The organism is Shewanella sp. TC10 (assembly GCF_009663145.1).
Classification (GTDB): domain Bacteria; phylum Pseudomonadota; class Gammaproteobacteria; order Enterobacterales; family Shewanellaceae; genus Shewanella.
Genome location: NZ_VKHR01000014.1, coordinates 1 through 57,671, shown reverse-complemented (window position 1 = coordinate 57,671; position 57,671 = coordinate 1). Strand labels below are relative to the sequence as shown.

Here is a 57,671-nt window from a genome sequence, read left to right as displayed (position 1 = left end):
TTCTTATTAACTGCAGGTTTCTTAGGCATGATGTATTACTTTGTACCTAAGCAAGCTGGTCGCCCTGTTTATTCTTACCGTCTTTCAATTGTTCACTTTTGGGCGTTGATTGCACTGTATATTTGGGCTGGTCCACATCACCTTCATTATACCGCGTTACCTGACTGGACTCAGACTCTAGGTATGGTGATGTCGTTAATCTTATTTGCTCCATCTTGGGGTGGCATGATTAACGGTATTATGACCTTATCAGGTGCTTGGCATAAGCTACGTACCGATCCAGTACTTCGCTTCTTAGTTGTTTCATTATCTTTCTATGGTATGTCTACCTTCGAAGGACCAATGATGGCAATTAAGACAGTTAATGCCTTATCGCATTATACTGACTGGACAGTAGGTCACGTTCACTCAGGCGCTTTAGGCTGGGTTGCAATGGTTTCTATTGGTTCTCTTTACCACCTTATCCCTGTTTTATTCGGTCATGGTCGTATGTACAGCTCTAACCTTGTCAATGTCCATTTCTGGTTAGCGACAATTGGTACTGTTTTATACATCGTAGCAATGTGGATTTCAGGTGTTATGCAAGGTCTAATGTGGCGTGCAGTTAACTCTGATGGAACATTAACTTATAGCTTTGTAGAGAGTTTAGAAGCATCTTACCCATTCTACTTTGTACGCTTTATTGGTGGTGTATTCTTCTTAACAGGTATGTTCATTATGGCATACAACGTTATTCGTACTGTTAATGCACCTAAAGATTCTTTACCAGCTTTAGCTGAAGAAAAAGCATAAGGAGCAGAACGATGAAATTTAATCATGAGTTAATCGAGAAAAACATCGGTCTGCTAGGTATCTTTACAGTTATCGCCATCAGTTTTGGCGGTTTAGTTCAGATCACTCCGTTACTTTTTTCTAAGGATACGACTGAACCAGTTGAAGGATTAATTCCGTATACTGCTTTACAGACCGAAGGTCGTGACATTTATGTTCGTGAAGGTTGTTATAACTGTCACAGCCAAATGATCCGTCCTTTACGTGCTGAAACTGAACGTTACGGTCATTACTCTGTTGCTGGTGAGTCAGTTTGGGATCACCCTTTCCAGTGGGGTTCTAAACGTACAGGTCCAGATTTAGCCCGCGTTGGCGGTCGTTACAGTGACAAATGGCATGAAGTGCATTTAATTAACCCACGTGATGTTGTTCCTCAGTCTAATATGCCAGCCTACCCTTGGTTAGCTGAAAATAAATTAGATGGAAAACTCACTGGTAAGAAGATGCAAATCTTAAGTAATTTCCATCCGGATCATAATTTGTATACCGAAGAAGAAATTGCTGGCGCTCAAGAGGCTGTTGAAGGCAAGACTGAATTAGAAGCGTTAATCGCATATCTACAGTCACTTGGCCACGCGCTGAAATAAGGAGGCAATTATGGATTACGGAACGTTACAAGGCATTCTTACCATTATTGTTATGGTCGTATTTGCCGGTATTTTTTATTGGGCTTACAGCTCAAAAAGCAAACCGAAATTTGATGAAGCCGCTAACCTGATTTTTTCAGAAGAAGAAATTGCAAAGCAAACTAACCATTCAGGAGATAATAAGTAATGAGTATCTTTTGGAATGTGTGGATTATTTTTCCGACGCTATTAGTTATTGCTGGTTGTTTCTTCCTTTTACGTGCTTGTTCAAAGAACAAGACCGGAATTGAAGAAGGCGAATCAATGGGTCATACCTTTGATGGTATTGAAGAACTTAATAACCCGCTACCAAAGTGGTGGGCTTATATGTTCTATATCAGTATCGTTTTTGGTTTGATTTACCTAGCACTTTATCCAGGTCTCGGTAGCTATAAAGGTCTATTTGGTTGGACAAGTTCAAACCAAAGCGTAGGTTATGAAGAAGGCATTAAAGCTGATTCAAAAGCTGCAGTAGAGCTTGCTAAAGCTGAGAATCGCCTATCACAGTATGACCGTGAGGTCGCTGCTGCTGATGAAAAGTACGGACCAATTTTCGCTGCTTATTTAGCCACTCCTTTAGAGGATTTAGTTAAAGATGAAGAAGCACTTAAAGTTGGTGGACGTTTGTTCTTGCAGAACTGTGCTCAGTGTCATGGCTCTGATGCTCGCGGTAGTATTGGCTTTCCTAACTTAACTGATAATAATTGGTTATACGGTGGAGAGCTTGCAACTATCAAGACATCAATTATGAACGGTCGAAATGGTATGATGCCTCCTAAAGGTGGATTACCAATTGAAGACAGTGAAATACAAGGTCTTGCTGAATACGTATTTAAATTATCAGGACGTGATCATGACGCTACATTAGCAGCGCAAGGTCAAGGTTCATATATGAAAGGTTGTTTTGCTTGTCATGGTATGGACGGAACCGGTAATAAATTTATGGGCGCACCTAATTTAACTGATAATGCTTGGTTATATGGCGGTAGTCGTTTGCAAGTGATGCAGTCAATTGCAAATGGACGTACTGGTGTCATGCCAGCATGGGATAACATTCTTGGCGAAGAGAAAGTCCACGTTATATCTGCTTACGTTTATAGCTTATCAAACAAATAGTTACAACGCAGTAACATCAAAGGCTTCGTGAAAACGAAGCCTTTTTTTTAAGTGATTCTTAAGCCTTTTCGGGTTAAAATGTCACTATAATAATTCTTACTTTTTAGGACCGTTTTATGTCTGCTCCCCTTCCCTGGTATAAGCATTTTTGGCCTTGGTTTATTGTTGTTTTACTCTCTGTTGTGGTGATCAAAAGTATGATCGCAATGAGCATTGCAATAGATAACGCGGACTCGCTGGTATCGGATGATTATTATAAAGAAGGTAAAGCCATTAATATGGATTTACGTAAAATTAAACAAGCTAAGAATTTAGGGATGCAATTTTTAGTTGAAGTTGATGATCACGAATTAAAAATTAGTCAGCATGGTGGTCCAGAGTATCGCGCAGCGTTAAAAGTCGATTTTATCCACCCTACATTAGAAGAAAAAGATTTCAGTATTAATGCCACAGCCGATGGAAATGGTGATTTTCGAATCGGTTTATCTGATGCAATTTCAGGCCCCTGGAATGTGCGATTAGAAGGCTTTGATGCGAGTTGGAGAATTCAACAACGTATTGAAATTACAGATGATGTAGATTACTGGTTAAATTAATAATTCATGCAAACGTGCTTTCATTGTAATGAACCTGTACTCACTGGTCGTGAATTTACAACCGTAATTGATAATCAGGAGCAACTAATGTGTTGCCCTGGTTGTCAGGCTGTTTCACAAGCTATTATCGATTCAGGTTTAAGTAGTTACTATCAATTTCGTAGTGAACCGGGTAGTAAACAGACTGCATTAGTTCCTTCAGAGTTGGCTCAATATTCCGCTTATGATTTACCGGAAATTCAACAAGATTTAGTTTATTCAAAAGAAGATGAAAAAACACTGTCAGTCTCTATAGAAGGGATCACCTGTGCTGCATGTGCTTGGTTAATTGAACACAAGATTAAACAGTTACCTGGCATTGTAAAAATCTCAGTTAACTCAACTACGCAACGCGCTCTTGTCAGTTGGAATGATTCAACGGTAAAGCTCAGTGAAATTTTATCAGCAATTAGCCGTATCGGTTATCAAGCAGCGCCTTATCAAGTTGATGAACAGGAAAAGTTAAGCAAACAAGAAAGTCGTAATTTTTTATTAAGATTAGGCTTGGCAGGCTTTGCTACTATGCAAGTAATGATGTTCGCCCTTGCCCTTTATTCTGACTATTTTATTTTGCAAGATACTGAAATGCGTGATTATTTCCGCTGGGTCAGTATGACACTCGCCGCTCCTGTCGTCTTTTATTCAGCTCAACCGTTTTATTTTAGTGCCGTAAGAAGTTTACTAGGCGGTAAAGTAAACATGGATTTATCGGTATCCTTAGCAATTGCCGGCGCTTATATTGCTAGCTGCATTGCAACCATTACCGGAACTGGTGAAGTTTATTTTGAATCTGTCACCATGTTTACCTTCTTTCTTTTATTGGGCCGATTCTTCGAACAAAAAGCCAAACAAACAGCTTCTGTAAGTTCAAGTAACTTGCACAAGTTAGTGCCGTTAACAGCGAATTTAAAAACCATTGAACCTCATTGTGAAAATGATTCAGAAACAATTGAAGTCATTACAGAAATTCCAGCTAAACGACTCAATATTGGCGACACAATACTAATAAAACCTGGTGAAGTTGTCGCTGCAGACGGCATTATTTTACAAGGTAAGTCCGGCTTAAATGAGTCGATGTTAACTGGCGAACAAATGCCGTTAATTAAATCTGCACAAGACATGGTTTATGCCGGAACAATCAATGTTGACCAACCTTTAACGGTTGAAGTCACCGCATTAGGACAAGACCAATTAGTCGCAGAAATTATACGATTACAAGAAGTTGCATCAAACACTAAGCCTAAAATTGCTTTGATGGTTGATAAGTCAGCCAGTTACTTTTCTACAGCCATCATTTTAATAGCCGCAATCACTTACTTTGCGTGGCAATTCATATCGCCTGAAGATGCTTTTTGGGTAATGCTATCAGTACTTGTAGCAACATGCCCTTGCGCTCTTGCGCTCGCCACTCCAACAGCGATTACTTGCTCTACAGCTATTTTTACTAAACTTGGGATTATTGTTCAAAAGGCTGGCGTTTTTGAGAAACTTCCACTTTTACAACATGTTGTATTCGACAAAACAGGTACCCTCACCTGCGGTACTGTTTCTATTCAAAAAACTATTCTGACAGATGCAGATACTACCGAAGAATCACAACAGGGTAGTCAACAAACCGTACTTAATTATGCAGCAGCCCTTGAGTTAGGTTCAATACATCCGATCGCTCAAGCGTTTTCGCCATTTCACAGTAAGTATGTTGTCGCGACAGATATCACCCATCATGTAGGGTTAGGCATATCTGGTAAAATTGATAATAAAGAAATTAAAATTGGCAACGCTCAATTTAACGGTATTGATGCTTCTCATTGTCAGGGGCAATTATTGTGGTTATCCATTGACAATATAGTAGCGGCTTGTTTTGTTTTACAGGATTCAATAAGGGTTGATAGCGAGCAAGCAGTATCTGATTTACAACAATCAGGTTTGCAAGTCAGTATCGCAAGCGGTGATTGCGCAAAACATGTCAATGAAATAGCTGAACAATTAAATATCAAGCATTCATACTCTGGTTTGAGCCCCGCAGATAAACTAGATCTTATTAATAATCTACAAACAAAACAAGATGTTGCTATGTTTGGTGATGGTATTAATGATGCACCGGTTTTAGCCGGAGCCAACCTATCAGTGGCTATGGGTAGTGGCAGCGCAATTGCTAAAAATAGTGCAGATTTAATCTTACTTGGTGATCACCTTTCTAAATTCAATCAGGCTATTAAACTTGCTAAACTTACCAACAGAATAATAAAACAAAATTTAATATGGGCGTTTGCTTATAACATTATTATCTTGCCATTAGCGGTTACTGGTCATGTAGTGCCATATATAGCAGCAATTGGGATGTCTATAAGCTCAATCATTGTAGTTTCAAATAGTCTTCGCCTGTTAAGGGTAAAAATATGAGTATCATTTACGTATTAATTCCAATTGCCATGTTATTTGTGGCTGTGGCTGTCGCTGTATTTTTTTGGGCTGTTAAATCAGAACAATTTGATGATTTAGATAGACAAAGTGTGTCTATATTATTTGACGAAGAAGGCCCTGCACCAACGCCAACAAATGATGCTTCAATCGACTCAGATCGAGCCATTTCAGCTGAAGTTACTTCATTAAAGTCTGGCACAGATAAAGAACATGATGAAATAACTGAAAAACCTTTAAACAAGAGCACTCCACTTGATTGAATATAATTTTTGGGGAGCATTTCTTGTTGGTTTAATGGGCGCGGCGCATTGTTTTGGCATGTGTGGTGGACTCATTGGTGCTTTTGCAACAAATCTGCCGCCAACGTCATCTAACCGATTAGCAAACCAATTAAGCTTTTTACTTAGTTACAATCTCGGAAGAATTTTAAGTTATACCATTGCTGGAGCACTAGCTGGAGCAAGTAGTGCTGCTTTAGGTTATATGTTTGATGTTGATAGTTATCTTATCGGCTTGAGAATTCTTGCCGGTATTATGATGATTGTAACAGGCTTATATATCGCGCAAATTTGGTTTGGTGTTGTGCATATTGAAAAACTGGGTAAAGGTTTATGGAAATTTTTAAAGCCTTTAGCTAATAAATTACTGCCAATTAAAACTCAGTTTCAAGCGACAATTGCGGGGATGATTTGGGGTTGGTTACCGTGTGGATTAGTTTATAGCACATTGACTTGGTCGGTTGCAGCTGGCGACGCGTTAAATGGTGCTCTGGTGATGTTTGCTTTCGGCTTAGGTACCTTACCCGCATTGCTAAGTGCTGGATTAACCGCAAAAAAATTGGCTGGATGGGTACAAAAAAAGAAAGTAAGGCTATTTAGTGGGATCTTGATAGTAATATTTGGATTACAAACTATTTATATTGCCATCATGCAGCTAAACTAGCTCAAGCTTTGTTATTAGTTTAACATGGTATTGTAGTAATTAATTGAGAGTATATATGCCTACAGATCAAACGAAACAGCTTCGCGCTTCTACTGGTGGTTGTGCAATTCATTGTCATGATTGCAGTATGGAATCGCTTTGCATTCCTTTCACGTTAGATAATAACGAACTAGATAAACTAGATGAAATTATCGAACGGAAAAAACCGGTTCAAAAAGGTGATCAAATCTTTAAATCTGGTGATCCTCTCAAATCTTTATTTGCTATCCGTTCAGGTACTATCAAAAGTTTTACCATTACTGAGCAAGGTGACGAACAAATCACTGGATTTCATCTAGCTGGCGATGTTATTGGTTTTGATGGTATTCACTCTCAAATACATCAAAGCTTTGCACAAGCCCTCGAAACTGCAATGGTTTGTGAAATTCCTTTTGATACACTAGATACCCTTTCTGGCACCATGCCTAAATTAAGACAGCAAATCATGCGTCTAATGAGTAATGAAATCATGGGCGACCAAGAAATGATTTTATTACTATCAAAGAAAAATGCAGAAGAACGTTTAGCAGCATTTATAAATAATTTAGCCAATAGATTTGGTAGTCGTGGATTCTCGCCACACGAGTTTAGATTAACAATGACTCGCGGTGATATTGGTAACTACTTAGGTTTAACGGTTGAAACCATTAGTCGTTTACTAGGACGTTTTCAAAAAGCTGGCCTTATCGAAGTTAAAGGCAAGTACATCACTATTGTAGACCATGTCGCACTCAGTCAACTTGCAGGTAACTCAAGAATTGCAACTTAACTTGTTTAATATAATTTTGATTATATGATCTAACTCAATGACATCACTGCGGATAAAAGTGATAGTAATATAAAAACAGCTTGGAGGTTTTATGAAGGATTATAATAAAATTTTGGTTGTCATTAACCCAATGACCGACCCTCAACCAGCTCTTGCAAGAGCCGTTGAACTTGCTTCCAAGTCCAATGCATCTATTACTGCGTTTCTCACTATTTTCGATTTTTCATATGAAATGACATCTATTCTTTCAAGTCATGAAAGAGAAGCAATGCGCCAAGGCGTTATTGATCAGCGAGAAAGTTGGTTAGAAGAAGCAATCGTGCCCTACACTCAAAATGGTTTACAAATCGAAACCAAAGTTGTTTGGCATAACAGACCTTTTGAAAGTGTCATCAAATATGCAATTGAACAAGATTTCGATTTATTAGTTAAAAGTACCCATGAACACGACAAGTTAAAATCGATTATCTTCACCCCTACTGACTGGCATTTACTACGTAAGGCTCCTATTCCAGTATTAATGGTGAAAGATCATGATTGGCCTGTAGCAGGTAAAATTTTATGTGCTGTTAATGTCGCTTCTGAAGATGATGAACATTCGACGCTCAATACTAAAATTATTGAAAACGCATTAAACCTTGCTGCCAAATTTTCTGCAAAAATACATTTGGTTAATGGTTACCCTGGTACACCAGTCAATTTAGCAATAGAACTTCCAGAGTTTGATGCGGCAAGCTATAACGACACAGTACGTATGCAACATGAACAACGTATTCAATATTTAGCCAATAGTTTTAATATCCCTCTTGAGAATTGCCATGTTGAAGAAGGCTTACCTGAAGATGTAATCCCTGAATTAGCATTGCAGCTTGATGCCGAACTCGTCATTTTAGGCACAGTAGGTCGTACTGGTTTCTCTGCAGCACTCATAGGTAATACCGCTGAACATGTCATCGATAGTATTAATTGTGATTTACTAGCCGTTAAACCTGAGGGTTATAAATCACCTCTTGAAGACTAAAGTCTTTACCAACGGGCTGAATGCTGGAATAATACGCGCCCTGAAACGATGGTTACTGGGCGCTTTTTAATGTCTGAAATGCAACAACAAGAAAAACACTTGGCCGATCGCCAAGCAAAGTTAGAAAAGAAGTTACGTCATGAAGTGGGTCGTGCGATAGGTGATTATCAAATGATTGAAAATGGCGATGTTATCATGTGTTGCCTTTCTGGCGGCAAAGATAGCTATGCAATGCTCGACATCTTGTTGAATCTGCAGAAACGCGCTCCAATCAAGTTCGATATTGTTGCTGTAAATTTAGATCAGAAACAACCTGGTTTTCCTGAAGATATTCTTCCTGCTTATCTTGATAAACTGTCTGTGCCTTATCATATTTTAGAAAAAGACACTTACTCAATTGTAAAAGACAAAATCCCAGAAGGTAAAACCACCTGCTCTTTATGTTCAAGGCTTCGCCGTGGAACACTTTATGGTTTTGCACAACGCATTGGAGCGACAAAAATAGCGTTAGGTCATCATCGTGATGACATCATTGAAACGCTATTTTTAAATATGTTCTTTGGTGGAAAAATGAAAGCTATGCCACCTAAATTGCTATCTGATGATGGTGCCAATATGGTGATTAGGCCATTAGCTTATTGTAAAGAAAAAGACATTGCTGAATATGCAGAGTTAAAAGAATTTCCAATCATTCCTTGCAACTTATGTGGCTCACAAGAAAATCTAAAACGTGGTGCAGTAAAAGATATGCTAAATCAGTGGGACGTTGAGTTTCCTGGCCGCATCGAAACAATTTTTACAGCAATGCAAAATACTTCGCCATCTCAAGGTGTTGATAGAAACGTATTTGATTTTTTATCGCTACAACGTGATGCAGATGCTCCATTATCTGGCGATGTGGCTGAGTCTGATTTACCAGCGTTTGATTTTTTAGATACCAGTAACAATGGTCATATTAATCTTGATGAAGCATCTAAAATTGACATTGTTACTACTTATAAACCATAAATGATTATAAGTGAGTAAGAAAAAGCCCTCAATTGAGGGCTTTTTTTTATGCAATAAATATCTTCAAAAATCTACATAATAAATTTATATAACAAGTTTACATAACATATGGACTGACGATACTCGGTTTAGTATCAAAAATCACTGACTGTAGATTATCAAGTTGCTCTGACGTTAATTGTAACTGCTCTTGTATCAGCTGCTTGTTACCATCTATGGTGACTGCAACTGGCAATTCAGCATGACTAAAACTGAATGTTAATCCCGAGATTGGCTTCCTAAAATATTTCATAGGGAACCCTTGCTGTCCGTCTAGTAATGCATCCATATCAGTTTTAACATCGATTAATTCTTGTTTTGCATATTTGGCTTGTGTGGTTTTTGCGCGTACTTGCATTGCGACACCACAAAGTGAAGAGTCCCCTGTTACCTCTATATTCAGCAAGCCTCTATCTGATTTTAGCTGCGCATCATAAGGAAGGTACAAACGCTGGTCTTGGTCATAAGTCAGCGGGTATTCATTTTTTTCAGTAGTAATATTTCCAGACACAATTTCACAGTTTTTATTTTTCGGCACACTAAAAGCAACTTCAACTAACTGATAATTATGTTTGTTGACCTGTTTTAACCTTTCATAAAAACCTGCATATGGAATTGATACTGAATCAGCTATGACAGAAGGACTTATTAGCATTGCTGCTAAGATAATAGATGCTGTTTGTAATTTCATTTTATAAACCTGCTAAATACGCTTTGTTTTGGCGTAACATCTCTAGTAGTTCGTCAATATAAGCATCTTTTCGTTCAGAATAATGGATTAAGCCAAACACTAACTCTTCAGCAGTTGGCTCCTTTTCTTGTGAACGAATGTCAGCTCTAATAGAACGTAATAATCGATATGCTGAATTGGTATTTAAATTCAACATGTAAGCTGCAATAGAATCTTCCGGCGTATCAAAAGAAGCGACTTCGTGGTTCAATCCTGGTTTTCTTGATAGTGGCACTAAGCCACAACCTTTTGAAAAGCACCATTGACCGAAATAATTATTCCCTTCTTTGGCAAAGCGCGAACTTCCCCAACCGGTTTCATTAGCTGCCTGAATTAACACCATCTTTGCAGGAACGGTATCGACTCTTATTAATAAAGGAGCTAATGTTGTTTCATCATATTTTTTGACTGAATAATTGTATTTATCAGTAAGCTGCTTCAATTTAAAAATTTCGGCTTCTGTTAAGTCTTGTTGATTATTGAGGTTAGCTAAAATAACTTTAAGAAAATTTCGTTCTTTCAATATGAGAGCATTTTGATGGTTAACAGCAGGTGCCATGTAATCAAAAAAGACTTGTTTTTTTGTTGGGATATCATTGATAGCAGTGAAGTTAGGAACTGTTTTTTCTTCTATCTCATTTTGCTCAATTTCAGGTGTCGAGACTAAAATCTTTTCCAAAGTTGGAACAAGCCAAACTCTGATTAAAATAATACTGATTATCACAAAGCCTAAGCCAAGGGTAAACTTACCTACTCTACCAGTTCTCAAAAACAATCCTACCTTAATAATTTTTAAATGATTATACCCAGATTCATCACTAAAAGCAGTGCTGTATTTATGGTATTATTTTTCTAGTATTCAATTTTAGCATCTAGCTATAGTTAAAATATATTTTTACGATGCAAGAACACGATGCAAGATTAGAAAGTCATCAAGAGTATGAAAGGAATCAAAAAATGATGAATCAAGAATTACATCAATATAGCCATGTTGTTGCATTAGGTGGCGGTCACGGTTTAGGCCGAGTTTTAGCAGCATTATCTTTTTTAGGTCCTAAATTAACTGGCATTGTAACCACTACAGACAATGGGGGCTCAACAGGAAGAATACGCCAAGACGAAACAACCATTGCTTGGGGCGATTTAAGAAACTGTTTATCACAATTAGCACACCGGCCATCAATCGGTACTATGCTATTCGATCATCGCTTCAATGGCGATAATGAATTAAATGGCCATAATCTTGGCAACATCATTATGTACGCTCTGGAGCAGCTTTGCGTTAGACCAATGGAAGCCATTAAGTTAATTCGCACGATATTAAAAATTGATACGCGCATTATCCCAATGTCAGAGGAACCTGCCCATCTAACAGCGCTAAACCTTGAAGGCAAAACCATCTTCGGTGAAACCAATGTCGATGGGATGAAAGAAGTGCCAAGCTCTTTAGCCGTTGAACCTCAAGTATCAGCAACATGCGAAGCCATCCAAGCTATTAATCAATCAGAGTTGATAATCATAGGCCCTGGGAGTTTTCTTACTAGCGTATTACCACCATTATTATTACCTGAAATTTCTAAAGCAATTTTGCAATCAAGTGCTCAAATCATTTTTATAGATAATTTAACCAATGAGTTATGCGCCGCCAATTCACTGAATTTAGAAGATAAAATAAAATGGATTAATCAATTAGTTGGCCGAGACGCTATTAACAATGTTATTAGCCATGGTGACAGTATTGATATAGGCGAGTTTGTCAGTTATTTTCCACTGGTAAGTGATCATCATGCTGGATTGCACAATAAAATAGCTTTAGCAGATGCATTATCAAAAGTGCTGAAAATTACTAAAAAATGACTTTAATAAAAAAGAGCGAAAAGTAAACATTACCTTTCGCTCTTATGTTGATGTTCAACAGTAACTTATTGTGTAGTTACAGAACTTGCGCAATCGCTTTACAGATCACTGGGATATTTTGTTTAGTCATGCCGGCAACACTAATACGTCCTGAGCCCACAATATAAACAGCAAATTCTTCTTTTAAACGATTCACTTGTTCTTTGTTTAATCCTGAGAAGCTAAACATACCGTTTTGGCGCGAGATAAAACTAAAATCTTGCTCTACACCTTCTGACTTTAAAGTGTCGACGAATAAGGTACGCATTTCAGCAATACGTTGACGCATTTCTGTTAGCTCATCTTCCCACTCTTGACGTAAGCTATCATCAGATAAAATTGTACTCACAATTAACCCGCCATGTGCAGGAGGGTTTGAGTATGTTGCTCGAATGGTTTTCTTAATTTGGCTAAAACTTTTCTGAGCAGCTGATTCATCAGCAGCAACAATAGTTACTGCACCAATACGTTCATTGTATAAACCAAAGTTTTTAGAAAACGAATTGGCAATTAATAGCTCTGGTACTTTAGCTGCAACAATACGCAATCCCTGAGCATCTTCTTCAATACCTGCACCGAAACCTTGATATGCAAAATCAAATAAAGGCACTAGTTCTTTGTCTGCACAAAGTTGACCAATCACTTCCCATTGTGAAGCATCTAAATCGATACCTGTCGGGTTATGACAACAACCATGTAATAACACAAGATCACCCGCTGTAGCTCCCTGTAAGTCGGTAAGCATAGCGTCAAAATCCATGGCATGGGTTTCAGCTTTGTAATAACCATACTCTTTTATTTCTAAACCAGCGGTTTGGAAGATATTTTGATGGTTAGCCCAAGTTGGATTACTGACCCACAATGTTTTTGAATCTGTATTTCTAACTAAGAATTCAGCAGCAACTCTTAATGACCCTGTTCCACCCGGAGCTTGGGCTGTATAAGCGCGTTTGTGTGCAATAATGTCACTACCTTGGCCAAAGAGTAATGTTTGAACGACAGCGTTGTATTGTTCTACACCTTCTATTCCAAGATAATTTTTTGTTTTCTCAGCTTCTAATAAAATGGCTTCAGCTTTTTTTACCGACTTTAAAACTGGTGTTTGACCTGCTTCATCTTTGTAAATACCCACACCTAAATTGACTTTCTCTGTTCGAGTGTCTTTTTTAAATGCATCTGTTAAACCTAAGATAGGATCGGCTGGAGCTTGAGGGACCTGAGAAAATATCATTACATCTTTCCTTCGTATGAAGTGAACCACTATTTTTAAGTATTTATACCATTGAATAGCACAATGAAATAGTGACTTTTTGTATTGATGAAAGAATTAGTTCACAGTTTAAACATTTGGTAAATTTTCAATCGATAAAATAGATATTCTTTAAACATGTAGCCTATCTGAACGCTACACAATAGGTTTTACCTGATTTAGGCAACATTTCATCTAATGGCTATCAAAAATATTCAGTTGATTGGATTTGCCTTTGATTGTGCCTGACAATGCTACCTAATATATATCTTGTAATAAGAATGATGATACCCGAAGCCAGACTTGAACTGGCAAGCCCGATTTCAAAACGACGAGGGATTTTATCTTAATTCAATGACTCAAATGTCAGGCATAAAAAAGCCCTGTTAACATTAAGAGTGTTGAGGCTTTTGCACCATACTTACGTATGTAAGTTTCTTATAAAAGAATAATGGTACCCGAGGCCAGACTTGAACTAGCACGCCCTATTTTATAACGACAAGGGATTTTAACTTACATCAATTACTCAAATTTCAGATACAAAAAAGCCTCAACTTTCGTTGAGGCTTTTTCGCACCATACTCTTTAATACTAAATCGTATGTAAATAATGGTACCCGAGGCCAGACTTGAACTGGCACGCCTATTAAGCGAGGGATTTTAAATCCCTTGTGTCTACCGATTCCACCACTCGGGCAAAAGTGTTGTTTTAACCACTAACTTAATTGTTAGCAACTAAACAAAATTTGTGGAGGCGCGACCCGGAGTCGAACCGAGGTCGACGGATTTGCAATCCGCAGCATAGCCATTCTGCCATCGCGCCGTTGTTTGATTGGAGCGACATATCGGGTTCGAACCGATGACCTATACCTTGGCAAGGTATCGCTCTACCAACTGAGCTAATGTCGCATATCAAACAATGCACTTGATAAAATCAATTAATCAATTTGTCTCTGAGTGCGGAATGGAATTCTACCGTTTTACGCAAATGTGTCAATGCAGAATTAAACTATTTTAAGCCATTTATAACTGTTTGATGTTTAAATCTACTTATTGAGTAATTATTGTCTATTAATGAATTACGGGCAATAAAAAGCACTTCATATAGAAGTGCTTTTTTAAAACTAGTTCTTATTAAACTATTTCTTATTTATTATGCTTCAGGTAAAGATAACGTGTTTAGACCTAACATTTTTTGCATAACACCCACAACTTGGCAGCTATAACCAAATTCGTTGTCATACCATACATATAAAATTGCACGTTTTCCGTCAGCAATGGTTGCTTGAGAGTCAACAACGCCAGCGTAACGAGACCCTACTAAATCGCTTGATACGATTTCTGTTGAGTCGGTGTAATCAACTTGGTTTTTAAGATCAGAAGTTAATGCAATATCTTTAAGATATTCATTTAATTCTTCACGATTTGTTTCACCATTTAGATTTACACTGATGATAGCCATTGAAACGTTAGGTGTAGGCACGCGAATCGCATTACCAGTTAACTTACCTTCCATTACAGGTAGTGCTTTAGCAACAGCTTTAGCAGCGCCTGTTTCTGTAATAACCATATTTAATGGAGCACTACGGCCACGACGATCTGCACTGTGGTAATTATCAATTAAGTTTTGATCGTTAGTGTATGAGTGAATAGTCTCAACGTGACCATTTTCAATTCCATACTTATCATTAACTGCTTTTAGAACAGGTGTAATAGCATTGGTTGTACAGCTAGCCGCTGAAACAATCATATCTTCAGGTAAGATATCGTTTTCATTTACACCGTAAACCACGTTTTTAATCGCGCCCTTCGCAGGAGCGGTTAATAGTACTTTACTTGCGCCTTTACTCTTAAGGTGAAGACCTAAGCCATCCTCATCTTTCCATATACCAGTATTATCCACTACAAGCGCATTATTGATGCCGTACTGTGTGTAATCTACTTGATCAGGTGAATTTGCGTAAATAATTTGAATGTAAGTACCATTAGCAATAATCGCGTTATTTTCTTCATCGACTTCTACAGAGCCATTGAATGGTCCATGAACGGAATCGCGACGTAATAAACTAGCACGCTTTTCTAAATCACCTTTTTTACCGCCACGAAGTACGATAGCTCGTAAACAAAGCTTATTACTTTTACCTGTCTTTTCTATCATTAGACGAGCTAATAAACGACCGATTCGACCAAAGCCATAAAGAACGACATCTTTTGACTCAACGTCATCACCAAAGTTTAAACCTTTCTCAAGCTCTTTAGTCATGTATGCTTGAATTTGTGATGCATCGGTATTATCACGCCAGTAATTAATGGCTAACTTGCCAATATCCACTTTACAGTGCTTTACTGATAACTTGCTTAATGCTTCGACGAATGGAAAGCTTTCACGTAGGCGTAATTTTTCGCCAATGTGACGACGAACTAGTCGATGAGCTTTAATAATTTCAATTGTAGATGCGTTTAAAAGTGGTTTACCATAAACTAAGACTTCAACGCCTTGATTACGGTACAGTTTACCTAGTAAAGGCTGCATAGCCTCAGCCATTTCGAAACGTTCTTGCCAACTTTGTAGGTGTTTATCAGCGCTCATTAAAAAGATCCTTTATCTCATATTTCAGCATTCGTGTGCAGAAAGAATTGAGTAACAAAAAGAAAAGACCAATAATCATTATTTGGTAGGGTTAACCCCTTTTGGTCGGCGACATTGTAATGAAATTTACGCTATTTCGCCAGTAAGAAATTTTTAGTAAACATGTAATTTTATTAGAAAAAATCCTATTTTGGAGCCAGTTTTGAACAAAAGTTTAGTAATAATTACATCATTTTCAGTATTTGCTGCTTTATTCGGCTTATTTGGTTGTGATGTTGGCCGAAATAGTGCCAGCATTTGTAAAAAAAATCCTGAACTTTGTGCCGATTTACACAAGGATAGTTGGTGTTTAGTTGAAAAAGGCGACTTAATCCGTAGTCGTTACCAATTAAAAATCACAGAAGCTCCGTCTGGAAAACAATTATATGACCAATTAATTAAACTTGAGTCTTATAGTAACTGCATAGAATTAGCAGCCGGTGTTAAACATATAATAAACACACATCGAACAGAGGACAGAGAACGTGCTTATGCAGTTAGCACTCAAAACTTAGCCCAATTACAAGAATACACCAAAGACAATCCTGATATTTACCTTGCCTATTACCGTTGGACTAAATTTAATGACTTCCCATCTCGCGATATGGTTATTAAAGCTGAACAAGCCGGCGAGCTGACAGAAACCTTTATGATCGCTCAAGTAGCCTCTCATTACATTAAAACTGATATTGCTAGAGCCAAGTTACTGTATTTGCATTTACTCTCTCATGTTAAAGCAAGAAATATAGATTCAGATTGGCTCCTTGCCCTCGCAACCGTATATAGAAGCGAAAAAAATACAGAAAATGAGTACTTGTTGACTAAGGCAAATACTTTAATGAGTGACAACACAGCGTCAGAAGAAAAATTATTAGCGTTAATAGGCAATAATAATGACCTTGCTAATCAACTTAATATTGATGCAGCTGAACTGGTAAAACAACTTAATGCAGGTAAGTTTGATACAAGTGAAATTAAATCAAGATTTGAATAAACAAAGGCACGCTTGTTGGCTACACTGAAATGCAATTAATTAACAAATGTCAGTGTATTGCACTTTCAAAAAAGTCGTTGAGAAGTGCTGATTATCGTATTTTGTAAATTAAATACAGATATTTTGGGTTTTATTGCCGTTTCGAGGCTTTTTTACTTGACGAAAATCGTTAATTTGGTAATTTTACTACCATATGATTTACGTAACAGATTTATAATCACTTGAGGGATATGCAATGACTATCCGTGTAGCAATTAACGGCTATGGCCGTATCGGTAGAAATGTTTTACGTGCGCTTTATGAAAGCGAAAAGGATTACCCAATCGAAATCGTAGCTCTAAACGATTTGGGCGATGCTTCAATCAATGCTCACCTTACCAAATATGATTCAGTACATGGTCGTTTCAACGCTAAAGTTGATCATGATGACGAAGCTATCTACGTTAATGGCGATAAAATCTTAACTTTCCAAGAAAGAGATCCTTCAAAATTACCTTGGGCAGAATTAAATGTCGATGTAGTTTATGAATGTACTGGTATCTTCACTTCTAAAGAAGCTGTTCAACCACATTTAACTGCTGGCGCTAAGAAAGTTATCATTTCAGCACCTGGTAAAAATGTCGATGCTACTGTTGTATATGGCGTAAACAATGAAGTACTAACAAGTGACATGACTGTCATTTCAAATGCTTCATGTACTACTAACTGTTTGGCTCCTATTGCAAAGCCGTTAAATGACTCTGTAGGTATTGAATCAGGTTTAATGACTACTATTCATGCTTACACCAATGACCAACGCCTATCGGATGTTTACCACACTGATTTACGTCGTGCTCGTGCGGCAGCAATGTCAATGATCCCAACACAAACCGGTGCAGCAGCTGCAGTAGGTCTTGTGGTACCAGAGCTTCAAGGTAAATTTGACGGTTTAGCTGTTCGTGTTCCAACAGTAAACGTTTCTCTAGTGGATTTAACTTTCCAAGCATCTCGTGACACAAGTGTTGAAGAAATCAACCAGATTGTCGCTGATGCAGCAAAAACTTCACCATTAAATGAAGCGCTTGCCATTAATGTTGAGCCTTTAGTTTCTATCGACTTCAACCATAATGCATACTCTTCTAATTTTGATGCAACTCAAACTAGAGTTAAAGGTCGATTAGTTAAAGTGATGGCTTGGTATGATAACGAATGGGGTTTCAGTAACCGCATGTTAGATAATACTGTAGCGTTAATGACTGCAAAATAGTTAGGTTATTACGTTAACTTATTGCATTAAAAAGCCCTGCGATTGCAGGGCTTTTTGTTATTTATAATGACTAGTAACTACTTACTGGCCAAATGCTAATAACTCATAAATATTAACTCACTACACGCTATGCGTTACCCTTCACTTTCATATTTAGAGTTTTAGCAAAATTAAGCATTCTATTTAATGGGATCAATGCATCATCACGTAAAGCATCATCAACAAAAACTTCATGTTCTGTCTTATCTGAGGCGGTTAACGAAGCCTCAATAGCTTGTAAACCATTCATAGCCATCCAAGGGCAATGCGCACAACTTTTACAAGTCGCACCATTTCCACCTGTTGGAGCTTCAATTAATGTCTTGCCGGGCGCTGCTTGTTGCATTTTATAAAAAATACCTCGGTCAGTTGCGACAATGAACTCTTGGTTATCCATTGTCTGCGCAGCTTTAATTAATTGGCTGGTAGAGCCAACAGCATCTGCAAGTGCTACAACATTTGCAGGTGATTCTGGATGCACTAAAATGGCTGCTTCTGGGTGTTGTATTTTAAGTTCTCTCAGCGCTTTGGCTTTGAATTCATCATGTACAATACAGTCACCCTGCCACATCAACATATCTGCGCCAGTCTCTTTTGCAATATAGCTACCTAAGTGACGGTCAGGCCCCCAAATAATTTTTTTGCCTTCGCTATCTAAGTGTTCAACAATCTCTAGCGCAATGCTCGAAGTAACCACCCAATCTGCTCTTGCTTTAACTGCTGCTGAGGTATTGGCATAAACAACAACAGTATGATCTGGGTGGGCATCGCAAAATTCAGAAAACTTATCAATAGGACAACCTATATCTAAAGAACAGGTTGCCTCTAATGTTGGCATCAAAACTGTTTTTTCTGGGCTTAAGATTTTTGATGTCTCACCCATAAATTTAACGCCCGCAACAATCAATTTCTTTGCAGGATGATCACGTCCAAAACGTGCCATTTCAAGAGAGTCAGAAACACAGCCGCCCGTTTCTTCGGCAAGTGCTTGAATTTCAGGATCAGTATAATAGTGTGCAACTAAAACTGCTTCTTGGTCGATTAGCAATTGTTTAATTCTTGCTTTTGCAGCTACTTTTTCAGCGTCTGATAATAAAGCAGGTTTTGCAGGAAAAGGATACTCGATGGAATCGATATTCGGTGCCGAGGTGATCATTATGGTTCCGAGAAGTTACAACGTCCGGAGATTATACAAAAAGCGTTAACAAAATTAAAGGACGCATTCGCGTCCTTTATTATGTTGAATACTAGCTTATTAGTATTAACGCATTGCTAATAACATTTCTTGTGGCTGTTCTAAGTACTGCTTCCAAAGATTACAGAAACGAGCAATTGTGCCGCCATCAATAATACGATGATCACCAGACCAACTCACCTGCATGATCATACGAGCTTCAACTTCACCGTTTGCATTAAAACGCGGTAATGTCTGCAACTTGCCTAAAGCAACAATAGCAACTTCAGGTTTATTAATGATTGGCGTCGCTACAGTTCCACCTAGGGCACCAATATTAGAGATTGAGATTGAACCACCTTTTAAATCAGCAGGACTGACTCGACCGCTTCTCGCTGCTGTTGTTAAACGAGTAATTTCAGCAGCAACTTCTAGTATTGATTTGCTTTGAACATCTTTTACATTCGGCACTAATAAGCCAACTTTAGAATCGACGGCCATGCCGATATTATGGCTAGCTTTGTAAGTAAGTTCAGTACATTCAGTATTAACTTGGCTGTTAAGCACTGGGAATTCATTGATAGCAAGCGACATGGCTTTCATAAAGAAAGGCATCATGGTTAACTTAACTTCATCAGATGAGTATCGCTGTTTCATTTCAGCGCGTAATGCAACCAGCTCGGTTAAATCAAACTCTTCACAGTAAGTAAAGTGTGGAATAGTAGAAACTGACTCTACCATCATTTTAGCCATGACAGCTTTAACACCTTTAATTGGCTCAACTCTGTCAGCAACTGATTGACTTACCACTTGTTGAGTCGTTGCAATGCCTTGTTCTGAGGCTGATGTCTCAACTGAAGAGGTTGCAGAAACAGAGTTACCGCTGACAAATTTTTCAATATCTTCTTTAAAAACTCGGCCACTCTTGCCACTGCCTGGAACATTGGCAATATTGATATCTAAGCTTCGAGCTAAACGACGAACCGCAGGGCTTGCTAAGGCTTTACCTTGTGCCACTGGTTCATTTGAATTCGATGTAGCCGTAGAAACTGTTTCAATGGCAGTTTGTGGTGTATTAACAATTGAGTTAGCAGACTCAACTTCAATAGCAAACAAAGGTTCATGAACTTTTGCCAACTGTCCTTTTCGGTAATGTAGCTTAACAATTTTACCGTTTTTAATAGCTGGAATTTGAACTAGCGCTTTATCAGTCATAACATCAGCGATTGGCTGATCCTCTGACACCATTTCACCTTCTTCAACTAGCCATTCAACCAGTTCACACTCAACGATACCCTCACCAATATCAGGTAATAAAAATTCTTCGATGGCATTACCGACTGCTGAAGTTTCGTGAGTCGTTGGTGAAGAAGCTTTAACTTCTTCAGCTGCAACTACAGTCTCTGTTTCAGTTATATTGTCAGTATTACTTGCAACGGTGGCATCCAGCTCAACTGCATATAGTGGTTCGTGAACCTTGGCAATTTCACCCTTTGCATAATAAAGTTTAGAGATAACACCAGCATGCGGAGCCGGGATTTGAACTAATGCTTTATCTGTCATTACATCGGCGATGGGTTGATCTTCAACTACCACATCCCCTTCTTTAACCATCCAATCAACAAGTTCACATTCAACTACGCCTTCGCCAATGTCAGGCAAAATAAAATCTTTAATCATATCTTGCTCCTAGAAATTGACGGAAGCTTTAATCGCTTCATAAGTTTTCAGTTCATCTGGCATATATTCTTTTTCAAGAATAAGCGGATATGGTGTATCCAATCCACAAATACGACTAATTGGCGACTCAAGATGCAAGAAGCACTCTTGTTGAATTGTTGCTGCAATTTCACCAGCAAAACCACCGGTCAAAGGTGCTTCATGGTTAATTAGCAAGCGACCTGTTTTCTTAACTGAGGTTGCTACAGTTTCGATATCCCAAGGAGATAAAGTTCTCAAATCTATTATTTCGCAAGAAATGCCATCTTTTCCTGCCATTGTTGCCGCCTTTTCAAGGATCTCCATTTGAGCTCCCCACCCAAGTAGCGTGATATCACTACCCGTTTTAACAACATCTGCTTTACCTATTTCAATTTCAAAATCACCTGCAGGCACTTCACCTACTGATGCACGATAAAGTCTTTTAGGTTCAAAGAAAATAACAGGGTTTGGATCACGTATTGACGCAAGTAATAAGCCTTTAGCTTGTTCAGGATTACGTGGAATAACGACCTTTAATCCAGGGGTCTGGGTGAAATAAGCCTCTGGAGATTGCGAATGATAGTGACCACCGGCAATGCCGCCGCCATAAGGGGTTCTGAAAGTTAAACCACCTACATTGAATTGATTACCACTGCGGTATCTGAATTTGGCAGTTTCATTAACGATTTGATCAAATGCAGGGAAAATATAATCAGCAAATTGAATTTCTGCAACTGCAGTCATTCCGTTCGATGCTAAGCCATTTGCGAAACCTGCAATGCCTTGTTCAGTCAAAGGTGTATTGAAGCAACGATCACGGCCAAATTTTTCCTGTAAGCCAGAAGTGGCACGGAAAACACCACCAAAATGACCAACATCTTCACCAAATACCACCATTCTTTCATCAGCAGTCATCGCAATTGCTAATGCATCATTGATGGCGTGTAACATATTCATTTCAGCCACAATTAAATTCTCCCTGCGCTTTTAGGATAAGACTTTGGATATTTTTTGATATGTTGTTTTAGCTCTGCAAGCTGTTTTTCTAAAACAGGTGTAGGCTTATCCAGTACGTCCGTAATGAGTCCATCTATATGTGGCAATGGTACTTTTTCAGCAACTTTAACTGCGTTCAATACTTCTTCACGATATTTTTCATATTGTGCTGCATCGTCAGCTTCATTTAACCATTCTTTATTGATCATCCACAGCTTAAAACGCTTAACAGGATCGTGCTGTTCCCACTTAGCCTCTTCTTCTTTCGAGCGATAGCCAGAAGGATCATCTGAAGATGAATGTGCACCTAAACGATAGGTCATAGCTTCGATTAATACAGGGGCGTTATTCTCTAGTGCGTAAGCACGAGCTTGCTGAGTAGCAGCAAGTACTGCAAGCATGTCATTGCCATCTACACGAATGGTATGCATGCCGTAACCTACACCGCGACTAGCAATACCATTACCAGCAAACTGCTCTTCAGTTGGTGTTGAAATGGCATAACCATTATTACGGCAAAAGAAAATAGTAGGAGACTTTAATACTGCGGCCATATTTAAGCCTGCATGAAAGTCACCCTCTGAAGCCGCGCCTTCACCAAAATAACAAATAGCGACGTTACGTTTTCCTTGCAGTTTAAACGCGTGCGCAACACCTGTTGCCTGTGGAATTTGGGTCGCTAGTGGTGATGAAATAGTTTGGTAATTTAGTTCATTACTGCCGTAATGAATTGGCATTTGACGGCCCTTACCTAAATCTTTTTCATTACTGAACATTTGATTCATAAATTGTTCAGTAGTGAAACCACGGTAGCGAAGTGAAGCATGCTCACGATACTGAGCTAAAATAACGTCACCATCATCAAGTGCAGCAGTACTGCCAATGATTGAAGCTTCTTCACCAGTACAAGTCATATAAAAACTAATACGACCTTGTCTTTGTGCACTTAACATACGTTCATCGAGTACTCGGGTAAAAACACAAGTGTCATGAATGCGCTCTGCTAAAGCTTTATCAATAACTGGCATCACTGCATTTTCGTATGTAGTGCCATCAGCTTGAAGAATTTTTAAAATAGGAATGTGCAATGAAGCTTTGTCTAAGAAGCTGACACGATGCACTGTTTCATTATTCAGTGGTGCGTTGCTCATATTGTGCTCTTATTATGTGAGGCCTTATAAAATAAAGCTTAATTTATACTATGCGAACGAACATTACGTTAACGTAAACTAGCGATCAACTAATGTGCATTCCATCCGATGAATAACCTTTCAATATTTTTGTATATTTAGGTTTACAAATTACTGAATATCTTCGTTAGGCGCAGGTATCAGACATAATACCGTGCGTTGACCAACAGGTACATTTTCATTTGGAAAAACGATAGCTTCATATGGGTATTCAATCTTAATATCTGTTCCGCCTTCAGTCGCAAGTATTTCCCCTTGCTTAAAACCTGTGAAATTGACCGTCGATTTTGGAAATGAAAAAGTAAAATCTTCGAAATTTTTATTCACTGAACGCGACACTTTGTATAAGTGGAGTTTATCAGCATCAAAAGAAGAAACACTGATTTGTTGCTCAGTAATTAATTGATTGAGCATTTTTCGAGTGTTAGCAAATTTTTTCAACTCGTTTTGGCCAAATGGCATCACTTTGCCAAGTTCAACGGTAAAAGCATCAGCTTTAAATTGCTCTGACGAATAATAACTAAACGTGGTTGTCGGCTCATGATGAAATAAGATCGTATCCACATCACAATCAGCAAGAAACATTATTTGTTCTGCACTAAACGCACGGCCAGGCCTATAAGGATAGATAGCAAACTTCTCATGTTTTGACGGTTTGATAGCTGTATGAAGATCATAATGAATACGCTGTGACTGATCATTGTCGAGAAAAAAGTCAGCTACAAATAACTCTAATGCTTTAGCACGGACTCTTTCTTTGTTACATAGGCCTTCACCTTTTGAATGTGCACCACTGAATAATCGATTCATATTTTCTTCTACAAATCTTGTTTCAGTTAAAATTGAATCAGGATTACCGATTAAAAATAACACTCGATGTGCAGTTTGAATTTTCTCTTCTAACAATCCCTGAATGAGTTCATTACAAATTTCAATCGGTGCTGTTTCATTACCATGTACTGCACAAGACAATACGATATCTTTTTTAGAGCCTGAATTGGGAGTAAAGCTAATGACACCATTATCTAATATTTTTACTGTTGTTTGATTAGATAAGGTAAAACTGTGAGTGGGAACTTCTTTATCTATGTTAGCTAAAGTGAAAGCTAAAAAATCTTTTTCTTCCATTAATTGTTGAAACACGAAGACTCCTTGAAAGACGGCTAAACTGAAATGGTTTCAATCACATTTGTTGATTCTATCACAACTGAGGGAAGCTAACGTTAAGAGACAATTACCATAGTGTAAATCTTTACTTGCATTCTGTTTCAGATTAAATATACTTTTAGCCATCTAGACTTCTTTATGGTTGTAAGTATGACATTAGCGACATTTGGTGCAGGCTGTTTTTGGGGCGTTGAGTATTTTTTTAAACAAGTTGACGGCGTTGTTAACGCTAAATGCGGCTATATGGGCGGAAAAGACCAATACCAAACTTATGAAGAAGTTAAAACTGGTACCACAGGACATGCTGAAGTTGTTCAAATCGAATTTGATGAGTCTATTGTCTCTTATGAAGAGTTATTGGCGGTATTTTGGACAAACCACAACCCAACCACACTGAACAAGCAAGGTGGAGATATTGGAAATCAATATCGTAGTGCTATTTTTTTCCATGATAAACAGCAAAAAGAGACAGCAATTCGTTCAAAATTAGATTTAGCAAAGAGCGGGAAATGGGGTATTAAACATATTGTGACTGAAATAGTGCCAATCCAACAATTTCACCCCGCTGAAGAATACCATCAAAACTATCTAGAAAAGAATGAATTACCAAGCTGCCATATAAGCTATTAAATATAAAAATTGTAAGGCACTTATGTAAAGTGCCTCGTTTAAAGTGCCTCAATTAAATAGACAGTGCTTTAATTAAACAGATGGTGCCTTTTCTATACAAAACCGATTAATACAATCTATATCTTAGACTCTTCTGCTCTTTACCCCACCCTATAAATTCCCTACAATCCATGCAAATTGCTAAAGGCATGAATACGGAGAAATACATCAATGAGTCAAGCTCGTCATATTAACCTACTTATCTTAGGTTCAGGTCCTGCTGGTTATACTGCTGCGGTTTATGCTGCTCGTGCTAATTTAAAACCTGTCATGATCACTGGTATGCAACAAGGTGGTCAACTTACTACGACAACTGAAGTTGAGAACTGGCCAGGTGATGCTGAAGGACTAACCGGTCCAGCATTAATGGAAAGAATGCAACAGCATGCAGAGAAATTCGACACTGAAATTATATTTGATCACATCAATGAAGTAGATTTCAGAGAGCGCCCTTATAAATTAAAAGGTGATAATGGCGAATTTACCTGTGACGCATTGATTATTGCGACAGGTGCATCAGCTAAATATTTAGGTTTGCCATCAGAAGAAGCATTCATGGGCCGTGGCGTATCAGCTTGTGCAACTTGTGACGGTTTCTTTTATCGTAACCAGAAAGTTGCTGTTGTTGGTGGTGGTAATACTGCAGTAGAAGAAGCACTTTACTTAAGTAACATTGCCTCAGAAGTACATTTGATCCATCGTCGTGATACTTTCCGTTCAGAAAAGATTTTAATTAATCGTTTAATGGATAAAGTGGCGAACGGCAACATTATCTTGCACCTAGACCAAACACTAGATGAAGTGACTGGTGACAACATGGGTGTTACAGGCTTAAACATGAAGAGCACAAAAGATGGTTCTATTTCGTCTCTTGATGTTGCAGGTGTATTCATTGCAATTGGTCATAGTCCTAACACTGGCATTTTTGATGGTCAGCTTGATATGAACTATGGATACATTACTGTAAATAGTGGTTTGCAAGGTAATGCGACACAAACTAGCGTAGAAGGTATTTATGCATGTGGTGATGTGATGGATCAGCATTATCGTCAAGCTATTACTTCAGCGGGTTCCGGCTGTATGGCTGCATTAGATGCTGAGCGTTTCTTGGATGCTCAATAATCTTTTATTAAAAGGTTAGACACTTAAAAGCCAGCATTAGCTGGCTTTTTTATACCTATGATTTATAGCGGATATAGCTTAACTATTACGCTTTTTTATGTGTAACGTCTAAAGAGTACAAAACAACATCAAGAGTTTTACTTTCATCATGAAATTCTTGAGTTTCAATGTACTTCATTCCAATTTTTTTCATCACTTTAATCGATGCTGTATTTAGGGAGTCGGCTATAGCTGAAAACTTTGTAATACCATCTTGTTGCTGACTTATAAAGTTAATTAGCGCTAAAGCACTTTCAGTTGCGATCCCCTTACCCCATGTCACTTGCTTAAAGCGCCAGCCAATTTCTAAATTATCAAATTGTGGTTTGTCACTAAAGAACCCCATAGGTCTAATTAAAATCCAACCTAGAAAAACATCATCTAAATCAGAAACCTTCCACTGCCCCCAACACTTCTCTGGATTAAGATATTTTGCCAAGCGTGGGATGGAAACATCCAGTATCTCTTGCCTTGAAGTCGCTTTTCCACCATTAATATATTGCATGACTGCAGGGTCTTGATCTAATTCAAACAATAAATCAGCATCATCCAGTGTCATAAGTGAAATTTTTAAACGTAGGGTAACAATAGGAGTCATAGGTTTATTCCATTAAATGACAGGAAAGTAAAATCTTTAAAGCTTTATCTTTTATAAATTATAGGCATAAAAAAAGGAACCCGAAGGCTCCTTTTTTAAAGCAATAAAGCTAATTACTTAGCTAAAGCTTCTTTTGCTTTTTCAACTAAAGTTGTAAATACAACTTTGTCGAATACAGCGATGTCAGCCAAAATCTTACGATCGATTTCGATTGATGCTTTTTTAAGGCCATTAATGAAACGGCTATAAGAAAGACCATTTTGACGAGAAGCCGCATTGATACGTGCAATCCAAAGTTGACGGAATTGACGTTTCTTCTGACGACGGTCACGGTAAGCATATTGACCAGCTTTAGTTACTGCTTGAACAGCAACGCGGTAAGTACGTGAGCGAGCTCCGTAATAACCTTTGGCTAATTTAAGTACTTTCTTGTGACGAGCACGAGCGGTTACACCACGCTTAACTCTAGGCATTGTTCATATCTCCTTTAATTAAGCGTATGGTAGTTGACGTGCGATTGCTGGCACATCAGACTTTGCAACTAAACATTTAGCACGTAAGTGACGTTTACGCTTAGTGCTCTTCTTTGTCAAAATATGACGTAAGTGTGCTTGTTTACGCTTGAAACCATTAGCGGTTTTTCTGAAGCGCTTTTGGACACCCTTATCTGTTTTCATTTTAGGCATTGCTAAAACTCCGCATTGGGACATTAATAAAACGTAAGGCGAGCAAAATCCTCAAAAGGACTTTGCTACTTTTTAGTGGGTTGCCCTACTATTTCTTTTTAGGTGCGAGGACCATAACTGCTTGTCGACCTTCCATTTTCGGGAAAGATTCAACAACAGCATATGTTTCCAAATCTGCTTTGATACGGTTCAAAAGATCCATACCTAGGCTTTGGTGTGCCATTTCGCGACCACGGAAACGCAGCGTAATTTTCGCTTTGTCCCCATCTTCAAGAAAACGAATCAGGTTGCGTAGTTTTACCTGATAGTCGTTTTCATCAGTGCCAGGACGGAATTTTATTTCCTTCAGCTGGACCTGTTTCTGCTTCTTCTTTTGTTCTTTTTGAGCTTTCGCTTTATCAAAAAGGAACTTACCGTAGTCCATTATGCGACAGACAGGTGGTTCAGCATTAGGACTGATTTCTACTAGGTCTACACCTGCTTCATCAGCTAATTCTTGAGCCTGTGAAATACTAACGATTCCAACTGCCTCACCATTGATATCCGATAAACGAACTTCTGGTACGCCAGTGATTTCTTCGTTAATACGATTAGGGGCTGGCTGTCGCCCTGCTGCTCTCTTGATCTTTATGACCTATTCCTCCAACAATAATAGACTACGGCTAGAAATTTGTTCTTGTATCTTGGCATTGAAATCATTGATTTTCATCTTGCCTAAATCGATACCGTCACGTGTTCTTACCGCAACTTCCTTATTTTCCATTTCTTGATCGCCAACGACCAATAAATAAGGTACACGCTTTAACGTATGTTCACGTATTTTAAAGCCTATTTTCTCATTCCTCAAGTCTTTAGATGCACGAATGCCACTTTCTTTGAAAGATTTAACAATTTCGTCAACATAATCAGACTGTTTATCTGTAATATTCATAACAATTACTTGCACTGGAGCAAGCCATGTTGGGAATTTACCTGCGTATTCTTCAATTAGAATACCTAAGAAACGTTCAAGAGACCCTAAAATAGCTCTATGGATCATAACTGGCGTTTGACGCGTGTTATCTTCAGCAACATAAGTTGCCCCAAGACGAGATGGTAATGCGTAATCTAATTGCACAGTACCACACTGCCATGCACGGTCTAAACAGTCATGAAGTGTAAATTCGATTTTCGGACCATAGAAGGCACCTTCACCTGGTAATATCTCGAATTCAATTTCGTTAGCAACAAGTGCCTGTTTTAATGCTTCTTCAGCTCTATCCCACATATCGTCATCACCAATTCGCTTTTCAGGGCGAGTTGATAATTTAACGACGATATTATTAAAGCCGAAAGTTCCGTAAGTGTCGTATACCATTTGGATACATTCACTCACTTGTTCTTGGACTTGAGCGTCAGTACAGAATACGTGTGCATCATCTTGGGTGAATCCACGAACACGCATTAGTCCATGTAATGAACCTGATGGCTCATTACGATGACAACAACCAAACTCAGCCATTTTAAGTGGTAAATCACGGTATGATTTTAGACCTTGGTTAAAGATCTGAACATGACCAGGACAATTCATTGGCTTTATTGCATATTCACGGTTTTCACTGTTAGTTGTGAACATCGCGTCAGCATACTTATCCCAATGGCCAGAACGTTCCCATAAGTTACGATCCATCATTAATGGACCTTTAACTTCTTGGTAAGTATATTGACCTAGTTTTTGGCGGATAAACTTCTCTAATTCTAGGTACAAACTCCAACCATCGTTATGCCAGAATACCATTCCTGGTGCTTCTTCTTGCATATGGTATAGATCTAGCTGTTTACCAATTTTACGGTGGTCACGTTTTGCGGCTTCTTCTAGACGGTTCAAATGCACTTTTAAGGCTTTTTTATCAGCCCATGCAGTGCCGTAAACACGTTGCAGCATTTTATTGTCTGAATTACCACGCCAGTATGCACCAGCAACACTCATTAACTTAAAGTGTTGGCAGAATTTCATATTAGGTACATGTGGACCACGACACATATCAACATATTCTTCATGGTGATATAAAGCCGGTGTTGCATCTTTACTGATGTTTTCATCTAAGATAGCAATTTTGTATTCTTCACCACGTGATTCAAATGTATCGCGGGCTTCTTGCCAAGAAACAACATTCTTAACAACACTATAATTTGTCTTTGCTAACGCTGTCATGCGTTTCTCAAGAGCATCAATATCTTCTTGAGTTAATTTATGGTCTAAATCGATGTCATAGTAAAAACCATTATCGATTACAGGACCAATAGCCATTTTCGTTTCTGGCCACATTTGCTTAATAGCATGACCAAGTAAATGTGCACAAGAATGGCGAAGGATTTCAACACCCTCTTCATCTTTAGCCGTGATGATTGAAAGCTCTGAATCTGTGGTTATTAAGTCACAAGCATCAACTAACTCGCCGTTTACACGACCAGCAATACACGCTTTAGCTAAACCAGGACCAATGTCTGCAGCGACATCTAACGTTGAAACAGAATCTGCAAACTCGCGTTTGCTGCCATCAGGCAATGTAATAATTGGCATTTAATTTCCTTATCCAGTGGTGACCCACACGTAGGGCCACTTGGTAATAAATAATAAATAAAAGAAATGCCACCGAACTACAGACATTACAGGAGCCTGAGCTAATAGTGGCACGAAGTTGCATTGTATGTGAAAAGGGCTTTTGCAAGCAATAGAATAGCTCGTTTAAATGTGATTTTAATGTACTTTTTTTCTTTTAAGTTGTTGATAGAAATATTCGATATTAGACACTGGGTTTTTATTTCATATTTCGAATTATGATGTCGACTCTGCAAGCTTATCTTCTACTATAATTAGTAGTTCTAAATACAACTAAGATGGATTAGAGCCGCAGTTGCAGGTAATAAGGAGTTTAAGATGAATTTAGTGAGCCGTGTAGTAAGTTGTCCACACTGTGGTCATAACCAGCATGTCCATATAGATACCAGTTTAGGCGACCAAGAATATTACGACGATTGCCGGGTGTGTTGTAATTCGATTCATATGAGATTACATGTCAATGATTCAAATAGAACAATACAATTATTCATTGATTCTGATAACGAGCAACTGTATTAGTTGCTCGTTAGTAAAGGATGCAATTAAATTAACTTGATAAGTTAGTTTCGAGTGCTTTTTTAGCTAAAACTCGCTCAACGGTATCGACGATAACTTGGGTTTGGCTATCTATTTCGATATTAATTTTATCGCCAACAATACAGTCACTTAAGTTGGTTAGCTTTAGTGTTTCTGGAATCAGGTGTAACTTGAATTTATTATCTTTAAGTTCGCCAACAGTTAAACTGCAGCCATTAACACCAACAAATCCCTTATAAAAAATGTAATCCATCCATTTAGGTGGAATACTTAAGGTTAAATTGTAATGCGTATCGGTTTCGCTTACCTCTTCAATGGTTGCCATAGCATGAACATGACCAGACAGAATATGACCACCGATTTCTTTACCAAAGGTTAATGAACGTTCAATATTAATTTTGCTACCTTGCTCAACAAAATTTAAGTTTGTTACTTGTAACGTCTCTTCCATTACATCGAAATAAACTCTATCATTCTCGAGTTTAGTAACAGTTAAACATACGCCATTATTTGCAACACTTGCACCGGTTTCTAAACCTTGTTGCAGCTCTTCTGGAATTTTGACTTCAAACGTTTTTAAACCACTTTGCTCTTTAATCGATACCACATCACATGTGGCTTGAACGATACCAGTAAACATATTTTCACTCGTTAGTTAAAAGGCTTTTTAATGAATCACACAGGCTTTCAAGCCAAAAAATTAATTCAACTGGCGCTGCCAGTATTAATTGCACAAGTAACCCAAACCATGATGGGTTTTATTGATACTGTAATGGCCGGTAGAGTCAGCGCCGTTGACATGGCAGCTGTAGCTATCGGTACCAGTTTATGGTTACCAGCCTTACTTTTTGTACAGGGCCTTATTCTCGCATTTACACCTGTATTTGCCCACCATCATGGTGCTAATAATCCTAAAGCAATACAGCCGCTAATGTCTCAAGCATTCTATATTGCCATATTTGGTACAGTCGGTGTTTTGCTGTTCCTCTCATTTGCGAAAACAATTTTCTCCATGATGGAACTGGATCCTGAGTTAGCAGATTTAAGTGCAGGATATCTGCACGGATTTATGTGGGGCGTTCCTGCTTTCATTTTATATCAAATATTACGTGGTTGTGCAGAAGGCATTTCTTATACGTTACCTACTATGATAATTGGTTTTGTTGGTCTAGCTGTCAACATTCCAGCTAACTATATCTTCATTTATGGACACTTCGGAATGCCTGCAATGGGCGGCGCTGGTTGTGGTGTTGCTACGGCACTTGTATTTTGGGCAATGCTAATTGCAATGATGATTTATATGCAATTACATAAGAAATTTACTGAAATAGCACCGTTTAGTCGTTTAAACAAACCTAACTGGAAAACCATCTGGGAAATGACTAAACACGGTATGCCGATAGCTATGGCATTATTTTTCGAAGTGAGTTTATTTGCTGTTATTGCGTTATTGCTTGCCCCACTTGGCGCGACAGTTGTAGCAGGACACCAAATAGCGCTTAACTTTTCTTCTATTGTATTTATGTTGCCACTATCAATTGGTATAGCTGTATCAATTAGAGTTGGATATTACTTGGGTCAAGACAAATTAGAGATAAGCAACTTAGTTACGAAAATAGGATTGTTTATTGCTTTCTCTTTAGCGCTATTTACCGCCGTTATCACTGTGCTTTTCAAAACCCAAATTGCTTTACTTTATAACAACAACCCAGAGGTTGTGGCTTTAGCGGGTAGTCTTATGTTCTTGGCTGCATTGTATCAATTGTCAGATTCAATACAGGTAGTCGCAGCAGGTGCATTACGTGGCTATAAAGATACCCAAAGCGCATTTTATATTACTCTAATCTCGTATTGGGCTATCGGTATGACTTTAGGTTACACATTAGCAAGAACAGACATCATAGTTCCTGCAATGGGCGCTCATGGCTTTTGGATTGGTTTAATAGCGGGTTTAACTAGTGCTGCAGTATTGTTTGCAATAAGACTTCGCTATATCCAGACTTCAGGCAAACTTAAAGCCGTCATTTCAGACAGCCACCATTAGTAGATAACAATAGTAAATAACGTGGATTAAGACTGATTTACATATCTACATAACCAGCTAACAGCATATAAGCTACGAATTATTAAGCTTATATGCTGTAATTAACTCCAAAATGCACAGCAAATCACCACTCAATCATTTTTTTGTCATTTTTACTTGCATCAATCACGGTATACCGTAATATATCGCTCGTTCCAAAGATTACATTAATTTGTACTCTTTAAACGATACAACTGTAGCTCAGCTGGTTAGAGCACCACCTTGACATGGTGGGGGTCGGTGGTTCGAATCCACTCAGTTGTACCATCTCTTTTGAGATTGATTTAGATATACAACTGTAGCTCAGCTGGTTAGAGCACCACCTTGACATGGTGGGGGTCGGTGGTTCGAATCCACTCAGTTGTACCAAATCATTCTTAAACACTTAACCAGCATTAGCTGGTTTTTTTGTGCCTAAATTTAATAAAAAATGACAACTTATTAGATTGTCACTTTTTACATCGATATTTATTCGCTATTCATATCCATTCGGATTTGCAGACTGCCAACGCCAGGTATCTACCATCATCTGCTCAAGTGAGCGATTAGCCTGCCAATTTAGTTGCGAATTGGCTTTTTGCGCATTAGCCCAAAATGCGGGTAAATCACCTGCTCTTCGTGGACTGACTTCGTAAGGGATTTTCTTATCAACTGCTTGCTCAAATGCTGAGACAATTTCAAAAACAGACACCCCATTACCAGTTCCTAAATTAAACGATTCTACTCCAGTAAATTTTGGATTATCGTTTAACCAATTCATCGCCGCCACATGCCCTTCAGCAAGATCCATTACATGTAAATAATCACGTTCACAGGTACCATCTTTAGTTGGATAATCTGAACCGAATATACTTAACTTTTCACGCTTGCCTACCATCACTTGTGCGACATAAGGCAATAAATTATTTGGAATACCTTTTGGTGACTCACCAATTTGACCGCTTTCATGGGCGCCAATAGGGTTAAAATAACGAAGAGAAACACCTCTAAATGCTGGATTAGATGCCGCAGTATCTGCCATTATCCGTTCAACCATGACTTTGGTTGCCCCGTAAGGGCTTGAAGGTGTACCTAATTTCATTGTCTCGACATATGGCACTTCATTTTCTTCGCCATAAACTGTTGCTGATGAGCTAAATATAAAATTATTCACCTGATGTTCAGCCATAGCTTCTAGTAAACATACCGAACCATGTACATTATTTTGATAATACTCTAAAGGTATTTGCGCAGACTCACCTACAGCCTTGAGTGCAGCGAAATGAATAACTGTATCAATATTGTGAGCTTTAAAGACCGCAGATAACTGTTGTTTATCTCTAACATCGCTTTCAACAAACACGACAGATTTACCCGTTAAGGCTTCTACCCTTTTAATAGATTCAATGTTTGAGTTAAATAAATTATCAAAAACAACTACGTCACTGTTATTTTCTAATAATGATAAAACGGTGTGAGATCCAATATACCCAGCCCCACCTGTCACTAAAACATTCATCTTTTATCCCTGTTATCAAACACAATTTATGTGCTGAAATTATCTAAGCCTATGGAGTTATTACAATAATACTTTTAGTTGGCTCTAATGCATACCTTAAAATAAACAAAAAGCAGCTTTAAACTGATTTTGTTTTTTTAGATTAATAACACTGGTTCTATCACTCACCAGTCAATATTTTTAGCACATAGAAGTAACAAGCTTATGTCATTAGGCTTTGCATTTTGAAATGATTAAGACATTCCCTCGCCAATTTCACAAATCGTAGCCACAAAAATATTACTGTTAAGCCACTGTATTTGTGAACTTTCCGGCGAAGTTTACAAAGTTTACAAAGTTTACAAAGTTTACAAAGTTTACAAAGTTTACAAAGTTTACAAAGTTTACAAAGTTTACAAATCAGACACATTAAATTACACATTGAAACAGTAAGGGTTTAACAATCTATGTAACATATCCGTATAATACTATTAATTCATATTCATCACGGACAGTGTCTGTGATTTAGCTTCAACAAGAGGAAGTGTCGTGGCTACTGCAAAGCAAATTATATTGCCTATTGGGATTATAGGTGTGGGTGTATTGATAACGGGCTTGTTAGTTTCAATGCAAAAACCACCAGAAGAAAAACCACCTGTTGATAATACGCCGCTAGTGTCGGTCGAAACCATTAACTATAAACCAATGAAGTTCACTGTGAGTTCATATGGTGTCGTTAATGCTAAGTATCATACTGAGTTAGTCGCTCAAGTTAGTGGTGAAATTACCTACCTTTCCGATTCATTTGTTAAAGGTGGTTTCATTAAAAAAGGTGATGTACTTGCACGAATAGATCCAAGTGATTACGAGTCAGCTTTATTGGACGCTCAGGCAAATCTTGCATCAGCTAAAGCAACACTCGTTCAAGAGAAAGCGAACGCTCAAGTTGCAGAACGTGAATGGGCTGAGATTACTGACAGTAAGCCAAGTGATTTAAGTTTACGCAAACCGCAGCTAGCACAAGAAATAGCAAAACTAAAAAGTGCTGAAGCTGGATTACTTCGTGCCCAGCGAAATCTTGAACGTGCCATTATCAAAGCTCCTTATGATGCATTAATCGGTAGCCGAAATATCGGATTAGGGGCATACGTTAGTAATGGTTCTCCTATCGGTTTGGTGTACAGCACAGATAAAGCTGAAGTGCGTTTACCACTTGCAGATAAAGAAATGCAGTATTTAGATCGTAAAGGCGCTAATGCCAAAGTTACTCTAGTCGGCAACTTTGCTGGTGAAAAACAAGAGTGGATTGGCACAATCGTTCGCAGTGAAGGCGTTATTGATAGTAAAAGTCGAATGACTTATTTAGTTGCTGAAATTGATGACCCTTATGGACTTAACAAAGATCATAAAGAACTTAGATACGGCACCTATGTAACTGCTCATATTGGTGGTACCCATGCTGGTCAAGTCGCTGTAGTGCCTCGCCACCTCATTGTTAATGGCCTAGTTGCCACTATGGATAATGATAAAAAACTTAGATATCTCCCTGTAAACATCATCAGGCAAGATGGCAGTAACGTGATTATTTCAAGTGGTCTAGAAGATGGAATGAACATCATTACTTCTGCATTAGATTACCCAGTAGAAGGAATGACGGTGGCTTTGCCTCAAGACAAGATTTTACAAACAGAGCCTAAAGTTGGTGTCGATTCTGACACTGCTATCGCCATGGATGATAAGGAATAATTCATGGAAGATACTAATAAAGGCTTAATTGCATGGTTTGCACGAAACAGTGTCGCAGCAAACCTTTTGATGATCATTATTTTATTAGGTGGTTTATTAACCGCTAATACTATTCGTAAACAGTTTTTCCCTGCGGTTGAAATTAACTGGATTGAGTTTAGCGCTGTTTATCCTGGCGCTGCGCCTCAGGAAGTAGAAGAAGGTATTACTGTAAAAATTGAACAAGCGTTGGAAACCGTTCAAGGTTTACAGCGAGTTATTACCTACTCTAATCGTAATCAGGCGAACGGTTATTTTCGTATAGAAGACTCTTACGATCCGCAAATCGTACTTGATGAAGTTAAATCAGAGATTGGTTCGGTATCTACCTTCCCTGCGGGAATGGAATTTCCCAAAGTAGAAAGAATTAAGATACGTCAGGAAGTGATGTATTTAAGTCTTTATGGCGATTTATCACAGCGCCAGTTGAAAGATCTAGGTGAAAAAATCCATAAAGAAATCATGCAACTACCTAATGTTAATATTGCGGATTTCTATGGCGGATTAAATTACGAAATTAGCGTTGAAGTCAGCAAAGATAGACTGCGTGAGTTTGGCCTTAACTTTAATGATGTCGCAGAAGCAGTTCGTGGTTATTCACGTAATATGTCTGCGGGACAAATTAAAGCTGAAAACGGATATATTAACTTACGTGTAGAAAACCAAGCTTATGTGGGTTATGAGTTTGAAGATTTACCCCTACTCACATTAGATGACGGTACCAATCTACTGTTAGGTGATGTTGCCACAGTGAATGATGGGTTTGAAGAAGGTATTCAATACTCAAAGTTTAATGGCCAAAATGCCGTTACATTTTTTGTGGGCGCAGCTAAAAACCAAAGTATCACAGATGTCGCTGATACAATGAAAACTTACATTGCCAAAAAACAAGCCCTTTTACCTGAAGGGGTTACACTCGAGCCTTGGGTTGATATGACCTATTACCTTGATGGTCGCCTTGATTTAATGCTAGATAGCATGAAAACAGGTGCAGTGTTGGTCTTCTTTATGTTGGCGCTATTTTTGCGCGTCAGATTAGCATTTTGGGTGATGATGGGTCTGCCAGTTTGTTTCTTAGGTACCCTACTATTTATGCCTATGGCATTTATTGATGTCACGATTAACGTTATCAGCTTATTCGCCTTTATCCTTGTACTGGGTATTGTGGTCGATGATGCCATTGTTATGGGTGAAAGTGCCCATACCGAATGCCAGGAAAATGGTCAAAACATTGATAGTGTGATCCGTGGTGTTAAACGTGTTGCTATGCCAGCAACTTTTGGCGTTTTGACAACCATAGCTGCATTTTTACCCATTACCTTAGATGACGGACCTTCCTCTGCTTTCGGTCAGGCAATTGGTTTTGTCGTTATCCTTTGTTTGCTCTTTTCTTTAGTAGAATCAAAATTAATTCTGCCTTCGCATTTAGCGCACATGAACAAGCCTAAAGTTGTTCAACCAGGTTCTAAAAATCCTTTAGATTGGTTAAGAAATGGGGTTAACTTTGTTCAAGGTAAAATCGAGAAAAACTTAACTTGGTTTATTGGCAATATCTACAAGCCTAGTCTGACAGTTGCAGTTAAATATCGTTATGCGGTTATTTCTACTTTTGTCATGCTCATTGTAATTTGTGCAGCGCTTTATATTAGTAGTTTGGTTCGCTTTATTGGTCAACCAAAAATTCCACATGATTTTCCTCGTATCAGCTTAGAAATGAATGTTGATGCAGCTGAAACGGCAACATTAGATGCAGCTCATTCAATTGAAGACGCCTTAAGGAAGGTTGAAGCACAACTAGAAGATGAGTACGGACAAGGTATGATTGCTGAGTTACAAGTTGAATTACAAGGCCGTACCCGTGCTGAAGTAAGAACTAAACTTGTTGACCCAGAATTAAGGCCGATAAATACCTTTGAAGTCGCTGAAATGTGGCGTCAAGCAATGCCTAAAATACCTGGGGTTAAATCCTTTGAAGTTCAAGATAGTTTATTTGATGGTGGCATGGATGATGGCGATATTAGTTTTCGATTAGAAGGAAACGATGAGCAACAACTGTTAGCGGCATCACAAGCTTTAAAAGACAAACTCAATACCCTTAAGGGTGTGAGTGATGTCAACGACAGTCGCCAATCTTCGGCTAAGGAAGTTCAGTTTAACTTAAAACCGTTAGCCCACAGCTTAGGATTAACTTTAGCCAATATTGCATCGCAAGTTGGCAACAGTTTCTATGGACTTGAAGCACAGCGGATCATCAGAAACGGTGAAGAAATTAAGGTTATGCTTCGTTACCCTGAGGCTCAACGTAACTCAATTGCATTAGTACAAGAGGTATTGATTAAAACCCCTCAAGGTGCTGAGTTACCTCTATCTGAAGTTGCAAACATTGATGTAGTCCAAGGTGTAAATAGTATTCGCCGAGAAAACGGTAATCGTACTATTAATGTATGGGCATCTGTTGATGCTGAACAAGCTGAGCCCTTTAAGCTCGCCAAAGATATCCGTGATAACTTTATGCCAGAATTACTGACTAAATACCCACGAGTAAAAAGTGAAGTTGCAGGAAGTATTCAAGAGCAGTTAGACAGCGCTGATACGCAATTGCGAGACTTTATTATCTCAATGTTAGTGATTTATAGTTTGTTAGCAATTCCTCTTAAATCCTACGTTCAGCCTTTCATGATCATGTCAGTCATCCCATTTGGGGTCATTGGCTCAATGCTAGGTCATATCATTCTAGGTATCGATTTAAGTGCCCTATCAGTATTCGGTATTATCGCTGCAGCTGGTGTAGTAGTGAATGACTCTTTGGTTATGGTGGATTATGTCAATAACTCCCGTAAACGTGGTATTCCGCTCAATGAAGCTGTGATTAATGCTGGCTGCCGGCGTTTTAGAGCCATCATGCTGACGTCATTAACTACCTTTATTGGATTAATGCCGATAATGACTGAAACCAGTATGCAGGCTCAAATGGTTATTCCAATGGCGGTGTCACTTGCATTTGGTGTCCTGTTTGCCACTGTCGTTACACTATGTTTAATTCCATGCCTTTATATAGCTATTGAGGATATGCGTGGTATTGCTAGAGGTATCTGGAGAATGTACGTCCCCGAGCCAACTGCCGAGTCAACGCCTAAATCGGCTCAAGAAGTCACTGGACAAACTTAGTAATGAATAGATTTTCAAAGTCATAAAGTTAAACAGAGAAAAAGCGAAACATAAGTTTCGCTTTTTTATTTGTCTATAGTTTGTGTCGCCTCATCATTTACATCATAAAACTCAGTTATGTTCAAAACTATGTCATATAGTAAGGTTATGATAAATGTATACAAAATTTCGCCATGCTCAGTTAGCCAGTAACTAGCTTACGGTGAATGACTTTTCAAAAGGAACAATCAAATCGTGTTCAGAACAACTCTATTAATTAAATTGCTTATTGCAGTAAGTTGGCTTTTCTTAACTTCAGTGGCTACAGCTAACAACAAAAATGAATCTATAAAAAATGACTTACAAGAGTATGTATTACTCATTTCAATCGATGGCTATCGACACGATTACAATAAATTACATCAGCCTAAAAACCTCATTAATTTTGCGAAGAACTCAGCAAGGGTCGAACAATTTATACCTTCATTTCCTACCGTGACATTCCCTAACCATTTAACTTTGGTGACAGGTCTTTACCCCGCTAATCACGGTATCATTTCCAATCGATTTTATAACCCTGAGCTGCAGCGTGATTATGCAATGAATATTCACGACGCTGTTACAGATGGTCAGTTTTATCAAGGTACGCCATTATGGTCATTGGCACGCCAGCAAGGTCTGAAATCGGCAACGTATTTTTGGCCAGGTTCTGAAGCTAAAATTGCCGGATACCGGCCTAACTATTGGCTTAAATACGATGGCCGAACTCCCAATGAAGAAAGAATTGAACAAGTCGTTGAATGGTTTAAATTACCTACTGAGCAACGACCACATTTCGTTACCTTGTACTTTTCTGATGTGGATAGCGCCGGTCACCACCATGGTCCCGAAGCAAATCAAACACGCGAAGCGGTTCAATACATAGACTCTTTAATAGGAAATTTATTAGCCCAGGTAGAATCACTGCCATTTGAGGTGAATATCATTATTACTTCAGATCATGGCATGGCAAAAGTAGATGAATTTGATCGTTTGTATACCGATAAATTAGTCGCTGACAATGAGCAGTTAATAGAGAAATTTATTTTTAATAACGACGCAGCATTTTCTCTGGTAACAGCAATTGGCGAAAACAAAACTAAAGATTTATCAGATTTAAAAAAGTTAGTAGATAATGTCGAAGGACTGCAGTTTTATTTACAACAGGACATGCCGAAACACTTAAACTTTACTGGTAACCCTTCAATCGGTGATGCTGTTATCATGAGTAATAAACATTACATTACTAGCACAGATGCAAGACCAGGTGTAATAGGCAAACACGGATATGACCCAACAGTAGTCACTGACATGAATACTGTGCTTTACGCTCAAGGGCCTGCTTTTAATCAACAAGCTGTGGTAAAACATGCCGAAAATATACACTTATATCCGTTAATTGCTGAAATACTAGGGCTAACAGTAACTGAAACAATTGATGGTGACATAACCGTATTAAGTCCTTTACTCGCTCATCCATAGGTGAATGAGGATAAAACATGAATAAACCCCAATTCACTTTTAAAAATTATCAACAAATAGATGAAAAAGCTTGTTTGAAGCTATTTGATGATAATTGTCCATTGTATTTTGCTGAAAATGAACGGGCTGACTATCAACATTTTTTGCAATCACAACCTGCTGATTACCAAGTGTGTTTGATTAATAATGAGGTCGTTGGTGCTTTTGGATTACTACCAAACTCTGATGAATCAGATGAAAAACCTCCAGTTTCTAAACGGATAAATTGGATTTTAATCTGCAGTAAAGCTCAAGGTTTAGGGATTGGTCATTTATTTATGCAAAGTGCAATCTCACAAGCTACAAAGGAAGGTATTGAATACATCAATATTGCTGCGAGTCATCTTTCTGCGCCCTTTTTTAGTAAATATGGAGCAAAAACTATTCTTGAAACACATGATGGTTGGGGTAAAGACATGCATAAAGTTGATATGAAATTGTATCTATAAGGCCGAGACTAATACCTTCTAATTTTTGCCACAAAAAAGCCAGTTGAACCTGTGTTTAACTGGCTTTTAACTATTAAGTTTTAACTTACAACTTCAGTAACTTAGCTATTCTCAGTCGCCATAATTTTATGGTACAACTTATCTTTCATTTCAACACGCTGCTGTTTAAGCTCGTGTATAGATTCATCAGATATAGGCGAGTCTTTTAATTCAAGCTCACGGATCTGTTGATCTAATAAATCATATTGCTTTAGTACAGCGGCAAAATCAGCATTGCTTTTATTGAGTTCAGCAATAGTGTCTAAATGGTCTGGAAATTCGTTTCTAAGAGAGTGATTCTCACCTAACATAAAAGCCTCTTTTCATTAATTAAACGGTACGTCAGATTGTAAAAATTCTTTTATAATTGGAAAAAAATGCATGTGGTTAACTATAAAGCACATATAAAATGTAGAGCAATCATTTAAAAACTCAAGCAAAACTTAATTCAAATAACAAAATGATGGCTCAATTTAGTGGAAACAATCCTCTCCAATTTGTTTTGGATAATATGAATACCATTTTCACCAGTTGATCGAAATTATTTAGTTGATTTCTATTAGCTTCTGAGAGCTTTTGATTCCTTATGTAACAATCTAAATGTTTTATCTCTAAAAATGACTACTTAGCTGTTAAGTCATGATTAATTTAGCTAAAACACTGCTAAAATAGTTTAAATATATAACTTTCATCTTTATTTGGTCGCTTCATGCAATTCAGCTCTCAATCACAATTTAACCCACAGTCACAATTTAACACTGTCACTATCATAGGTAATGCTAATGGTGAATGGCGAGCTGCAACACAAGGTTATACTGTCATTTTTAACGGAACTGTCGCCTCAGGTGAACGCATTATCAATATTTGCAATGGACCTTATGCTGGTTCCACTGAAGATTTTGTCGTGACAGGACATCATAGTGATTGGTTAGCACTACAATTATCTTTGGTAGCAAAAGAGCTAGAAACACAACTCAACTGCTGGCCTTCATCTGGTTTGGTCAGTTATGTTTTATTCAGCCGTTTGGGTTGTGATTTATCTCTTTCTCGTATGTCTTTATTGCCCAGTTTAACTAGAGGAAGCACATTACATCAAAGTGAACATTTACCTTGTGTGGTTCACAATTGGCTTGGAGAGCGCAGGGTTGCAATAAAGGTTTTTCAAAAAACGACTAAAAACCAAATCCATTGGCCTGAACTGTTACTAACAAAAAGTGATCAAGTAACAAAATTAACCGCTTCAAAAACAAAAAAGTTAATTAACGACCCATTTGCAGAGCTGTTGTCGTTATCACAAATAGCATCAAAGACTGAAAGCTGTTTAAATACCTTAATTCAGTTGAGTAAAGTGCCATTGACAGTATGGCAGTCCTTTGTGAACCAAGACAAATTACTTAAAGCTGAACAGCTTTTTTACAATCAAAACCCCTATACCACTTCCGGGTATTGGTATTTATCTGATAATGAAGCCTCTGCTTATCTAGATGCTATCCGACTCAATTTAGCCTTATGCCAGCAAGCGTTATTTAATTTTAAACAATACCAATAATCCATACCCGATTAGTTATCGAATTAAAACTAATAAGCCTTTGGTTAAAAGGGTTTAGTAAACTTCGTTTGTTTCGATGAAGAGCAAAACTAAATATCTTCAACACCAAAGCAGTATTTATCATTACTTCATTCTCTGCTAAAACTAAGGTTACACGGACCCGTACTTCAAAAAGTACTATTAAAAGGATTCTTTGATGAAATTGCTGCCACTCATGTCTTTGTTGTCGATTACCACACTTTATTTAATGTCACCCGTTAAAAATGTTTATGCGGAGCAACCTAGACTCATCGTCCAAATTACTGTTGATCAACTTAGAGGCGACTTATTACAGCGATATCAACAACATTTTACTGACGAAGGGTTTGGTTATATCATCAACGAAGGGGTTTACTTCAAAGAAGCCCATCATCAACATGCTATAACTGAAACAGTAGTTGGTCACACAACCTTAGCTACCGGCGCCCACCCTTCTGCCCACGGAATGGTAAGTAATTTATGGTTCGATAAACAATTACAACAGCCAATATATAACGTTCAAGATAGACAACACCCACTATTAAGCGCAAATGCAGCAGTGGATGCTAAAAATGAAATAGACCCAACTCAAAAAGCCAGTAAAGTAGAAGGTCGTTCACCCAAAAACATTATGGCCACTACTTTCAGTGATGAGCTAACAGCGAGTAATAACGGTCAATCAAAGGTTTTTGCTGTTTCAGTTAAAGACCGTGGCGCGATAACTTTAGCTGGCCATACTGGAAAAGCATTTTGGTTTTCTAAATCGGCTGGAGAATTTGTAAGTAGTGATTATTATTATGATCAATATCCACTTTGGGTGACAAAATGGAATCAGCAAAACCCGATAGATAAGTATGCTAATACTGAATGGCAGCTCACGAAGCCCGCTAATCAATACATATTTGGTGACAATAAGCCCCATGACTGGAAAACTAAGCTGCCTGGTTATGGTGTGACATTTCCTCATCAATTTGGACCTAGTGATAACCCCTATTTCAGTACATTTTTAACAGTTAGCCCTATTGGCGATGAAATGACAGCAAGTTTTGCTAAAACCATCATTACTGAAAACAGTTTAGGCAAAAATACAGTCACAGATTATTTGTCCGTTAGCTTCTCTTCAACTGATTATGTTGGCCATATTTTTGGGCCTTCAAGTTTAGAGGCTGAAGAAAACTTGTTGAGATTAGATAGAACATTAGCTTCATTATTTTCATTCATCGATAAACAAGTTGGTTTAGACAGCACTTTAATTGTTTTATCAGCAGATCATGGTGCTCCTGAAGCCCCTGGTTATTTAACTCAGTTTGGCATCAAATCACAACATTTCGATTTAGCAGCTTTAGAAGATAATCGTGACATTAAATTACTTAAGTCCAAATGGGGGATTAAAGGCAAAATATTTGCTAATGCTTGGCAGCCCTACATTAATTTAGATCACGAGAAGTTAGCTAAACAAAAAATACCATTAGCCGCAGCTGCCAATGATGTTGCCAATGTACTTAACAGTATTTCAGGTATTCATAGAGCCTACAGTTTTGAAAACTTATTAAATGGAAATGTACCTAAAGGCAAGATTACTCAGAAAGTGCAAAACAGTTTTTACCCAAGCCGTTCTGGCGACATTTATATTGTGTTTGAACCCAATGTGTTTGTAGCGGATTTTGATGGCTTAAATGTCGCATCAGTACACGGTTCTCCTTGGCGATATGACACCCATGTACCCATAATATTTGCAGGTTTTAACCTTGATGGACAAGTGGTTAATAGACCTGTTGCTACTGTGGATTTAGCACCTACTTTAAGCGCAATCCTAGGTCTTAATGCACCTTCTAGCGCTGCTGGATACCCATTAAAAGAAGTCATTAACCAGTAAGCGAGATAACCAATTTCATCATAATTAAAGGCTGATTTTCAGCCTTTTTTGTCTTAATAACATGCCGTTATAAAAAGTTAACCCTGTTATTGACCCAAGTTATTAGTATGAGTTACTGGCATGAGTTATTAACCTAAGTTATTGGCATGAGCTTACTTCCATCATCTCGATATACAATTCATTTCAAATTGCTTCTCTTACCTGTCCAGCCGTGACTACAGAAAGGGCCAAATTAAAACCAACTAATCTAAGACAAGTTACGCCAAGCAACCCACTCGCTTACATAAATAACTGCACTGTTCACAAATAGTCACAGCTTAGGTGTTGGTTATTTGTTAAATAAACTTTAGACTGGGAATAATACAATTTAAATATAGTTTTAATATGAAATTCAATCAGCTAGTCATATTTAGTTTATTTGCCATATTAACTTTTTCTAACACTAATAAAGTTAATGCTGCAGAGTATGTTGGCGTTGAGCAATGCGTAAACTGCCACCAGCAAGAGTATAAAGATTGGCAAACATCTCATCATGATATGTCTATGCGTCATGCATCTAATGAATCAGTTTTAGGTAATTTCAACGATGCGAGTTTAATTGAACACGAGCAAACACATAAATTTTATAGAAAAGGCGCACAATACTGGGTTAACACTAAAGGTCCTGATGGTAAGTTCAATGATTACCAAATTAGTTACACTTTTGGTTATCAGCCACTGCAGCAGTATATGGTTAAATTTCCTGATGGCCGGGTACAGTTGATTCCTCTTGCTTGGGATAGTCGGGATAAAAAGCTAGGTGGACAGCGCTGGTTTAATCTTTATCCCAATATGCAGCCCCATGACGAATTCTTTTGGACTAATAATGGTCAAAATTGGAATTACATGTGTGCAGATTGTCACTCCACCAATATTAATAAAAACTACGATACAAAAACCAATACTTATAACACGACTTGGTCAGAAATTAATGTAGGGTGTGAAGCCTGTCATGGTCCAGCTAGTAAGCATATAACTTGGGCTAACACTCCTAATCAAGCCGGTTTAAATAAAGGGTTAGACCGTAACTTAAAAGCTAAAGTCGAATCATGGGATTTTGTAAAAGGTAAAAAGATACTTCTGCCAAATCAGAGCAAAAAAAGCGATCAATTAGATACGTGTGGTCAATGCCACAGCCGTAGAGCCCAACTTAATAACAGTCATGACCATGTCAAAAAAGACTTTTCAGATAAATATCTACTGAATGGTATTACAGAAGATTTGTATTACCCTGATGGCCAGATTTATGATGAAGTGTTTGTATTAGGTTCTTTTAAGCAATCCAAAATGCATCAAGCAGGTGTTGTTTGTAGTGATTGCCATAATCCCCACAGCACTAAACTCAAAGCGCCAATTGAATCAATTTGTTTTCAATGCCATTTACCTAGCGAATATACTTCAGCGAAACATAGTCAACATCAAGATGGAACTGAAGCTGCTCAATGTGTTACCTGTCACATGCCAAAAACAGTGTATATGGAAGTTGATCCTAGAGCAGATCATAGTTTTCAAATACCTAGACCTGACATTAGTCAGCAAATTGGTACGCCAAATGTCTGTACAAGTTGTCATAGTAAAGAATCAAACCAATGGGCAGTTAATGCCTTAGCCAAGCAATTTCCTAATTCCACATATCAAAAAAGCGACAGTTTTGCTATCGCTTTTGCCCAAGCAAGTTCTGGAGTACCAAACAGTGGTGATGCACTCTCATATATAGCTCAGAACAGTAATGAAGCCAATATAATCCGAGCCTCTGCCCTTGCAAGGATCTCAAGATATCCTGGTAAAAATGCCATGATAGCAATCATGCGCGGCGTAAAGCATGAAGATCCACAAATGAGATTAGGCTCAATCACGGGCTCTGCTGCTTTTCCATTTAATGACCGTTGGCAAATCATTAGTCCTTTATTAACAGACCCAGTATTTGCAGTAAGAACTGAAACAGCAGGAGCACTTGTGGCTAATTGGTCTAATATGAGCCCAAGCCAACAATCATTATTAAGCCCTGCTTTAAACGAATATATTTCTATTCAGCAGTACAATTCAGATAGAGGTTTTGGCTTGATGAATCTTGCGAATATCCACATAGCTAAAGGTGAATGGGTCAAAGCAGAACAATATTATTTAAAAGCCATTGAAATTGAGCCTATCTTCGCAAGCAGTTACGTCAATCTTGCAGATTTATATCGACAACAAGGTGAGGATGCAAAATCTTTATCCATTTTACAACAAGGCATAGTTAATCAACCGACATCTGGCGTCTTACGTTACAGTGCTGGTTTAAACTTATATCGCCAACAACAACTCAACAACGCCATTAATTACTTTCAACAAGCCACTGAAGTAGAAAGTGACAATCCACAATATTGGTATGTGTTAGGACTTGCACAAGAAAAAGTAAATGTTAAACAAGCAATGTCCTCATTATCCAAGGCTTATAAAGTCGGAAAGAATCCTCAGCACTTATATGCATTATGTGAGTTCAAAATAAAACATCGTGATCCAACCCTGCAAGCTTGTTTGAATAGTTTGTCTCAAATAGTGCCTGCACAAGTGGTAAAACAGCTAACAGGCAGATAAATCAACCTAAAGTAGGCCTCATTTATTACTTATTTTTATATACTTAAATAACTTTTTATCGCTATATAAATTTTAAAAGTGGAGCTAGATTATTATGGACGATACAAATCAACCAATTAGAGGCTTAATCAGTACTATTTTGATTGTTGTAATGTCCTTAGCATCATTTGTTGTACATTGCTCGGCAGAAGAAACCATATCACTATGTCAAAACGGTGAGCACCAACTTTCTTGGTCTGGTGGTGGAGCATATCCTAAAATCCTAAGCCATAATAACGAGTTGCACCTAATATCTGATGTATCAGGTATATGGAAGTCAGGCATAAATGCTACAAACTGGGAAAGCAAAAATTCTGGCTTAGCTAACTTAAGCGTTTCGTCATTGATTTATTCTGTGTCTAACCCGTTAATAGGTTATGCAACAACTAAAACTGGCATTTCTATTACCTTAGATGGAGGTGAAACATGGAAAAGTGTTGAAAACCTTCCTGCAAGTCTGAGTTTCAAACGCTGGGATAGTTACAGCAATATTTTTATAGATGACTCAAACCCTATGAATTTCTATTTTGGAGATAATAAAGGTCAAATTTTCAATTATCACGAAGGAATAGCTCAGTTAATAGCTGTAACCCCAGATCAAAAAACAATTTCAAGCTTATTATTAACTAAGGACAATTACTTAATCACAGGTACAAGCTCAAACAGATACGTTTTCCATGAAGATCCAACCACTTCATCTTGGATGCTAAGTAAACAAGAGCCAAATCCAGCTTTAGATTTAACATCTGTTTTTCTTAATGGCAAAGAACATATCTTTTCAGTCGGAACTAGCGATGTACTTTTATCAATAGATAATGGTCTAAGCTGGACTCCTTTAAACATCTCACAATCTATTTCACTTAATGAACAAATTTCAACACACAGAATCTCTGCTACATTAAATAACCAAAATGAAATTAGTATAATTATTGCTTGGTATCAAGACTGGCAATCTGGAGTGTTAATAAGTAAAGATTCTGGCAAAAGTTGGTCACAAGATTTAAAAAATCTAGATTACTCAACTAGCAACCCTACCCGTACGTGGAATCACTACAAGATCAATAAAGTCATGTCGGTTAATGTAAGTTCCATTGATAATGACACTTTTTATTTCTCTACATATTGGGGAGTTTGGCAGTCTACTGATTCTGGGCAATCTTGGAGTGAGAATTTTAAGGATGGAGCTTCAAACACTGTAGGCTCATCTATAGCTTTAACTGATGATGGTAATTTGGTCACTGCTTCAATGGACGTAGGAATTATCCGTTATCCGCTAGGGAAAAAACCTATATCACTTTTGCCAACAGCAACTGATGATTATTTCGATGAAGATGTTGCTGGCCACTTTTGGAATATCGTCGTAGATTCTGAAAGACTCATTGCCACTAGCAGCGCTTGGTCTTCTAAAGCAAATCAGATTTTAATAAGTGAGGATAATGGTCAAACATGGACTAGAGTGAGTGAAGGTCTCCCTTCTTATTACGAAACCTCCTGGCCTATATGGGACAAAGGCTACGCTCGAGCATTAATTAAAGACAAAAATGTACCTAATAAACTCTACCTTGGGATTGACGGACATGGATTATTTATATCCACAAACGGTGGTTACAATTGGCAGAAATCACTCACTAAACCCGGCAGCAAACGTATTTATAATGGTTTAGATCAAGATGAAACAACCAACACATTGTATTGGGGAACCGCTTCAAATGGCGTTTACACCACAGTGGACGATGGCGAGACTTGGATCCACGATGGATTAAAAAGGTTGTACGTGTATGACTTAGTAGTGAGTGGTTCTGGCGTCGTTTATGCGGGGACAGCTAACTCTGACAATATAGGTCATGGCGCAGCGATTTATAAAAAAGAGTCATCAACAAGTGAGTGGCAATTAATTAAAGATTTTGAAGTAACTGGTGCTATAGATGCCCTAACCATAGATCCAAAAAACGAAAAAAGAGTTATTGTTAGCTTAATTAACTGGGTTAATAATAATACTGGAGAAATTTATATAAGTGACGATGCTGGCACAAACTGGTCTTTAATCTCAGAATACAAAGGAGTTGGCGCTGCAGATATGCTTATTTCTCCTTGTTCAGATGATTTATTTATCACAAGTTATTCTCAAGGTGTAAGTAAAATTAAGCTACAACCTTTTAGCGAACAAATAGATCTAGGAACAAATATTAATAATTTTAGTATTTTGAAAGATCATTGGGCTTGGAAATACTATGAAAGTGAACAAGCACGTTCAGTATGGAAAAGTGGAGCTCAAATAGGCTGGACAGTTACAACTTCAGACATTAGTAATATCAATATCTTTTTTGATGCTATAAATAAACCAGGTAACAGAAAGTTACCTTCAAACTACCCTGGTTTCGAATTACAAACTATGCTTGATGGAGAAGTTGTGTCAGAGAAAGTAGTTAAAGCATCTGACACACAATGGGAAGAAGTAAACTTTCATTTGCCCGCTGTTTCTAAAGGCACGCACACTATTGAAATCCTATGGCTAAACAATGTTTCTAGCCCAACAGTTGATACTAACTTTGCATTAAAAAATATCAAGATGGTGCAGAGTTCACTTAACCGATAGTTGAAGTATTACTCCATAAAAATCTTATTAGCTTCATGCCATCAACTTATTGTATCAGTCAGCTAATAAATACACTACTTGAAGAAAGCCTTAAAACTGTTTTATAGCAAGAACGTTAACTTACATAATGATGTCAGCTTAAGGCTCTTGATATGCAGCATTCGAATTTCTAAGATGTGCAATCTCAATTACATTTACTGAAATAAGCCATTGTTAAAACTGTTCTACTTCTAACTTTATCTAAAAACCCTTACAAATACCCAAGCCCTAAATTAGTAAGAGTTGATTAAAATCAAACCAATAACCATTGTTCTCTATAAAGTTCAATCAAGTGTTTTAATATTGATTTGCATCAATACACCAATTATCCAACGTTTTATATTGTATTAACGCAGTTTGATCCTCCAACACGGAATAGGTTAATACATGGATACACATGCAGCTTTATATGAACGGTGTAAAAACCGATTAGCAGAACTACGTGAAACAGCGCCTCGCCAAACCGTTACGTTAGACGAAAAACTAAAAGAAAACGGAATTACTAGACGCGAATTCATGACATGGAGTGCGTCAGTCACCGCTTTACTTGCACTCCCCCTCCCGTTTACCAGCTTAGTTTCTGAAGCTGCTGAACTTGCCGACAGAGTACCTCTCATATGGTTACATATGGCTGAATGTACTGGTTGTTCAGAGTCTCTTATCAGAACTGATACTCCCAATCTTGATAGTTTGATATTTGATCATATCTCACTGGAATATCATGAAACCTTAATGGCAGCATCAGGATGGCAAGCTGAAGAAAACCTCGAGCATGCGATGGAGGCTTATAAAGGTAATTACCTTTTAGCCGTGGAAGGCGCAATTCCAACCGCTAACAACGGCGCTTTTCTAACTGTAGGCTGTAAAGGTCATACAGGTATGCATATTGTTAAAGAAGCAGCCGCAGGCGCTGCAGCCATTATTTCAGTAGGTACATGCGCCGCTTTTGGAGGAGTTCAAGCTGCAGCACCTAACCCAACCGGTGCAAAAGGTGTTCAGGATGTAATTAACAAGCCAGTGATTAATTTAGGTGGCTGTCCACCAAGTGAAAAGAACATTGTTGGCACTCTGATGTACTTCATTATGTTTGGAAAACTTCCAGCTTTAGATATGTTCAATCGTCCTAAATGGGCGTACGGCGCTCGCGTACACGATAACTGTGAAAGGCGCGGACGATTTGATGCCGGCGAATTTGTAGAGACATTTGGCGATCAAGGCGCAAAAGATGGCTACTGCTTATATAAAGTGGGCTGTAAAGGACCATACACATATAACAATTGTCCAACCGAACGATTTAATCATCATACCAGTTGGCCGGTACTAGCGGGTCATGGTTGTATCGGTTGCTCTGAGCCTAATTTCTGGGATGACATGGCTGATTTCGAAAAACCATTAGGAAGACAGTTATTACATGGGGTAGATGCAACTGCAGATACCATTGGTGCGGTTATTCTTGGCGCTACCGTTGTCGGTATTGGCGCTCATGCCGTTACAAGTCTTTTTGCCAAGCCTTTAGAGGAATAATCCATGAACAAACGTGTTGTAATCGATCCTATTACTCGAATTGAAGGCCATCTTCGTGTGGAAGTTGAAGTAGATGAAAACAATGTCATCAAAAAAGCTTGGTCTTCTTCCACTCTTTGGCGCGGTATCGAAGTTATTTTAAAAGGCCGTACACCTATGGATGTCGGCTTAATCGTGCAAAGAATTTGCGGCGTATGTACCTATTCTCATTATCGCTGCGGAACAGAAGCAGTTGAAAATGCATTAGGTGTAAAAATCCCACTCAATGCCAAATACTTACGTTCGTTAATGCAAACATCTTTATATATGCATGATCATATTGTGCATTTTTATCATTTACACGGCTTAGACTGGGTTGATGTGGTTTCAGCTTTAAGTGCAGATCCTGCTTTAGCGGCTCAAGAAGCACAAAAATATACAGCTAACCCAATTGCCGCTGGTGAAGGTGATTTACGTACAGCTCAAGAGCGAGTTAAGGGATTAGTGGATACCGGAAAGCTTGGACCATTTGCCAATGCTTATTGGGGCAATAGAACTTACAAGTTTACCCCAGAACAAAACTTAATCGCGCTGTCACATTACTTAAAAGCATTGGAAGTACAACGTGTTGCTGCTGAAATGCTAGCAATTTTTGGTGGTAAATCCCCTCACCCTCAATCACTTGTTGTTGGCGGCGTCACTTCTGTTCGAGACATGCTTAGTCCAGCTAGACTGCAAGAGTGGAAACAAAAACACGCAATAGTACAAGACTTCATTCTTCGCGCCTATAAAGCCGATATCGTGATGGCAGCAGCTGCTTTTGGTTCAGAGCCTAGCGTACTTGGCGGCGTAAACGTGAAAAACTTTATGGCAACTAATGATTTTGTATTAGCCGATGGCCAATATATGTTTGATCAGGGCATTATCATGAATGGCGATCTTGCTGGAGTCAGCGATATTGACCCTGATTCCATTAAAGAAGATGTCACTCACGCATGGTATGACGCAGATTCAGCCCAGCACCCTTATGAAGGCACGACGGTTCCAAACTATACCGGCTTTGTTGAAAGAGACACCGTTTACGGCAAACTTCCTACTGTTGATGGCGATGGTAAATACTCTTGGGTTAAATCTCCAAGGTATAAAGAGGAGCCTGTTGAAGTTGGTCCACTAGCATCATTATTAGTGAGTTATGCACGTGACAACAAAGTGGTGGTTAAAGCAGTTAATGGCCTTTTAAGCGCCACAGGTTTACCTATTGAAGCCTTATTCACCACACTCGGCCGCACAGCTGCCCGAATGCTTCAAACGGTCATTGTCGCTGAAGAAGGATTAAAAACCTTTGATGCAATGCTGGTCAACATGATGTCCGATGAAAGCACCTATGTTACCCCTGAAATAGATTCAAATAAGGATTACGTTGGTCACGCGATGATCGAGGCACCTCGCGGTATGTTAAGTCACTGGATCCGTATCAAAGGCGGAAAAATTGAAAACTACCAAGCCATTGTACCGACCACATGGAATGCTGGCCCCGTCGATGTTAACGGTAAAGTCGGCCCCTACGAAGCTTCCTTAATCGGCTTAGAACTTGAAGACCCAAGTAAACCACTTGAAGTAATACGGATCATTCACTCTTTCGACCCTTGTATGGCTTGTGCTGTTCACGTCATGGATTACAAAGGGACGAGTTTAGGTGAATTTCACATTGACCCTAATGGTCTTTAATCGGTTCGAATATCAAAGAGGAATTGATTATGACTCAGGTAGCTACCCATCATAGAGAATTGATTTTCTCGCCCGCAATCCGGATTTTCCATTGGATAAGGGCACTATCGATTGTGGTATTGATTGCAACAGGTTTTTATCTTTCTTGGCCATTTTTAGTAGCGCCAGCATCATCTGATGTATTAGTTCAAGGATGGATCCGGTTTACTCATATTGTTTTTGGTTTTGCGTTAACAAGCGTCACCATCATTCGATTTTACTTGTTTTTCTTTAGTAAAAGTTCAATCGAAAGACGCTCAATGAAGGATGTACTTAGCGTTAAAAGCTGGATAGTCCAAATTAAGTCTTACATTTGGATGGGGCATCTAAATAAAGTAGGCGTATACGGGCCGCTGCAGTTTGTCACTTACGTCGGGATTTCATTTGCCGCTTTATTCATGTGTATTACCGGCTTAGTGCTATATGCCAATGTTTATCATGAAGGATTTGGTGGACTGATTTGGGATGCTTCCGCTTGGTTTACCACCCTAATGGGAGGACTTGCACAAGTCAGAATTTGGCATCATATCATTACATGGGTATTCATTGTGTTTATGGTAATCCATGTTTATATGGCCGTGTGGTCTGGTATTCGCTTCAAACATAACTCTGTTGACTCAATAGTTTCTGGTTATGACTACCATAAGGATCATTAAGACTTGTCTACTACCCTACTTATTGGGATAGGTAACGTGTTGTACGCCGATGAAGGTATCGGCGTACATTTCGTGAATTATATCCAAGAGAAATATCAGTTTAACCACCCGACAGACAGCATTGATTTACTTGATGGTGGCACCCTAGCACAAGGGCTAATTCCTATTCTCTGTCGATACGATAACTTAATTGTTGTTGATACTGTCAACAGTCCAGGAGTAAGCCCTGGCGAAGTATATTCCTTTAATTTTGATCAGGCGCCACCAGAAATCGATTGGCAAGGAAGTGCTCACGAAGTTGAGATGCTGCAAACCCTTATCATGATGGAAATGGTTGGCGATAGACCTAATACCCATGTTGTAGGGGTTACACCGACAGTGATAGAACCTATGACATTGGGATTGACATCTTCTATCCAAGCAGCTGTCCCTACTATGGAAAAAGTATTACTTAAGCACCTTACTGAGCAAGGATTTACATATAAACAAAAAGCTGCAGTCGATATTAACGCACTTATCCCTGATTCATATAAACGCGGAACCCTAGAATATGCCTAAAATCAGTTTTAACTTTTTTTGTCATCGCGATATTCCCTTGTATGCAGACCTTTGTAATTTATACCTTGCCGATGACCGTTTTGATTTTACTGTTGGTCACCATATTGACAATGATCTACAAGCTAAGCACGCCCAATTCTCACCGATCCATACTTACTTTCTGGAAGTAGAAGCCTCAGAAAGTGATCTTGCTGCATTAGCCGATGAAATAGCGGCTAAATTCTTATATTCTGTTTGGCTTGAAAGCGCCGAAGTCATTGCTATTGAAGAAAGAAAAGGTACTAAAACGTGTTTGCAGCACCAAGCAGTACATCAAGGGTTTTGCAGTCAATGTGAACCCTTGATCTCTAACTTAGATAATAACTTAGATAAGAGCTTTGATAAGAACTCAGTCATAGCAATTGCTTGCCCCCACTGTCTAGGCGAGCGTAACCTTCAACAATATGAAATTGGTTTTAACCAGCAAGATATATCAAACCTAGTTAATAGGATCCTGCAAGGTGAGGAAGTTTGGATTGGTCAGCAAGAAAACTCACTAAGTTTGAGTTTAAACCCTATCATTACCAGTCAAACTACAGAATTACATCCGAGCACCTTACATCTAAGTCCCCTACAGCAAGTACTGTTTACCAATCCACAGGTCATTTCATCTTCATTTATCATTAAGCAACATCAGTCTCTTGCTTTATCAAGCTTCGAGAAACCTTTTTTAAAGCTGGCTCCGAATAAAAAAACACTCAATGACCGACCTGAATCCAATCAAGATTTAAATGATAGCTATTACAATGTGACATTTGCGGACAGCCGTTTGCTCATACGTGTTGCTGCACTATTAAAAAGTAAACAAATCGATTGGTTATATATTAAAAAGCCCCAAAATAGACTTAGTGTTTCTTGGGTTAATAATGCTTGGGTTCAAAATCACACCACAGCAAATTTATACTTTGAAGCCCCTATGCCAAAGCACGATGACAATCGATACTTTCAAGGTAACCTTATATATAAGGCATCATGGCAAAAAAATATTTTAAAATGCACTGTCACTGCATCAGATGAAACCTTAGCGAGCAGTCTGATCCAACATCAACCATTACAAGGTATCGACGCAGCAACTTGTGCTTTACACGCTGGATTAATAAGTACGGGGTGTGTCACTAGTCGTAATAGTTCATTAGAGGCTTCGTCTAGTCTTAAAAAACTGGCTTGTATTTATTTATCACACAGCCAATCCAGTTCTGTCATCACTCAAAATCAGCAAGGCAAGATTAGTTCATTTTTACACATGCCTACACTGCCACAAAGTGGTCATCAATTGATTGAAGAACTAGTAAGCTCTGATAACAACACTATATTTAACAAATATTGTGTTGCCTACCCTGAAGTTTTCAAGTTACTAGCTGATTTTAGTTTACCATCAGGGACTCAAGCAGACAGCTTACAAACCTTTATGGCATACGCAGCGTTAATCGTATTGCCAGATGATGAAGTTAGAAAGAATGCTCATAACTTACCAGTTTCTATTCCCCCTACTTCTAATGCCTCTGCCTCTAATCCCCCTGTTTGTAATGCTATTGTTTGTAACGCCCCTGTTTGTAATGTCCGAGAGCTAGCAGATAAATTCCACGCATTAGCACAAAGTTATCATGGCAATAATGCCCCACGAGTAGATTTTCCACTGTGCTCCATAAATAGTGGTGATAATAATGCCCTACATAAACGTTCTATTAATTGGCGTAAAACACTCGCAAGTTTAATGAGCTTTAAATTAGCGGGGGCTAATCCTGCTATTTTAGTATTTGGTTTCTTTGATTCATTAACAGACTATTTAAGTAACTGGATAGATCATTTAGAGCATGAACAAGGCATAGATGCAGTAGTGTTAGCCGGGATAGATTTTAGCTATGAAGTCATGGCAAGCAGATTGTGTATCCGACTCGGCAAAAACTATCCTTTAATTGTGAACCGTCATCTGGATTTAGAAGGTGCCAATATTACTGTTGGCGGTTTGTACCTTGCTAAACGCCGTCGATAGGAGCCATTAATGACAATACATAATGGTTATCGCCAACAGGTCAAATTAAATATAAACGGTATTGTACAAGGCGTTGGGTTTAGACCTTTTGTTTACCGCCTTGCCACTCAATCTAACTTAGTTGGTTCAGTGTTAAATAACCAACAAGGTGTGTGTATTCATTTACAAGGTTTAAATACCGATATCAACAAGGTTGTACATCAGCTGAAAGTCAATCCGCCTCCTCTTGCACGTATCGATAAATTATCAATAAAAGAAGAAGCTATAGATAGTTCACTGCAACATTTTATCATTGAAACCAGTACCTGTAGTGATGATGCTGTCGTGTCGATTTCGGCAGACAAGAGTGTTTGTGGTGACTGTTTACTGGAAATGCGCGACCCCAAAAACCGCCACTATCAGTATCCTTTTACCAATTGTACTAATTGCGGACCTCGTTATAGCATCATTAAAAATCTGCCCTACGATCGCATCAATACATCAATGGCAGACTTCGTCATGTGTGATGAATGCGCGTATGCTTATAACGATCCATTAAACCGTCGTTATCACGCCCAGCCCGTTAGTTGCCCAAAGTGTGGTCCACAACTGAGCTATATAGACTGTACTGCTAACTCAAACTTTGGAAATAAAACTTCTAGTGTGCTCAGTAACCCACAAATAATTAGCAAAATTGTCAGTGAGCTCAATAATGGAAAAATTATTGCCATAAAAGGATTAGGTGGATTTCATATCATTTGTGATGCCACTAATGATATTGCAGTAAAACGTCTACGTCAGCGCAAACATCGTAAAGCTAAACCCTTAGCTGTTATGGCAACCGATTTACGTAATGCTCGTCAACTGGTTGAAGGCACACGTAAAGAATGGCAAATCCTTAGTTCAGCAGAAAACCCTATTACTTTAATGAAAAAGCGAAGTGATATAGAGATTGACCTAAGTCCTGCACTTGCCCCTGATATTGATACTTTAGGTATATTTCTGCCATATACTCCACTGCATCATCTACTAGTTGAAGCCTTTAAAAAACCGATAGTTGCAACCAGTGCTAATATTTCTGGCTTACCTATCATTACCGATGGTAATGAAATCAAACAAAAGCTTGGCGAGGTAGTAGACGGGATTGTTGATCATMACAGGCATTAACTATTGGTCTGTTATGATCA

49 protein-coding genes and 5 tRNA genes (1 of these 54 running past the window's edge) are annotated in these 57,671 nt (G+C 38.3%); 34 read left to right on the top strand and 20 right to left on the bottom strand.

The window, feature by feature from the left end:
• The 11 genes from ccoN to ttcA all read left to right on the top strand — a co-directional run.
• A protein-coding gene (ccoN, locus tag FNZ24_RS07045) for a cytochrome-c oxidase, cbb3-type subunit I (protein WP_153913781.1) crosses the window boundary here: on the top strand, window positions 1-792 show its 3' portion. It extends 642 nt beyond the left edge of the window; the window shows 792 of its 1,434 coding nt (coding positions 643-1,434); its start codon lies beyond the left edge, outside the window; its stop codon occupies window positions 790-792.
• Window positions 793-803: 11 nt separating this feature from the next.
• Entirely contained in the window at window positions 804-1,418 is a 615-nt protein-coding gene (gene ccoO, locus FNZ24_RS07040) for a cytochrome-c oxidase, cbb3-type subunit II (RefSeq protein ID WP_153913780.1), read from the top strand.
• A gap of 10 nt (window positions 1,419-1,428) precedes the next feature.
• On the top strand, window positions 1,429-1,605 hold the full coding sequence (locus tag FNZ24_RS07035) for a cbb3-type cytochrome oxidase subunit 3 (protein WP_153913779.1): 177 nt from the start codon (window positions 1,429-1,431) through the stop codon (window positions 1,603-1,605).
• The gene (ccoP, locus tag FNZ24_RS07030; protein ID WP_153913778.1) at window positions 1,605-2,573 is read left to right on the top strand and encodes a cytochrome-c oxidase, cbb3-type subunit III; all 969 of its coding nucleotides are present in this window, start codon (window positions 1,605-1,607) and stop codon (window positions 2,571-2,573) included. Before FNZ24_RS07035 ends, ccoP begins: the two co-directional genes overlap by 1 nt.
• A 116-nt stretch (window positions 2,574-2,689) precedes the next feature.
• Window positions 2,690-3,169, top strand: coding sequence for a FixH family protein (locus FNZ24_RS07025; RefSeq protein ID WP_153913777.1), 480 nt, complete (start codon window positions 2,690-2,692; stop codon window positions 3,167-3,169).
• Window positions 3,170-3,175: 6 nt separating this feature from the next.
• Window positions 3,176-5,611, top strand: a complete 2,436-nt coding sequence (locus tag FNZ24_RS07020) for a heavy metal translocating P-type ATPase (protein ID WP_153913776.1) — start codon at window positions 3,176-3,178, stop codon at window positions 5,609-5,611.
• On the top strand, window positions 5,608-5,892 hold the full coding sequence (gene ccoS, locus FNZ24_RS21655) for a cbb3-type cytochrome oxidase assembly protein CcoS (protein WP_228768403.1): 285 nt from the start codon (window positions 5,608-5,610) through the stop codon (window positions 5,890-5,892). Before FNZ24_RS07020 ends, ccoS begins: the two co-directional genes overlap by 4 nt.
• Complete coding sequence (locus FNZ24_RS07010) at window positions 5,885-6,574, top strand: sulfite exporter TauE/SafE family protein (RefSeq protein WP_153913775.1); 690 nt, start codon at window positions 5,885-5,887, stop codon at window positions 6,572-6,574. Before ccoS ends, FNZ24_RS07010 begins: the two co-directional genes overlap by 8 nt.
• 55 nt (window positions 6,575-6,629) lie before the next feature.
• Entirely contained in the window at window positions 6,630-7,382 is a 753-nt protein-coding gene (etrA, locus tag FNZ24_RS07005) for an electron transport transcriptional regulator EtrA (RefSeq protein WP_153913774.1), read from the top strand.
• 91 nt (window positions 7,383-7,473) lie between these two features.
• Window positions 7,474-8,403, top strand: coding sequence for a universal stress protein UspE (gene uspE, locus FNZ24_RS07000; RefSeq protein WP_153913773.1), 930 nt, complete (start codon window positions 7,474-7,476; stop codon window positions 8,401-8,403).
• 78 nt (window positions 8,404-8,481) lie between these two features.
• Window positions 8,482-9,411: a tRNA 2-thiocytidine(32) synthetase TtcA gene (gene ttcA, locus FNZ24_RS06995; protein ID WP_153913807.1), complete on the top strand. Its 930-nt coding sequence runs from the start codon at window positions 8,482-8,484 to the stop codon at window positions 9,409-9,411.
• A 97-nt stretch (window positions 9,412-9,508) separates the two neighbouring features.
• Here ttcA and FNZ24_RS06990 read toward each other — a convergent pair whose 3' ends face one another.
• Complete coding sequence (locus FNZ24_RS06990; RefSeq protein WP_153913772.1) at window positions 9,509-10,141, bottom strand: DUF2987 domain-containing protein; 633 nt, start codon at window positions 10,139-10,141, stop codon at window positions 9,509-9,511.
• Window position 10,142: 1 nt separating this feature from the next.
• Window positions 10,143-10,949 carry a glucosaminidase domain-containing protein gene (locus FNZ24_RS06985; protein WP_153913771.1) on the bottom strand — a complete coding sequence of 269 codons (807 nt, stop codon included), beginning with the start codon at window positions 10,947-10,949 and terminating at the stop codon, window positions 10,143-10,145.
• Window positions 10,950-11,137: 188 nt separating this feature from the next.
• On the opposite strand from FNZ24_RS06985, the gene yvcK reads away from it, so the two are divergent.
• Window positions 11,138-12,037, top strand: a complete 900-nt coding sequence (gene yvcK, locus FNZ24_RS06980) for a uridine diphosphate-N-acetylglucosamine-binding protein YvcK (protein ID WP_153913770.1) — start codon at window positions 11,138-11,140, stop codon at window positions 12,035-12,037.
• Between the two features lie 76 nt (window positions 12,038-12,113).
• On the opposite strand, the gene FNZ24_RS06975 is transcribed toward yvcK, so the two are convergent.
• The 5 genes from FNZ24_RS06975 to FNZ24_RS06955 all read right to left on the bottom strand — a co-directional run bounded on the left by FNZ24_RS06975 (window position 12,114) and on the right by FNZ24_RS06955 (window position 15,914).
• The gene (locus tag FNZ24_RS06975) at window positions 12,114-13,307 is read right to left on the bottom strand and encodes an amino acid aminotransferase (RefSeq protein WP_153913769.1); all 1,194 of its coding nucleotides are present in this window, start codon (window positions 13,305-13,307) and stop codon (window positions 12,114-12,116) included.
• Window positions 13,308-13,935: 628 nt separating this feature from the next.
• Window positions 13,936-14,021: transfer RNA gene (locus FNZ24_RS06970), tRNA-Leu, on the bottom strand.
• A 52-nt stretch (window positions 14,022-14,073) separates the two neighbouring features.
• A tRNA-Cys gene (locus FNZ24_RS06965) sits at window positions 14,074-14,147 on the bottom strand.
• A 10-nt stretch (window positions 14,148-14,157) separates the two neighbouring features.
• Window positions 14,158-14,233, bottom strand: a tRNA-Gly gene (locus FNZ24_RS06960).
• Between the two features lie 244 nt (window positions 14,234-14,477).
• A complete protein-coding gene (locus FNZ24_RS06955) occupies window positions 14,478-15,914 on the bottom strand; it encodes a glyceraldehyde-3-phosphate dehydrogenase (protein WP_153913768.1) in 1,437 nt (478 codons plus the stop codon).
• Window positions 15,915-16,116: 202 nt separating this feature from the next.
• Here FNZ24_RS06955 and FNZ24_RS06950 point away from each other — a divergent pair, with 202 nt between their 5' ends.
• A complete protein-coding gene (locus tag FNZ24_RS06950; RefSeq protein ID WP_153913767.1) occupies window positions 16,117-16,947 on the top strand; it encodes a DUF2989 domain-containing protein in 831 nt (276 codons plus the stop codon).
• A gap of 235 nt (window positions 16,948-17,182) precedes the next feature.
• Window positions 17,183-18,193 carry a type I glyceraldehyde-3-phosphate dehydrogenase gene (gap, locus tag FNZ24_RS06945; protein ID WP_153913766.1) on the top strand — a complete coding sequence of 337 codons (1,011 nt, stop codon included), beginning with the start codon at window positions 17,183-17,185 and terminating at the stop codon, window positions 18,191-18,193.
• 127 nt (window positions 18,194-18,320) lie between these two features.
• Here gap and nadA read toward each other — a convergent pair whose 3' ends face one another.
• The 5 genes from nadA to astE all read right to left on the bottom strand — a co-directional run bounded on the left by nadA (window position 18,321) and on the right by astE (window position 24,436).
• Window positions 18,321-19,388 (bottom strand): quinolinate synthase NadA, encoded by a 1,068-nt coding sequence (nadA, locus tag FNZ24_RS06940; protein ID WP_153913765.1) that lies wholly within the window; start codon window positions 19,386-19,388, stop codon window positions 18,321-18,323.
• Window positions 19,389-19,493: 105 nt separating this feature from the next.
• Window positions 19,494-21,086: a dihydrolipoyllysine-residue acetyltransferase gene (locus tag FNZ24_RS06935; protein ID WP_153913764.1), complete on the bottom strand. Its 1,593-nt coding sequence runs from the start codon at window positions 21,084-21,086 to the stop codon at window positions 19,494-19,496.
• Between the two features lie 9 nt (window positions 21,087-21,095).
• Window positions 21,096-22,073, bottom strand: coding sequence for an alpha-ketoacid dehydrogenase subunit beta (locus FNZ24_RS06930; RefSeq protein WP_153913763.1), 978 nt, complete (start codon window positions 22,071-22,073; stop codon window positions 21,096-21,098).
• 2 nt (window positions 22,074-22,075) lie between these two features.
• Window positions 22,076-23,254: a thiamine pyrophosphate-dependent dehydrogenase E1 component subunit alpha gene (locus FNZ24_RS06925; protein WP_153913762.1), complete on the bottom strand. Its 1,179-nt coding sequence runs from the start codon at window positions 23,252-23,254 to the stop codon at window positions 22,076-22,078.
• A gap of 150 nt (window positions 23,255-23,404) precedes the next feature.
• Window positions 23,405-24,436, bottom strand: coding sequence for a succinylglutamate desuccinylase (gene astE / locus FNZ24_RS06920; RefSeq protein WP_153913761.1), 1,032 nt, complete (start codon window positions 24,434-24,436; stop codon window positions 23,405-23,407).
• A 174-nt stretch (window positions 24,437-24,610) separates the two neighbouring features.
• Between astE and msrA the strand changes: the two genes are divergently transcribed.
• Both msrA and trxB read left to right on the top strand, forming a co-directional pair.
• Window positions 24,611-25,090 (top strand): peptide-methionine (S)-S-oxide reductase MsrA, encoded by a 480-nt coding sequence (gene msrA / locus FNZ24_RS06915; protein ID WP_153913760.1) that lies wholly within the window; start codon window positions 24,611-24,613, stop codon window positions 25,088-25,090.
• A 210-nt stretch (window positions 25,091-25,300) separates the two neighbouring features.
• Entirely contained in the window at window positions 25,301-26,251 is a 951-nt protein-coding gene (gene trxB / locus FNZ24_RS06910) for a thioredoxin-disulfide reductase (protein ID WP_153913759.1), read from the top strand.
• 85 nt (window positions 26,252-26,336) lie between these two features.
• Here the strand turns inward: trxB and FNZ24_RS06905 are convergent, their stop codons facing one another.
• From FNZ24_RS06905 to thrS, 5 genes are all read right to left on the bottom strand, one after another.
• Window positions 26,337-26,888, bottom strand: coding sequence for a GNAT family N-acetyltransferase (locus FNZ24_RS06905; RefSeq protein ID WP_153913758.1), 552 nt, complete (start codon window positions 26,886-26,888; stop codon window positions 26,337-26,339).
• Window positions 26,889-27,001: 113 nt separating this feature from the next.
• Window positions 27,002-27,361, bottom strand: a complete 360-nt coding sequence (gene rplT / locus FNZ24_RS06900; protein WP_012325107.1) for a 50S ribosomal protein L20 — start codon at window positions 27,359-27,361, stop codon at window positions 27,002-27,004.
• Between the two features lie 18 nt (window positions 27,362-27,379).
• Window positions 27,380-27,574, bottom strand: coding sequence for a 50S ribosomal protein L35 (gene rpmI / locus FNZ24_RS06895; protein ID WP_055023949.1), 195 nt, complete (start codon window positions 27,572-27,574; stop codon window positions 27,380-27,382).
• Window positions 27,575-27,662: 88 nt separating this feature from the next.
• Window positions 27,663-28,205 (bottom strand): translation initiation factor IF-3, encoded by a 543-nt coding sequence (infC, locus tag FNZ24_RS06890; RefSeq protein ID WP_153913757.1) that lies wholly within the window; start codon window positions 28,203-28,205, stop codon window positions 27,663-27,665.
• Between the two features lie 3 nt (window positions 28,206-28,208).
• Window positions 28,209-30,137 (bottom strand): threonine--tRNA ligase, encoded by a 1,929-nt coding sequence (thrS, locus tag FNZ24_RS06885; protein WP_153913756.1) that lies wholly within the window; start codon window positions 30,135-30,137, stop codon window positions 28,209-28,211.
• Window positions 30,138-30,494: 357 nt separating this feature from the next.
• On the opposite strand from thrS, the gene FNZ24_RS06880 reads away from it, so the two are divergent.
• Window positions 30,495-30,695, top strand: a complete 201-nt coding sequence (locus tag FNZ24_RS06880) for a CPXCG motif-containing cysteine-rich protein (protein ID WP_153913755.1) — start codon at window positions 30,495-30,497, stop codon at window positions 30,693-30,695.
• A 28-nt stretch (window positions 30,696-30,723) separates the two neighbouring features.
• Here the strand turns inward: FNZ24_RS06880 and FNZ24_RS06875 are convergent, their stop codons facing one another.
• Window positions 30,724-31,353, bottom strand: a complete 630-nt coding sequence (locus FNZ24_RS06875) for a riboflavin synthase subunit alpha (RefSeq protein ID WP_153913754.1) — start codon at window positions 31,351-31,353, stop codon at window positions 30,724-30,726.
• A gap of 30 nt (window positions 31,354-31,383) precedes the next feature.
• Here FNZ24_RS06875 and FNZ24_RS06870 point away from each other — a divergent pair, with 30 nt between their 5' ends.
• From FNZ24_RS06870 to FNZ24_RS06860, 3 genes are all read left to right on the top strand, one after another.
• Entirely contained in the window at window positions 31,384-32,757 is a 1,374-nt protein-coding gene (locus FNZ24_RS06870) for an MATE family efflux transporter (protein ID WP_153913753.1), read from the top strand.
• A 229-nt stretch (window positions 32,758-32,986) separates the two neighbouring features.
• Window positions 32,987-33,063 (top strand) — tRNA-Val (locus tag FNZ24_RS06865).
• Window positions 33,064-33,088: 25 nt separating this feature from the next.
• Window positions 33,089-33,165, top strand: a tRNA-Val gene (locus FNZ24_RS06860).
• A gap of 106 nt (window positions 33,166-33,271) precedes the next feature.
• Here the strand turns inward: FNZ24_RS06860 and galE are convergent.
• Window positions 33,272-34,294, bottom strand: a complete 1,023-nt coding sequence (gene galE / locus FNZ24_RS06855; protein WP_153913752.1) for a UDP-glucose 4-epimerase GalE — start codon at window positions 34,292-34,294, stop codon at window positions 33,272-33,274.
• Window positions 34,295-34,822: 528 nt separating this feature from the next.
• On the opposite strand from galE, the gene FNZ24_RS06850 reads away from it, so the two are divergent.
• From FNZ24_RS06850 to FNZ24_RS06835, 4 genes are all read left to right on the top strand, one after another.
• Window positions 34,823-36,019: an efflux RND transporter periplasmic adaptor subunit gene (locus tag FNZ24_RS06850; RefSeq protein ID WP_153913751.1), complete on the top strand. Its 1,197-nt coding sequence runs from the start codon at window positions 34,823-34,825 to the stop codon at window positions 36,017-36,019.
• A gap of 3 nt (window positions 36,020-36,022) precedes the next feature.
• Window positions 36,023-39,226: an efflux RND transporter permease subunit gene (locus FNZ24_RS06845; RefSeq protein WP_153913750.1), complete on the top strand. Its 3,204-nt coding sequence runs from the start codon at window positions 36,023-36,025 to the stop codon at window positions 39,224-39,226.
• A gap of 234 nt (window positions 39,227-39,460) precedes the next feature.
• Window positions 39,461-40,726: an ectonucleotide pyrophosphatase/phosphodiesterase gene (locus FNZ24_RS06840; protein WP_194945010.1), complete on the top strand. Its 1,266-nt coding sequence runs from the start codon at window positions 39,461-39,463 to the stop codon at window positions 40,724-40,726.
• 17 nt (window positions 40,727-40,743) lie between these two features.
• Window positions 40,744-41,214, top strand: a complete 471-nt coding sequence (locus tag FNZ24_RS06835) for a GNAT family N-acetyltransferase (RefSeq protein WP_153913748.1) — start codon at window positions 40,744-40,746, stop codon at window positions 41,212-41,214.
• Window positions 41,215-41,315: 101 nt separating this feature from the next.
• Here FNZ24_RS06835 and FNZ24_RS06830 read toward each other — a convergent pair whose 3' ends face one another.
• Complete coding sequence (locus tag FNZ24_RS06830) at window positions 41,316-41,564, bottom strand: YdcH family protein (RefSeq protein WP_153913747.1); 249 nt, start codon at window positions 41,562-41,564, stop codon at window positions 41,316-41,318.
• Window positions 41,565-41,962: 398 nt separating this feature from the next.
• Here FNZ24_RS06830 and FNZ24_RS06825 point away from each other — a divergent pair, with 398 nt between their 5' ends.
• The 10 genes from FNZ24_RS06825 (at window position 41,963) to FNZ24_RS06780 (ending at window position 57,651) form a co-directional block, all read left to right on the top strand.
• Window positions 41,963-42,802 (top strand): hypothetical protein, encoded by an 840-nt coding sequence (locus tag FNZ24_RS06825; RefSeq protein ID WP_153913746.1) that lies wholly within the window; start codon window positions 41,963-41,965, stop codon window positions 42,800-42,802.
• Window positions 42,803-42,998: 196 nt separating this feature from the next.
• Window positions 42,999-44,696, top strand: coding sequence for an alkaline phosphatase family protein (locus FNZ24_RS06820; RefSeq protein WP_228768402.1), 1,698 nt, complete (start codon window positions 42,999-43,001; stop codon window positions 44,694-44,696).
• A gap of 384 nt (window positions 44,697-45,080) precedes the next feature.
• Window positions 45,081-47,315: a tetratricopeptide repeat protein gene (locus FNZ24_RS06815; RefSeq protein ID WP_153913745.1), complete on the top strand. Its 2,235-nt coding sequence runs from the start codon at window positions 45,081-45,083 to the stop codon at window positions 47,313-47,315.
• Between the two features lie 94 nt (window positions 47,316-47,409).
• The gene (locus tag FNZ24_RS06810; protein WP_153913744.1) at window positions 47,410-49,950 is read left to right on the top strand and encodes a sialidase family protein; all 2,541 of its coding nucleotides are present in this window, start codon (window positions 47,410-47,412) and stop codon (window positions 49,948-49,950) included.
• A 426-nt stretch (window positions 49,951-50,376) separates the two neighbouring features.
• Entirely contained in the window at window positions 50,377-51,513 is a 1,137-nt protein-coding gene (gene hyaA, locus FNZ24_RS06805; RefSeq protein WP_153913743.1) for a nickel-dependent hydrogenase small subunit, read from the top strand.
• Window positions 51,514-51,516: 3 nt separating this feature from the next.
• A complete protein-coding gene (gene hyaB / locus FNZ24_RS06800; RefSeq protein ID WP_153913742.1) occupies window positions 51,517-53,220 on the top strand; it encodes a nickel-dependent hydrogenase large subunit in 1,704 nt (567 codons plus the stop codon).
• 29 nt (window positions 53,221-53,249) lie between these two features.
• Window positions 53,250-53,915, top strand: coding sequence for a Ni/Fe-hydrogenase, b-type cytochrome subunit (gene cybH, locus FNZ24_RS06795; RefSeq protein WP_153913741.1), 666 nt, complete (start codon window positions 53,250-53,252; stop codon window positions 53,913-53,915).
• Between the two features lie 3 nt (window positions 53,916-53,918).
• Window positions 53,919-54,473 carry a HyaD/HybD family hydrogenase maturation endopeptidase gene (locus FNZ24_RS06790; RefSeq protein ID WP_153913740.1) on the top strand — a complete coding sequence of 185 codons (555 nt, stop codon included), beginning with the start codon at window positions 53,919-53,921 and terminating at the stop codon, window positions 54,471-54,473.
• Window positions 54,466-56,505, top strand: a complete 2,040-nt coding sequence (locus FNZ24_RS06785; protein ID WP_153913739.1) for a hypothetical protein — start codon at window positions 54,466-54,468, stop codon at window positions 56,503-56,505. Before FNZ24_RS06790 ends, FNZ24_RS06785 begins: the two co-directional genes overlap by 8 nt.
• 9 nt (window positions 56,506-56,514) lie before the next feature.
• Window positions 56,515-57,651, top strand: a complete 1,137-nt coding sequence (locus tag FNZ24_RS06780) for a Sua5/YciO/YrdC/YwlC family protein (protein WP_153913738.1) — start codon at window positions 56,515-56,517, stop codon at window positions 57,649-57,651.
• Window positions 57,652-57,671 lie beyond the last annotated feature (20 nt).

What these genes read in the sequence shown, in the direction of transcription:
- ccoO (WP_153913780.1), top strand. Translation starts at nt 804, where the DNA reads ATGAAATTTAATCATGAGTTAATCGAGAAAAACATCGGTCTGCTAGGT.
- FNZ24_RS07035 (WP_153913779.1), top strand. Translation starts at nt 1,429, where the DNA reads ATGGATTACGGAACGTTACAAGGCATTCTTACCATTATTGTTATGGTC.
- ccoP (WP_153913778.1), top strand. Translation starts at nt 1,605, where the DNA reads ATGAGTATCTTTTGGAATGTGTGGATTATTTTTCCGACGCTATTAGTT.
- FNZ24_RS07025 (WP_153913777.1), top strand. Translation starts at nt 2,690, where the DNA reads ATGTCTGCTCCCCTTCCCTGGTATAAGCATTTTTGGCCTTGGTTTATT.
- FNZ24_RS07020 (WP_153913776.1), top strand. Translation starts at nt 3,176, where the DNA reads ATGCAAACGTGCTTTCATTGTAATGAACCTGTACTCACTGGTCGTGAA.
- ccoS (WP_228768403.1), top strand. Translation starts at nt 5,608, where the DNA reads ATGAGTATCATTTACGTATTAATTCCAATTGCCATGTTATTTGTGGCT.
- etrA (WP_153913774.1), top strand. Translation starts at nt 6,630, where the DNA reads ATGCCTACAGATCAAACGAAACAGCTTCGCGCTTCTACTGGTGGTTGT.
- uspE (WP_153913773.1), top strand. Translation starts at nt 7,474, where the DNA reads ATGAAGGATTATAATAAAATTTTGGTTGTCATTAACCCAATGACCGAC.
- ttcA (WP_153913807.1), top strand. Translation starts at nt 8,482, where the DNA reads ATGCAACAACAAGAAAAACACTTGGCCGATCGCCAAGCAAAGTTAGAA.
- FNZ24_RS06990 (WP_153913772.1), bottom strand. Translation starts at nt 10,141, where the DNA reads ATGAAATTACAAACAGCATCTATTATCTTAGCAGCAATGCTAATAAGT.
- yvcK (WP_153913770.1), top strand. Translation starts at nt 11,138, where the DNA reads ATGATGAATCAAGAATTACATCAATATAGCCATGTTGTTGCATTAGGT.
- FNZ24_RS06975 (WP_153913769.1), bottom strand. Translation starts at nt 13,307, where the DNA reads ATGATATTTTCTCAGGTCCCTCAAGCTCCAGCCGATCCTATCTTAGGT.
- FNZ24_RS06955 (WP_153913768.1), bottom strand. Translation starts at nt 15,914, where the DNA reads ATGAGCGCTGATAAACACCTACAAAGTTGGCAAGAACGTTTCGAAATG.
- gap (WP_153913766.1), top strand. Translation starts at nt 17,183, where the DNA reads ATGACTATCCGTGTAGCAATTAACGGCTATGGCCGTATCGGTAGAAAT.
- nadA (WP_153913765.1), bottom strand. Translation starts at nt 19,388, where the DNA reads ATGATCACCTCGGCACCGAATATCGATTCCATCGAGTATCCTTTTCCT.
- FNZ24_RS06935 (WP_153913764.1), bottom strand. Translation starts at nt 21,086, where the DNA reads ATGATTAAAGATTTTATTTTGCCTGACATTGGCGAAGGCGTAGTTGAA.
- FNZ24_RS06925 (WP_153913762.1), bottom strand. Translation starts at nt 23,254, where the DNA reads ATGAGCAACGCACCACTGAATAATGAAACAGTGCATCGTGTCAGCTTC.
- msrA (WP_153913760.1), top strand. Translation starts at nt 24,611, where the DNA reads ATGACATTAGCGACATTTGGTGCAGGCTGTTTTTGGGGCGTTGAGTAT.
- trxB (WP_153913759.1), top strand. Translation starts at nt 25,301, where the DNA reads ATGAGTCAAGCTCGTCATATTAACCTACTTATCTTAGGTTCAGGTCCT.
- FNZ24_RS06905 (WP_153913758.1), bottom strand. Translation starts at nt 26,888, where the DNA reads ATGACTCCTATTGTTACCCTACGTTTAAAAATTTCACTTATGACACTG.
- rplT (WP_012325107.1), bottom strand. Translation starts at nt 27,361, where the DNA reads ATGCCTAGAGTTAAGCGTGGTGTAACCGCTCGTGCTCGTCACAAGAAA.
- rpmI (WP_055023949.1), bottom strand. Translation starts at nt 27,574, where the DNA reads ATGCCTAAAATGAAAACAGATAAGGGTGTCCAAAAGCGCTTCAGAAAA.
- thrS (WP_153913756.1), bottom strand. Translation starts at nt 30,137, where the DNA reads ATGCCAATTATTACATTGCCTGATGGCAGCAAACGCGAGTTTGCAGAT.
- FNZ24_RS06880 (WP_153913755.1), top strand. Translation starts at nt 30,495, where the DNA reads ATGAATTTAGTGAGCCGTGTAGTAAGTTGTCCACACTGTGGTCATAAC.
- FNZ24_RS06875 (WP_153913754.1), bottom strand. Translation starts at nt 31,353, where the DNA reads ATGTTTACTGGTATCGTTCAAGCCACATGTGATGTGGTATCGATTAAA.
- FNZ24_RS06870 (WP_153913753.1), top strand. Translation starts at nt 31,384, where the DNA reads ATGAATCACACAGGCTTTCAAGCCAAAAAATTAATTCAACTGGCGCTG.
- galE (WP_153913752.1), bottom strand. Translation starts at nt 34,294, where the DNA reads ATGAATGTTTTAGTGACAGGTGGGGCTGGGTATATTGGATCTCACACC.
- FNZ24_RS06845 (WP_153913750.1), top strand. Translation starts at nt 36,023, where the DNA reads ATGGAAGATACTAATAAAGGCTTAATTGCATGGTTTGCACGAAACAGT.
- FNZ24_RS06835 (WP_153913748.1), top strand. Translation starts at nt 40,744, where the DNA reads ATGAATAAACCCCAATTCACTTTTAAAAATTATCAACAAATAGATGAA.
- FNZ24_RS06830 (WP_153913747.1), bottom strand. Translation starts at nt 41,564, where the DNA reads ATGTTAGGTGAGAATCACTCTCTTAGAAACGAATTTCCAGACCATTTA.
- FNZ24_RS06825 (WP_153913746.1), top strand. Translation starts at nt 41,963, where the DNA reads ATGCAATTCAGCTCTCAATCACAATTTAACCCACAGTCACAATTTAAC.
- FNZ24_RS06820 (WP_228768402.1), top strand. Translation starts at nt 42,999, where the DNA reads ATGAAATTGCTGCCACTCATGTCTTTGTTGTCGATTACCACACTTTAT.
- FNZ24_RS06815 (WP_153913745.1), top strand. Translation starts at nt 45,081, where the DNA reads ATGAAATTCAATCAGCTAGTCATATTTAGTTTATTTGCCATATTAACT.
- FNZ24_RS06810 (WP_153913744.1), top strand. Translation starts at nt 47,410, where the DNA reads ATGGACGATACAAATCAACCAATTAGAGGCTTAATCAGTACTATTTTG.
- hyaA (WP_153913743.1), top strand. Translation starts at nt 50,377, where the DNA reads ATGGATACACATGCAGCTTTATATGAACGGTGTAAAAACCGATTAGCA.
- hyaB (WP_153913742.1), top strand. Translation starts at nt 51,517, where the DNA reads ATGAACAAACGTGTTGTAATCGATCCTATTACTCGAATTGAAGGCCAT.
- cybH (WP_153913741.1), top strand. Translation starts at nt 53,250, where the DNA reads ATGACTCAGGTAGCTACCCATCATAGAGAATTGATTTTCTCGCCCGCA.
- FNZ24_RS06785 (WP_153913739.1), top strand. Translation starts at nt 54,466, where the DNA reads ATGCCTAAAATCAGTTTTAACTTTTTTTGTCATCGCGATATTCCCTTG.